This window comes from Neorhizobium tomejilense, from assembly GCF_964254135.1.
GTDB lineage: Bacteria > Pseudomonadota > Alphaproteobacteria > Rhizobiales > Rhizobiaceae > Neorhizobium > Neorhizobium tomejilense.
Genome location: NZ_CAXUSO020000001.1, coordinates 1,104,468 through 1,159,891, shown reverse-complemented (window position 1 = coordinate 1,159,891; position 55,424 = coordinate 1,104,468). Strand labels below are relative to the sequence as shown.

Here is a 55,424-nt window from a genome sequence, read left to right as displayed (position 1 = left end):
CTCGTTGCCGCAGAGGAGATTTTCGACATGCCCGCTTATCGTCCGCCGCATATCGCGGCTTCCGAAATCACCCCCCGCGATATCTACATGTCGCGCCGGAATTTTATGGGTGCGGCGGCCGCCGCCGGACTAGCCTTTGCGGGCGCAGACAGCGCGTTTGCCGCGCCGCTGTCGGCCAAGCCCAGCGCCTTCAAGCTGGACGAGACGCTGACGCCGAAGGAGGCGGTCACCACCTACAACAACTTCTACGAATTCGGCGTCAACAAGGACGATCCGGCCGCCAATTCCGGCGACTTCAAACCGAACCCGTGGTCGGTGAAGGTGGATGGAATGGTCGGCAAGCCGAAGGAATTCGGGCTTGAGGAGCTCATGAAGATGAACCTCGAGGACCGCACCTACCGGATGCGCTGCGTCGAGGGTTGGTCGATGGTGATCCCGTGGATCGGCTTCCCGCTTTCGGCTCTTCTGGATCAGGTGGACGTGCTCGGCAGCGCCAAATACGTGTCGTTCGAAACCGTGGTGCGGCCGGAGGAAATGCCGGGCCAGAAGGGCTTTTTCCAGCCGCTGCCTTGGCCCTATATCGAAGGCCTGCGTCTCGACGAGGCCCGCCATCCCCTGGCGATCCTCGCGGTCGGCCTTTACGGCCAGACGCTGCCGAACCCGAACGGCGCGCCGATCCGGCTCGTCGTGCCGTGGAAATACGGTTTCAAGAGCATCAAGTCGATCGTCAAAATTTCGCTGGTCGAGAAGCAGCCGGAAACCACTTGGAAGAACGCCAACGCCCGCGAATACGGCTTCTATTCCAACGTCAATCCGGCGGTCGACCACCCGCGCTGGAGCCAGGCGACGGAACAGCGGATCGGCGAAGCCGGCTTCTTCGGCGCCAACCGTCGGCCGACCTTGCCCTTCAACGGTTATGCGGACCAGGTGGCGAACCTCTATGACGGCCTGGACCTGAAGGCGAACTATTGAGAATGGCGAGCCTCCCCTCCCTGCCCCGCCGCTATCACAAGGCCAGCGTCTGGGCGCTCTACGTGATCGGGCTCGTTCCGGCTGCCTGGTACTTTTACCTCGGGCTGACCGGTGGCCTCGGCTTCAATCCGGTCAAGGAATTCGAACATCAGCTCGGCATCTGGGCGCTGCGGTTCATCATCGCGACGCTCGCGATCACGCCGCTGCGCGATCTCGCCGGCATCAACTGGATACGTTATCGCCGGGCGCTGGGGCTGATAGCCTTTTATTACGTGCTGATGCATTTCTCGGTCTATCTGTCGCTCGACCTGCGCTTCGATTTCGGCGCTGTGGGCGGCGATATCGCCAAGCGGCCCTATATCACTATCGGGTTTGCCTGTCTGCTGATGCTGATCCCGCTTGCCGTCACTTCCAACAACTGGTCGATCCGCAAGCTCGCGCAAGGCTGGAACAGGCTGCACAGGCTGATCTACATCATCGCCGCCGGCGGGGCGCTTCATTACGTGCTGGCTGTCAAATCGGTGACGCTGGTGCCGTTCATCCACATCGGCTTGATTGCTCTCCTCCTCGCCTACCGGGCCGTCAGGCGGCCATTCATGAACTGGAAAAGGGCCAATAACAAACCGGCAAAACCCGTGGCTGCGCAGAGGGCAAGGCAGAACGGTTGACACGAGGCCGGCGGATCGGGTGAAGCGGTCTGCACGGGTGCCCCTAACGAAAGGAGCCGGATCCATTGATCCGGCTCTTTCATGTTCAGCGGTCCTTCAGGCCCGCTCAGAAATGCTTGCGGAACAGCAGCCGGTCGAGCGACAGATAGCCTCCTCCGAAGGCGGCGTAGAGGAAGGCGCCTCCGGTCCAGAACAGCGATGCCAGTTCTGCCTTGCCCTGAACCTGCTCTAAAAAGATGTGACCGCCATCCTTCAACCGCACCAATGCCTGCGGCGTGAACAGCTGTTGGCCGCCGGCCTTCAGCGCCTCGATGCCGGCCGGGGTCAGGAAGGCGTCGCCATAAGGGTGGGTGACGTGGAACCAGAGGGTCATGGCCAGCATCACGCCATTGGCGAGCGCCATGGGGCGGGTGAAGAGGCCAGCAGCGATGAACATGCCGCCGAAGAATTGCAGGGCGGCCAGGAAGGGCGACCAGAACCAGCCCGGATACATGCCGATATTTTCGACGAAGCCTACCTGCGCCAGCGGCGCAATGATCTTCGGCCATCCCTCGATCACCAGCATGCCGCCGACCGCCAGCCGGAATATGCTCCAGGCCATAGGCTGCGCCAGCTTTTCATAGACAGGGGCCAAAGCGGGAATGACGAGTTCGTCTTTTGCGTTCTCAAAAACTACATGTTCAACCATTTTCCGTACCTCACGATCTTGTCTCAATGCCGAGACCCTATCGCTTTGGCCACGCAAGCTCTTGACGCAGGTCAAGCCACGCAAACGATCGGTGCGATCTCATAGTTGGCCGAAAATGCGAAAAAGCCGGGCGTTTCCACCCGGCCTTTTATTCCGACGATGCGGACAGGATTATGCGGCTTCGGCAGCGTCTGCTTCAGCGGCAACGCGGGCCTTGTCGGCTGCGCCCTTGGCGTCGACATCGCGTTCAACGAACTCGATGACGGCCATGGCAGCGTTGTCGCCCTGGCGGAAGCCAGCCTTCATGATACGCAGGTAACCGCCGTTGCGGGTTGCGTAACGCGAAGCGATGGCGTCGAACAGCTTCTTGACGGCGTCCTGGTCCTGGATCTGCGAGATCGCCTGACGACGAGCGTGCAGGTCGCCGCGCTTGCCGAGGGTGACGAGCTTTTCAACGATCGGACGGATTTCCTTCGCCTTCGGAAGGGTCGTGACGATCTGCTCGTGGGTGATGAGCGAAGCCGCCATGTTGGCGAACATCGCCTTGCGGTGGCTGGCGGTACGATTGAGCTTGCGGCCGGCTACTCCGTGGCGCATGGCTATTCTCCTTTAATGCAGGTACCCATTCTTCTTAGGGCCTGCCGTTTCCTGGCACATACGGGCACTCATCTCTTTCGATCAGAGGCCCGCTGTTTGACGGGGAAAGGCAGTCAAAACCTGCCTTTGTTGATTTCAGTACTGGTCTTCGTAACGCTTGGCGAGATCTTCGATGTTTTCCGGCGGCCAGGCGGGAACTTCCATACCGAGATGGAGGCCCATGGATGCCAGAACTTCCTTGATCTCGTTCAGCGACTTGCGACCGAAATTCGGAGTGCGCAGCATTTCCGCCTCGGTCTTCTGGATGAGATCGCCGATGTAAACGATGTTGTCGTTCTTCAGGCAGTTGGCCGAACGGACCGAAAGTTCCAGTTCGTCCACCTTCTTGAGAAGCGCCGGGTTGAACGCGAGTTCGGTAACCGACTCCTCTTCGACGTCCTTCTGCGGCTCGTCGAAGTTGACGAAGACCGAGAGCTGGTCCTGAAGGATGCGAGCGGCGAAGGCAACGGCGTCTTCACCCGTGACCGAGCCATCGGTTTCGATGGTCATGGTCAGCTTATCGTAGTCGAGAACCTGGCCTTCGCGGGTGTTTTCCACCTTGTAGGACACTTTCTTGACCGGCGAATAGAGGCTGTCGACCGGGATGAGGCCGATCGGAGCGTCTTCGGCACGGTTACGATCGGCAGGGACGTAACCCTTGCCGTTGTTGACCGTGAATTCCATACGGATCTCGGCGCCCTCGTCGAGGGTGCAGATGACGTGGTGCGGGTTGAGGATCTCGATATCGCCAACCGTCTGAATATCGCCGGCGGTTACCGAGCCCGGGCCCTGCTTGCGCACGACCATGCGCTTTGCGTCGTCGCCATCCATCTTGATGGCGATTTCCTTGATGTTGAGCACGATGTCCGTCACATCTTCCCGGACGCCCGGGATGGAGGAGAACTCATGCAATACGCCATCGATCTGCACGGCGGTTACAGCCGCACCGCGCAGAGACGACAGAAGCACGCGACGAAGCGCGTTGCCGAGCGTCAGGCCGAAGCCGCGCTCGAGGGGTTCGGCAACCAGGGTTACCTTGGTACGGCCGGAGGAGGAGAATTCCACCTTGTTCGGCTTGATCAGTTCCTGCCAGTTCTTCTGGATCATCACTAAATACCTTCCGTTCGTTGCCACCATCCAATCGTGGCAACCGAGCATGAGGGGCACCGATCGGAACCATGTCCATCGGCGATATGGGTAAAGCCGCCGAACCTCCGCAGAGGGTCAGGCGGCTATTCCCGAGTTCAGACAGAGGCCGCCCATTCTCGATGCGAGATTCGGCAGCCCCCTCAATTTCCGACGATCAGACGCGGCGCTTCTTGCGCGGGCGGCAGCCGTTGTGCGGGATCGGGGTCACGTCACGGATGGAGGTGATCATGAAGCCGGCAGCCTGCAGAGCGCGCAGAGCCGATTCACGGCCGGAACCCGGGCCGCAGACTTCGACTTCCAGCGACTTCATGCCATGCTCCTGCGCCTTCTTGGCGCAGTCTTCGGCAGCGATCTGGGCTGCGAACGGGGTCGACTTGCGCGAACCCTTGAAGCCCTTTGCACCGGCGGACGACCAGGCAATCGCATTGCCCTGCGCGTCGGTGATGGTGATCATCGTGTTGTTGAAGGTAGAATTGACGTGGGCAACGCCCGACGTGATATTTTTACGCTCGCGTCTACGGACGCGGGTGGCTTCCTTGGCCATTTTATCCCTTTCGTTGATCTCTGCACCGCCGTAATTCCAGCGGCTCCACCTCAAGTAAGCAGTCGTTAGTCGTTAGTGAGCAGGACTAATCACTGCTCACTAATCACCGCTCACTTGAAAATTACTTCTTCTTACCGGCGATCGCCTTTGCCGGACCCTTGCGGGTGCGGGCATTGGTGTGCGTGCGCTGACCGCGGACCGGGAGGCCACGGCGATGACGCAGGCCGCGGTAGCAGCCGAGGTCCATCAAACGCTTGATGTTCATCGCGGTATCGCGACGAAGGTCACCTTCGACCTGGTAGTCGCGGTCGATGGTTTCGCGGATCTGGAGGATTTCCGAGTCCGTCAGCTGATGGACGCGCTTTTCAGCCGGAAGACCGACCTTCTCCATGATTTCCGATGCGAATTTCGGGCCGATCCCGTGAATGTAGGTCAGCGCGATGACAACGCGCTTCGCAGTCGGGATGTTGACGCCAGCGATACGTGCCACGCCTATTCTCCTTGTTCCAGTTGCCATCCGGCAAGTGGTACTTCTTCCATGAAAGCAGCCAGATCTATGGCCGCCAGTTCAAACACCATACGGAACAGGTCAAAACGACCGGTCTCGGATGTCCTTGCGGGAAATCCGCGCCGATCGCTAAAGCTGTCGCGAGTTGGCGCGGTGTTTAACGGAATCAGCGCTGAAATGCAACCGCTCCGCCCAAGATTCTTTAACAGATAGATGACGGCTCAAAGAGCCGCCAGGATATTTTCGATATCGGCCGTGACTTGGTCCATATCGGCCATGCCGTCCACAGCCTTGAGCTTGCCCTTGGCGTGGTAATAACCGATCAGCGGCGAGGTTTCCTTGTAGTAGACCTCGAGACGCTTGGTCATGGTCTCGGCATTGTCGTCGGGACGACGCTTGAAATGCGTCGAACCGCATTTGTCGCAGACGCCTTCCTGGGACGGCTTCTTGTCCGTGTCGTGGTAGACCGTGCCGCACTGGGCGCAGGAATAGCGGCCGGAGACGCGGCGCACGAGTTCCTTGTCGTCGACACGCAGTTCGATGACGACGGAAAGATCGAGAGCCTTGGCCTTCAGCATCGCCTCGGTCGCATCCGCCTGCACCAGGGTGCGGGGGAAACCATCGAGGATGAAGCCGTTGGCGCAATCGGGCTGGTCGATACGCTCGGAGACGATCGCATTGACGATCTCGTCGGAGACCAGATTGCCGGCATCCATGACGGCCTTGGCGCGCTTGCCAACTTCCGTCTCGGCGGCGACCGCTGCACGCAGCATGTCGCCCGTGGAGAGCTGCGGGATACCGTGCTTCTCCACGATCCGCTGGGCCTGGGTCCCCTTACCCGCGCCCGGCGGCCCTAAAAGAATCAGTCTCATCGTCCCCTCTTTCCTCCGCGCAGTTTCGACTTCTTGATCAGACCCTCATACTGCTGCGCAATGAGGTGCCCTTGAATCTGTGCTACCGTATCGAGGGTTACACTGACAACAATCAAAAGCGAAGTCCCACCAAGGGCTAATGGCACGCCGCTGCGGGCCACGAGGAATTCCGGCAGGATGCAGACGAAGACAAGGTAGATGGCGCCGACGACCGTGATTCGGGTCAGCACGTAATCGATGTATTCGGCCGTGCGTTCGCCCGGACGGATGCCCGGAATGAAGCCGCCATGCTTCTTCAGATTGTCGGCGGTGTCCTTCGGATTGAAGACGATCGCCGTGTAGAAGAAGGCGAAGAAGGCAATCAGCAGGCCGTAGAGCAGCATGAAGAGCGGCTGGCCGTGGCCGAGCGCCGAGATGATCATCGTCGCCCAGTCCGGCAGCCCGGCATTGCCGGCAAAGCCCGCAGCGGTCGCCGGCAGAAGCAGCAGCGACGAGGCGAAGATCGCCGGGATGACGCCCGAAGTGTTGAGCTTCAGCGGCAGGTGCGACGTATCGCCCTGGAACATGCGGTTGCCGACCTGGCGCTTCGGATACTGGATCAGAAGGCGGCGCTGGGCGCGCTCGACGAAAACGATGAGGGCGATGACGCCGATAGCCACCACGATCACGGTGAGAATCAGTGCAGTCGGAAGCGCACCGGTACGGCCAAGCTCCAACGTACCGGCCAGCGCGGTCGGAAGACCTGCGGCGATACCTGCAAAGATGATCAGCGAAATGCCGTTGCCGATGCCGCGCGAGGTGATCTGCTCACCGAGCCACATCAGGAACATGGTGCCGCCGAGCAGCGTCACGACCGTCGAAATCTTGAAGAACCAGCCCGGATCCAGCACCAGGCCCTGACCGCTCTCGAGGCCGGCCGCAATGCCATAGGCCTGCAGCGTACCGAGCAGCACCGTGCCGTAACGGGTGTACTGGTTGATGATCTTGCGGCCGGCTTCGCCTTCCTTCTTGAGGTTTTCAAGAGAAGGGACGACCGAGGTCATCAGCTGCACGATGATCGATGCGGAGATATAGGGCATGATGCCGAGCGCGAAGATCGCCATGCGCTCCACTGCACCGCCCGAAAACATGTTGAAAAGTCCGAGGATGCCGCCGGCCTGGCCGCGGAAGGCCTGCGCATAGGCTTCGGGGTTCAAGCCCGGAAGCGGAATATGGGTACCGAGGCGATACACGAGAAGTGCCGCGAGGGTAAACCAAAGCCGCTTCTTGAGATCCTCCGCTTTTGCGAAAGTCGCAAAATTCAGATTGGAGGCAAGTTGTTCCGCTGCAGAAGCCATGCAATTCTCCGCCTGACCAATTCTCCGGCGGCGGGGGAAATGCCGGGTCCGGAAAGCAGTCTAAAAATTCTGGTTCAAAAAACCGGGCGCGCGAGATTGCCAATGCAATCGGATGCCTCACCCTGTTTTCCGTATGATCCCGGTCAGGCGACCAACAGGATCGCTTCGGGATCGTGAGGCTCACATATGGAGATAAAATCGCCCGGTGTGAAGCACAAACCGGGCGATTTCAAAACGATTTATTCGGCCGCTGCTTCGGCTACGACGAGCAGCTTGATCGAAGCGCCGGCCTTTTCGATCTTCTCGACGGCAGCCTTGGAGGCGCCGGCAACTTCGATCGAAACCTTCGCCGTCAGCTCGCCGTCGGCGAGGAGACGAACGCCGTCCTTGGGGCGACGGATGACGCCGGCAGCCTTGAGGGCAGCAGCATCGATCGTTGCCTTCGGGTCGAGCTTCTTGGCATCAATCGCGGTCTGGATACGGCCGAGCGAAACGACGGCGTAGTCAGTCTTGAAGATGTTGGTGAAGCCGCGCTTCGGCAGGCGACGATAGATCGGCATCTGGCCGCCTTCGAAGCCCTTGATGGCGACGCCGGAACGGGCCTTCTGACCCTTCACGCCGCGACCACCGGTCTTGCCCTTGCCCGAACCGATACCGCGACCTACGCGGATACGGTCCTTGGAAGAGCCTTCGTTGTCCTTGATCTCATTCAGTTTCATGGTCGTTTCCTCCGTCTCACTTCTCGTCGACGACGCGAACGAGATGCTGGACAGCCCGGATCATGCCACGAACGGAAGGAGTATCTTCCAACGTACGGGTCCGGTGCATCTTGTTGAGGCCGAGACCGATCAGCGTCTGACGCTGCACGGCCGGGCGGCGGATGGGGCTACCGGTCTGCTCGACCGTAACCGTCTTCTTGGCTTCTGCCTGAGTGGCTTTCTTGGCCATTATCGCTCTCCTTATTCTTCCTGCGCATTGCCGGAAGCGGCGCGGCGAGTCTGCAGCGTTGCATACTTGATGCCGCGCTGAGCTGCTACGTCCTTCGGATGCACCTGATGCTTCAGGGCGTCGAACGTGGCGCGAACCATGTTGTAAGGGTTCGACGAACCGGTCGACTTGGCAACGACGTCATGAACGCCGAGCGTTTCGAATACGGCGCGCATCGGGCCGCCGGCGATGATGCCGGTACCAGCCTTGGCCGAGCGCAGCAGAACCTTGCCGGCGCCGTGACGGCCGTTGACATCGTGATGCAGCGTACGGCCATCACGCAGGGGAACGAAGATCAGATCGCGCTTTGCGCTTTCGGTCGCCTTGCGGATGGCTTCCGGCACTTCGCGTGCCTTGCCATGGCCGAAGCCGACGCGGCCCTTCTGGTCGCCGACGACGACGAGAGCTGCGAAACCAAAACGACGGCCGCCCTTGACGACCTTGGCGACGCGGTTGATCGCGACCAGCTTGTCTACGAATTCGCTATCGCGCTCTTCGCGACTCTGGCGATCTTCGCGCTGGCCTCTTCTTTCTTGTGCCATTGTTCTTTTCCTTTTTCTTTTCCGGGTGCAATGGGCAATTTCCGGGAGCCAACCATCCCCTGCCCTCGAAGGACTAGGATGGAACGACTTATGAGTGCGGCGAACCGCATTTCGCCCGCCTCCCCTATTCAGGGATGCGGGCGAAAGTTCTTAGAAGCTCAGGCCGCCTTCGCGGGCAGCTTCGGCCAGGGCCTTGATACGGCCGTGATAGATGAAGGCGCCGCGATCGAACACGACTTCCGTCACGCCGGCCTTGGTGGCGCGTTCCGCAACCAGCTTGCCGACAGCGGCGGCAGCCGCAACGTCAGCGCCGGTCTTCAGCGATGCGCGCAGACCAGCGTCGAGCGTGGAGGCGGCAGCAAGCGTGCGGCCGGCCACGTCGTCGATGACCTGGACATAGATGTTCTTGGACGAGCGATGAACCGACAGACGCGGACGGCCGTTTGCGACCTTCTTGATCTGGCGGCGAACACGGCTCGCACGCTTGGTGAGTGCTTCTTTTCTGGTTGCCATGATCCGTCGTCCTTACTTCTTCTTGCCTTCCTTGCGGACGATCCGTTCCTCAGCGTACTTGACGCCTTTGCCCTTGTAAGGCTCTGGACCGCGGTATTCACGGATCTCCGCGGCAACCTGACCGACCTGCTGCTTATTAATGCCGGTGACGATGATTTCCGTCGGCTTCGGCACGGCAATGGTGATGCCTTCCGGGGTCTGATAGACCACGTCGTGGGAAAAACCGAGAGCCAGCTGCAGGTTCTTGCCCTGCAGAGATGCGCGGTAACCAACGCCGTTGATTTCAAGCTTGCGCTCAAAACCGTCCTTCACACCCTTGAAGATGTTTTCGATCATCGTGCGGGACATGCCCCACTTCGAACGAGCATCCTTGCTGTCGTTGACCGGGGTCACCGAGACAGCGTTGTTTTCGAGTTCCAGCTTGATTTCGTCGTTTGCGACGAAGAAAAGCTCACCCTTCGGGCCCTTGGCAGTCACTTTCTGGCCATCAACAGTGGCCGTGATCCCTGCAGGAACCTGAACGGGCTTTTTACCGATACGAGACATGTTTCAATCCTGTCTGTTCGCTATGGAGTTCCCCTACCCTGTCTTAGAAGACAGAGCAGAGAACCTCACCACCAACGTTCTGTTCGCGAGCCTGGTGATCGGCCATCACGCCCTTCGGAGTCGAAAGGATGGTGATGCCGAGGCCGTTCGCGACCTGCGGAATGGACTTTACCGAGACATAGACCCGGCGGCCCGGCTTGGACACGCGGCCGATCTCACGGATCACCGACGCGCCTTCGTAGTACTTGAGTTCGATTTCGATCTCGGCCTTGCCGTTACCGAAGTCGATTTCCGAATAACCGCGGATATAGCCTTCAGCCTGCAGAACGTCGAGGACGCGGGCACGCAGCTTGGAAGCAGGCGTGGAAACGGTCGACTTGCGGCGGGCTGCGCCGTTGCGGATGCGGGTGAGCATATCGCCCAAGGGATCAGTCATGGTCATCTAACGATCTCCTTACCAGCTCGACTTGACGATGCCCGGCACCTTGCCGAGATTGCCGAGCTCACGAAGCGCAATACGCGACATCCTGAGCTTGCGATAGAAAGCGCGCGGGCGACCGGTGACTTCGCAACGGTTGCGGATACGCGTCTTCGAGCCATCGCGCGGCAGAGAAGCGAGCTTCAGGGTTGCCTTGAACCGTTCTTCGATCGAAAGTTCCTGGTTCATGATGGTTGCCTTCAGGGTCGCACGCTTGGCGGCCTGGTTGGCAACTGTCTTGCGGCGGCGCTTGTTCTTTTCAACTGCGCTGGTTTTCGCCATATGGGAGTTCCTTCTAAACGCTCGTCGTTACGGTTACTGGCGGAACGGGAAGTTGAACTCTTTCAAGAGAGCCCGTGCTTCGTCGTCCTTGGTAGCCGTCGTGCAAACGATGATGTCCATGCCCCACATCTGATCAACCTTGTCGTAGTTGATCTCTGGGAACACAATGTGCTCCTTGATGCCCATGGCGAAGTTGCCACGGCCGTCAAAGCTTTTCGGGTTCAAGCCACGAAAGTCGCGAACGCGCGGAAGCGCGATGTTGATCAGACGGTCCATGAATTCGTACATGCGGGCGCCGCGAAGCGTGACCTTTGCACCGATCGGCATGAATTCGCGAACCTTGAAGCCCGCGATGGAATTCCGTGCCTTGGTGATGATCGGCTTCTGGCCGGCAATGGCGGCCAAGTCGGCGGCAGCCACGGAAGGCTTCTTCGAGTCAGCCGTCGCTTCGCCGACGCCCATGTTGATGACGATCTTGTCCAGCTTGGGGATCATCATGTCGTTTGCGAAGGAGAACTGTTCCTTCAGCGCGGCGCGGATACGGGAATTGTATTCCACCTTGAGCCGCGGCTCATACTTTGCCTCAGCCATCGATCACATCTCCCGTACGCTTGGCTACACGCACCTTCTTGCCGTCGACGACGGAGAAGCCAACGCGGGTCGGCTTGCCGTCTTTCGCGACGATCGCGATGTTCGACAGGTGAATGGACGCTTCCTTGTTGATGATGCCGGCTTCCTGCGTCTGAGACTGACGCTGGTGGCGCTTCACCATGTTGATGCCACGCACGACGGCGCGGTCTTCCTTCGGCATAACCTGGAGGACTTCGCCGGAGCGGCCCTTGTCCTTGCCGGCGAGTACGACGACGCTGTCGCCCTTCTTGATCTTGTTCATCGCATGAGCTCCTTACAGTACTTCCGGAGCCAGCGAGATGATCTTCATATGGTTCTTGGCGCGAAGTTCGCGCGGAACCGGTCCGAAGATACGGGTGCCGATCGGCTCTTTCTTGTTGTCGATGAGGACCGCTGCGTTGTTGTCGAAGCGGATGACGCTGCCGTCCGGACGACGGATGTCCTTGGCGGTACGCACAACAACCGCCTTCATCACGTCACCCTTCTTGACGCGGCCGCGCGGGATGGCTTCCTTGATCGAAACGACAATGATGTCGCCGATGGAAGCGTACTTGCGCTTGGAGCCGCCCAGCACCTTGATGCACATGACACGACGTGCGCCGGAATTATCCGCCACGTCGAGGTTTGTTTGCATCTGAATCATGTCAGGTCGCCTTTTTCTAATGACCGAAACGACCGGGCGTTAAAAACGCCCCGTTTCGGCTTATGGACAGAATCTCGTTGTGCGCGGGTGGGGTCTTGCCAAGGTGGTTTCCTTAAAAGGACCTTCCCTGCGCTCAAAGCAAAAGAACGCTCGTTTCCGAGCGTCCTGCGCCAGTGGGGTGCTTCTTACAGGATTCTGCGCCGGGCGCAAGGCCCAGACGCGGATCCGAAGCAAATTAAGCCTGGGCGGAAATGACCGTCCAGGTTTTGTCCTTGGAGATCGGCGCGCATTCCTCGATGGAAACGACGTCACCTACCTTGTACTGGTTATTCTCGTCATGCGCCTTGTACTTCTTGGAACGGCGGACCGTCTTCTGAAGCAGCGGATGCGCGAAGCGGCGCTCGACCCGGACAACAACGGTCTTCTCGTTCTTGTCGGAAACTACGACGCCCTGCAGAATGCGTTTCGGCATATTATTTTTCCTTAGGCCTTGGCTTCTGCCGCCTTCTGGCGGGCAATGGTTTTCACGCGGGCGATGTCCTTGCGGACTTCGGTGATGCGCGAGGACTTCTCGAGCTGGCCGGTTGCCTTCTGGAAGCGCAGGTTGAACTGCTCCTTCTTCAGGTCGGCGAGCTTGTCCTTGAGCTGATCGGCCGTGAGGCCGCGAACGTCTTCGGCTTTCATGTGCCTTGCTCCTTACTCTGCGATGCGCTGTACGAAGCGCGTCTTGACCGAGAGCTTGGCAGCACCGAGACGAAGCGCCTCGCGGGCGAGCTCCTCGGAAACACCGTCGATCTCGAACATCATGCGACCGGGCTTGACCTTGCAGGCCCAGTATTCGACGCCGCCCTTACCCTTACCCATGCGGACTTCGGTCGGCTTTGCGGTGACCGGAACGTCCGGGAACACGCGGATCCAGACACGGCCGGCGCGCTTCATCGCGCGGGTGATCGCGCGGCGGGCCGCTTCGATCTCGCGGGCGTTGACGCGGTTGGGTTCCTGGGACTTCAGACCAAATTCACCGAAGGCCAGGTCGAAGCCGCCCTTGGCCACACCCTTGATGCGACCCTTGAACTGCTTGCGGTACTTGGTACGCTTTGGCTGCAACATTTTCTTACTTCTCCGAGCTTATCTTTCGCCAGCGTTGATCAAGCGTTTTCGCGGCGGCGATCGCCACGGTCACCACGATCGCCGCGTTCGCGGCTTGCGGGACCCTGGGCATCGCCTTCCATGGCGCGACGTTCAGAAGCCATCGGATCGTGCTCAAGGATTTCGCCCTTGAAGATCCAGACCTTGATACCGCAGATGCCGAATGCGGTTTCGGCTTCCGCCGTACCGTAGTCGATGTCTGCACGCAGCGTATGAAGCGGAACGCGACCTTCGCGATACCATTCGGTACGGGCGATTTCAGCACCGCCGAGACGGCCGGCGCAGGTGATCTTGATGCCTTCGGCACCGAGACGCATGGCCGACTGAACGGCACGCTTCATCGCACGGCGGAAGGCCACGCGACGCTCGAGCTGCTGGGCGATCGACTGAGCGACGAGCGTCGAGTCGATTTCCGGCTTGCGCACTTCAACGATGTTGAGATGCGTTTCCGAATTGGTCATCGTCGCGATCTTCTTGCGAAGCTTCTCGATGTCAGCGCCCTTCTTGCCGATGATCAGGCCCGGGCGAGCCGAGTGGATCGTGACGCGGCACTTCTTGTGCGGACGCTCGATGACCACCTTGGCGATACCGGCCTGCTTCAGTTCCGCCATCAGGTAGGCGCGGATCTTCAGGTCCTCATGGAGGAGCTGACCGTATTCCGCGTTGTCGGCGAACCAACGGCTGTCCCAGGTGCGGTTAATGCCGAGGCGGAAACCGATCGGATTAATTTTCTGGCCCATTATGCAGCCTCCCCTTTTTCCTCGACTTCGCGAACGACGATCGTCAGATGCGAGAAAGGCTTCTCGATCCGCGATGCGCGGCCGCGGCCACGAGCGTGGAAGCGCTTCATCACGATCGACTTACCTACATAGGCTTCCGAAACGATCAACGCGTCGACGTCGAGGTCATGGTTGTTTTCGGCATTGGCGATTGCAGACTCGAGGGTCTTCTTCACGGTGCCGGCGATGCGCTTGCGCGAGAATTCGAGTTCTGCAAGCGCGCGTTCCACCTTCTTGCCGCGGATCATGGCGGCAACGAGGTTCAGCTTCTGGGGGCTGACGCGGAGCGTACGCGCAACTGCCTGCGCCTCGTTATCCTTCAGCCGGCGTTCGGTCTTAGCCTTCGCCATGATTACTTCCTCTTCGCCTTCTTGTCCGCGCCGTGACCGTAATAGGTACGGGTGGGAGCGAATTCACCGAACTTGTGTCCGACCATGTCTTCGTTGACGCTGACCGGAATGTGCTTGCTGCCGTTGTAGACGCCAAACGTCAAACCAACGAACTGCGGCAGGATCGTGGACCGACGGGTCCACATCTTGATTACTTCACTCCGTCCGCCTTCGCGCACCTTCTCAGCCTTCTTGAGAAGATAGCCGTCAACAAACGGACCTTTCCATACTGAACGAGCCATTAGTGACTTCCTCTCTTACTTCTTGCGCTGGTGGCGCGAACGCATGATGAACTTGTCCGTGGACTTGTTCGAACGTGTGCGCTTGCCCTTGGTCGGCTTGCCCCAGGGGCTGACCGGATGACGGCCACCCGAGGTGCGGCCTTCACCACCGCCGTGCGGATGGTCGACCGGGTTCATGACGACGCCGCGGTTATGCGGACGCTTGCCGCGCCAGACGGTACGACCGGCCTTGCCGTCGTTGATGTTGCCGTGATCCGGGTTAGATACAGCACCGATCGAAGCCAGGCAGGAGCCCGGTACGAGGCGCTGTTCGCCGGAGTTCAGGCGCAGGATCGCCATGCCGGCATCGCGGCCGACGAGCTGAACGTAGGTGCCTGCGGAGCGAGCCATCTGGCCGCCCTTGCCCGGCTTCATTTCGACGTTGTGAACGATCGAGCCGACCGGGATGTACTGCAGCGGCATGGTGTTGCCGGGCTTTACGTCGACGGCCTTTTCGGACGCGATCACCTTGTCGCCGGCAGCAAGACGCTGCGGAGCCAGGATGTAGGCCTGCTCACCGTCGGTATAGGTGACGAGAGCGATGAAGGCCGTACGGTTCGGGTCGTATTCCAGACGCTCGACCGTGCCTTCGACGTCGAACTTGCGACGCTTGAAGTCGACCAGGCGATAGGTACGCTTGTGACCGCCGCCGATAAAGCGGGCGGTGATGCGGCCGTAGTTGTTGCGACCGCCGCTCTTGGATAGACCCTCGGTGAGCTTCTTGACGGGCTTACCCTTCCAGAGGCCGGACCGGTCGACGATGACCAGCTGACGCTGGCTCGGGGTCGTCGGGTTGTAGCTTTTCAATGCCATTATCTTATACCTCAGAGACCGGTGGAGACGTCGATCGTCTGACCTTCGGCCAGGGTGACGACAGCCTTCTTGACGTCCTTCTGCTTGCCGATGAAGCCGCGGAACCGCTTCACCTTGCCCTTACGGACAAGCGTGTTGACGGCCGTGACCTTCACACCGAAAAGCGCCTCTACGGCAGCCTTGATTTCCGGCTTGGAAGCAGTCTTGGCAACGTTGAAGACGACCTGGTTCTGTTCAGATGCCATGGTCGACTTTTCGGTGATCGAGGGAGATACGATCACATCATAGTGGCGGATGTCGGTCACTTGAAACGCTCCTCTAGAGCTTCCACCGCGGCCTTGGAAAGCACCAGCTTGCCGCGACGCAGGATGTCGTAAACATTGATGCCCTGAACCGGCAGAACATCGACGTTCGGGATGTTCTGGGCTGCGAGCTTGAAGTTGCTGTCGAGCTCAACGCCGCCGATGAACAACACGTTGGTGAGGCCGAGCGAAGCGAACGAACCGGCAAGCGCCTTGGTCTTTGCTTCGGCGGCAACCAGGTTGTCGACGATGATGATGTCTTCAGCCTTCATCTTTGCAGAGAGGGCGTGACGGAGAGCCAGCGCACGAACCTTCTTCGGAAGGTCATGCTCGTGGCTGCGAACGACCGGGCCGTGAGCCTTGCCGCCGCCGCGGAACTGCGGAGCGCGAGCCGAATGGTGACGAGCGCGGCCCGTACCCTTCTGCTTGTACATCTTGGCGCCGGTGCGGGAGACTTCAGCACGACCCTTGGTCTTGTGCGTGCCCTGCTGCTTCTTGGCGAGCTGCCAACGAACCATACGGGCCAGAATGTCTTCGCGGGGATCGAGGCCGAAAATCTCGTCCGACAGGGCTACCTTGCCGGCGTCTTTTCCCTCGAGGGTCTTGACGTTAAATTCCATGTGCTTGGCTCCCTTACTTCGCGGCCGACTTGACGGCATCGCGAACGACGATCCAAGCGCCCTTGGAGCCGGGAACGGCACCCTTGACGAGGATCAGGCCACGGTTCTCGTCGGTGGAAACGACTTCGAGGTTCTGGGTGGTGATACGCGTCTGGCCCATGTGACCAGCCATGCGCTTGCCCTTCCAGACCTTGCCCGGATCCTGGTTGTTACCAGTCGAACCATGCGAACGGTGCGAAACGGACACACCGTGCGTGGCGCGGAGACCACCGAAGTTATGGCGCTTCATGGCGCCGGCGAAACCCTTACCGATCGAGGTACCGGTGACGTCCACCAGCTGACCCGCCGTGAAGTGACCTGCCGTCAGCTCGGTGCCGACGTCGATCAGATTGTCTTCGGAAACGCGAAACTCGACGAGCTTCGCCTTCGGCTCGACTTCGGCAACGGCGAAATGGCCGCGTAGCGCCTTGGTCGTGTTCTTTACCTTGGCAGTGCCGGCACCCAGCTGAACGGCAGTGTAGCCATTCTTGTCTACGGTGCGCTGAGCCACGACCTGGCAGTTTTCCAACCGCAATACGGTTACAGGGACATGCTCGCCTGCGTCGTTGTAGACGCGCGTCATTCCCACCTTCTGTGCAATTACACCTGAACGCATCGGTTCAATCCTTCTCACTCAGCCCGAGACAGAAGTCTCAGAGCTTGATCTCAACATCGACACCAGCGGCGAGGTCGAGCTTCATCAGCGCGTCCACCGTCTGCGGTGTCGGGTCAACGATATCGAGAAGGCGCTTATGCGTGCGCATCTCGAACTGCTCGCGGCTCTTCTTGTCGATGTGGGGGGACCTGTTAACCGTAAACTTCTCGATGCGGGTCGGAAGCGGAACGGGGCCCCGGACGCTTGCGCCGGTGCGCTTCGCCGTCGACACGATCTCGCGCGTCGACGCGTCGAGAATGCGGTGATCGAACGCCTTCAGGCGAATGCGGATATTTTGGCCGTTCATTCGACGTTATCCTTGTTGTCTGTTTATCCACGTGCCAACCCAATAGGGCACGGGTTGTTCTCTTAACCTTAAGGCGGACCACCGGTTTCAAAGATCGAAGGGGACACCGAAATACGGCGTCCCTTTCCAGTCTTCGGGCCTTTGGCCCACCTTGTCTGTTCATTGCCCGCCTCGAACCCGAAGCAGACGGCAAATCACGCTCGCGCGCCATTTGCTACATTTTTGTGTCATACGCAAGCGGCCAGGGCCGCTTGCGTTAAAACTTACTCGATGATCGAGGCGACGATGCCGGCGCCGACGGTGCGGCCGCCTTCGCGGATCGCGAAGCGCAGCTTTTCTTCCATCGCGATCGGAACGATCAGCTCGACTTCAACGGTGACGTTGTCGCCCGGCATGACCATTTCCGTGCCTTCCGGCAGCGATACGATGCCCGTCACGTCCGTCGTGCGGAAGTAGAACTGCGGACGGTAGTTGGTGAAGAACGGCGTATGACGGCCGCCCTCTTCCTTCGTCAGGATGTAGGCTTCGGCCATGAACTTCTTGTGCGGCTTGACCGAACCCGGCTTGCAGAGAATCTGGCCACGCTCGACGCCGTCACGGTTCACGCCGCGAACCAGAGCGCCGATGTTGTCGCCGGCCTGGCCCTGGTCGAGCAGCTTGCGGAACATTTCAACGCCGGTCACCGTCGTCTTCGAGGTCGGGCGGATGCCGACGATCTCGACTTCTTCGCCGACCTTGACGATGCCGCGCTCGACGCGGCCGGTCACCACCGTGCCACGACCCGAGATCGAGAACACGTCTTCGATCGGCATCAGGAACGGCATGTTGATCGGACGCTCAGGCGTCGGGATGTAGGCGTCGACGGCGGCCATCAGCTCGCGGATCGAATCTTCGCCGATCTTCTTGTCCGAATCTTCCAGAGCGGCCAGCGCCGAACCCTTGACAATCGGAATGTCGTCGCCCGGGAAGTCGTAGGACGACAGAAGTTCGCGCACTTCCAGCTCGACGAGCTCGAGAAGCTCGGCGTCGTCGACCTGGTCGACCTTGTTCAGGAACACGACGATCGCCGGAACGCCGACCTGACGGGCAAGCAGGATGTGCTCGCGGGTCTGCGGCATCGGGCCGTCGGCTGCCGAGCAAACCAGGATCGCGCCGTCCATCTGCGCTGCACCGGTGATCATGTTCTTGACGTAGTCGGCGTGGCCGGGGCAGTCGACGTGGGCATAATGGCGGGCCGGCGTCTCATATTCGACGTGCGCCGTCGAAATGGTGATGCCGCGTGCCTTTTCTTCAGGAGCCGCGTCGATCTGGTCATAGGCCTTGTACTCGCCGAAGTACTTCGTGATCGCGGCCGTCAGCGACGTCTTGCCATGGTCAACGTGACCGATCGTGCCAATGTTGACGTGCGGCTTGTTGCGCTCAAACTTGCTCTTTGCCATTTCCGGCTTCTCCGTTCTTATCCCCGTCAGGGGTTATTCTCTAATTGATTGGGCGGGTTACCCCGGTCACTTCTGACCGGAGTACTTAGCCTGGATTTCGTTTGCGACGTTGGTCGGAACCGGTGCGTAGTGATCGAAGGTCATCGAGTACTGCGCGCGGCCCTGGGACATGGAGCGCAGGTTGTCGACGTACTTGAACATGTTCGCGAGCGGCACGTGGGCGTTGATCACAACGGCGATGCCGCGCGATTCCTGGCCCTGGATCTGGCCGCGACGGGAGTTCAGGTCGCCGATGACGTCACCGACGTAATCTTCCGGAGTGACGACTTCGACCTTCATCATCGGCTCGAGGAGCTGGGCACCGGCCTTCTTGGCTGCTTCACGGAAGCAGGCGCGGGAGGCGATTTCGAATGCCAGAACCGACGAGTCGACGTCGTGGAAGGCGCCGTCGATGAGGGTCGCCTTAACGCCCAGCATCGGGAAGCCAGCCAGCGGGCCGGAAGACAGAACGCTTTCGATGCCCTTCTGGACGCCCGGGATATATTCCTTCGGAACAGAACCACCGACGATCTTGGACTCGAACTTGAAATCGTCGCCGTCCGGGTTCGGTTCGAAGACGATCTTGACGCGCGCGAACTGACCGGTACCACCGGACTGCTTCTTGTGCGTGTAGTCTTCTTCGTGCTTGCGCGTGATGGTTTCGCGGTAAGCAACCTGCGGAGCACCGACGGTGGCTTCGACCTTGAACTCGCGACGCATGCGGTCGACGAGAATGTCGAGGTGAAGTTCACCCATGCCGGCGATGATCGTCTGGCCGGATTCCTCGTCGGTCTTGACGCGGAAGGACGGGTCTTCAGCAGCCAGGCGGTTGAGCGCGAGGCCCATCTTTTCCTGGTCGCCCTTGGACTTCGGCTCGATGGCGATCTGGATGACCGGCTCGGGGAATTCCATGCGCTCGAGGATGACCGGCTTCAGCGGATCGCAGAGCGTGTCGCCCGTGGTGGTTTCCTTGAGGCCTGCGAGAGCGACGATGTCGCCAGCGAAGGCTTCTTCGATGTCTTCACGGGAGTTCGAGTGCATCTGCAGCATGCGGCCGACGCGTTCGCGCTTTTCCTTGACCGTGTTCAGCAGCGCAGAACCCTTTTCGAGCTTGCCCGAATAGATACGGCAGAAGGTCAGCGAACCAACGAAGGGGTCGTTCATGATCTTGAACGCCAGCATGGAAAGCGGCTCGGTGTCATCGGGATGACGGTCGATTTCGGCTTCGGTCTTGACGTCGATGCCCTTGATCGCCGGAATGTCTGCCGGGGACGGCAGGAATTCGACAACGGCGTCGAGGAGCGGCTGAACGCCCTTGTTCTTGAAGGCAGAGCCGCAGAACATCGGGAAGAACTTGACGTCGATGGTGCCGCGACGGATGAGCGCACGGATCTTATCGTTGTCCGGCATGACGCCGTTCAGATAGTTTTCCATGGCTTCTTCGTCGATGTCGACAACCGTTTCGATCATCTTTTCGCGGAATTCTTCGGCACGAGCCTTCAGGTCTTCCGGGATTTCGACGACGTCCCACATAGCGCCGAGCGATTCGTCACGCCATACGAGAGCGTTCATCTCGATCAGATCGACGATGCCCTTGAACTCGGTTTCGGCACCGATCGGCAACTGGCAGACAACCGCAGTCGCGCCGAGGCGCGTCTTGATCATCTCGACCGAGCGATAGAAATCGGCGCCGGTCTTGTCCATCTTGTTGCAGAAGATCAGGCGCGGAACGTTGTACTTGTCGGCCTGGCGCCAGACGGTTTCCGTCTGCGGCTCAACGCCGGCATTGGCGTCGAGGAGAGCAACTGCACCGTCGAGCACGCGCAGCGAACGTTCGACTTCGATGGTGAAGTCGACGTGGCCGGGGGTGTCGATGATGTTGAAGCGGCGCATCTTGCCGTCGCGGCCCTTCCAGAAGGTCGTGGTCGCAGCGGAAGTGATCGTGATGCCACGCTCCTGCTCCTGCTCCATCCAGTCCATCGTGGCTGCGCCGTCGTGAACTTCGCCGATCTTGTGCGACTTGCCGGTGTAATAAAGAATACGCTCGGTGGTCGTGGTCTTGCCGGCGTCGATATGCGCCATGATACCGAAATTGCGGTAGTCTTCGATTTTATATTCGCGAGCCATAGGACTGCCTTTCGAAATTCGATCGAGTGAAGATTACCAACGGTAATGCGAGAATGCGCGGTTGGCGTCGGCCATCTTGTGCGTGTCTTCACGCTTCTTGACGGCGCTGCCACGGTTGTTTGCAGCATCCATAAGTTCACCGGAAAGGCGATCGACCATCGTCGTTTCGTTGCGCTTGCGGGCAGCAGCGATCACCCAACGGATCGCGAGAGCCTGACGGCGCTCGGGACGAACGTCGACCGGAACCTGGTAGGTCGCACCACCAACGCGGCGCGAACGAACTTCGACATGCGGCGCGACATTGTCGAGCGCCGAATGGAAGATACCCAGCGGGTCGGCCTTGGCCTTGCCCTGCACGACGTCGAACGCGCCGTAAACGATGTTTTCAGCCACGGACTTCTTGCCGTGGAGCATGATCGCATTCATGAACTTCGTGACGACCAGATCGCCGAACTTCGGGTCCGGGTTGATCTCACGCTTCTCTGCACTATGGCGTCGGGACATACTTCTCGTCTCTCACTTGTTGCGGGCGCTTTACCACGCGGAGAACCTCGCGCAGCGCCGGATAATCAGAATGCCGAATTACTTCGGACGCTTCGCACCGTACTTGGAACGGCGCTGCTTGCGGTTCTTGACGCCCTGGGTGTCGAGAACGCCGCGGATGATGTGGTAGCGAACGCCCGGCAAGTCCTTGACGCGGCCGCCGCGGATCATCACGACGGAGTGTTCCTGCAGGTTGTGGCCTTCACCCGGGATATAGCCGATGACTTCGAAGCCGTTGGTCAGGCGAATCTTGGCAACCTTACGCAGAGCCGAGTTCGGCTTCTTCGGGGTCGTCGTGTAAACGCGGGTGCAAACGCCGCGCTTCTGGGGGTTTTCCTGCAGAGCAGGAACCTTGTTACGCTTTACGTTCGCCTGGCGAGGCTTGCGGATCAGCTGGTTTACGGTAGGCATTCAACCATCCCTTACGTTTTTCTCAGTACCCTTTCGGGCCGATCTGATGCCGTTTCCGGCGGCGGCACACACATTTCCTCATGCGCAAAACGTGGCCCGATCCGCTTTTCGGATGGACCACAAAAAGCAGAGGACGCATTCCTCATGCGTCGTGCGTGCAGCATTCGTGTCTTCAACGTGCGTATGGAACCGTGTCTGAGGCGTACTCCGGAACGAGTCGTTCCGAACGGGCAAGCCTCACATCGCTTCCGATGCGGGGCGTTTACTGTTTTCCCCCCTACCCGTCAAGACCAAATCCTAAATTATTGCCCCAAACCCTTGGTTTCGGGGGCAAACGGAGGGTTTCGAGACAAGTTTGGTGAAATATGACATGCCCTCGCGGATAATGTTTGGGAATCATCGCCGATCACACTAAAGAGTGCGGGAACCTTCCGTTCCGCCTCGTCTTCGGACGATACTAGGGATTCGCTTGCGGAGATGACCATGATCGCCACACCCGACAATGACAACAACCTCGACGGGCCGATGGTCTTCATCATCATCGGCAAGGGCTACGAAAAGAAGGGCGCCGAGGGCATCGAGCTGCATATCATGCTGCGCGCGCCGGACGACGATTCCGCCGTGCGCGAAGCGCTCAACGCCCTCTCGGAAGAAGGCTTCATCGAGGCCGACCTCGACCAGATCGGCGTCCTGACCGACGAACCCACCGAAGAGCCGCATGCATCGGCCTACCAGGGCGCGCTCGAAGGCGAAGTGGCGATCATCCGGTTCGAGTAGTCTCGATCTTGGAAGAGATCTGACTGCCCTCGCCTCCTCACGCTGGCGGCAGCAGGAATGCCTGTCCTTCCGCTCCCGGCCTGTCCCTTCCCACCTCACCAGTATCGAGGCCGGCCGTATTCGCCGGCGGAGCAGTCGCTACCTGCCCGGTCTTTGAGCACTTCACCAAACCATGCACGAGCCGCCGAACAGTTTCGGCGGCTTTTTTAATGTCCGCTCATCTCTCGCCGCCTGAAACGGAAAAACCGCCCGGATCGCTCCGGGCGGTTTTTTCGTTCTGACCGACGTGCCGGCGGATCACTCCGCAGGCGTGTTCTCGGTGTTCAGGTTCTGAAGCATTGGGGTGGCGGACGATGCGCCCGAACCCTTCTTGCGTTCTTCGAGGATCAGCTCGTCGCGCGAGGTGGCGATGCGGCGGATCTGGGTCATGGTGCCGCCCGTACCGGCCGGGATGAGACGGCCGACGATGACGTTTTCCTTGAGGCCCTGCAGCGTGTCGGTCTTGCCGGCGATCGCAGCTTCCGTCAGCACCTTGGTCGTTTCCTGGAAGGAAGCGGCCGAGATGAAGGACGGGGTCTGCAGCGACGCCTTGGTGATGCCGAGCAGAACCGGTTCGCCGTAAGCGGGCTTCTTGCCTTCTTCAGCAAGACGCTCGTTGGCTTCGTCCAGTTCAATCCGGTCGACATTGTCACCGACGATATACTGGCTGTCGCCGGCATCGGTGATCTCGACCTTCTGCAGCATCTGACGGACAATCACCTCGATGTGCTTGTCGTTGATGACAACGCCCTGCAGGCGGTAGACTTCCTGGATTTCGTTGACGAGGTAGGAAGCGAGTGCTTCCACGCCCTTGATCGCCAGGATGTCGTGCGGCGCAGGATTGCCGTCGAGGATGTAGTCGCCCTTTTCGATGTAGTCGCCTTCCTGAAGATGGAAGGGCTTGCCCTTCGGGATCAGGTATTCGACCGGTTCGACACCGTCTTCCGCCGGCTCGATCATGACGCGACGCTTGTTCTTGTAGTCGCGGCCGAGGCGGATCGTACCATCGATCTCAGCGATGATGGCGTGATCCTTCGGACGACGGGCTTCGAAGAGCTCGGCGACGCGCGGCAGACCACCGGTGATGTCCTTGGTCTTGGCGCTTTCCAGCGGCACGCGGGCGAGAACGTCGCCCTGCGATACCTTGCTGCCCGGCTCGACCGACAGGATGGCGTCGACCGACAGGTTGAAGCGGGCTTCGCCACCGCGGGCAAGCTTCAGGATGGTGCCCGAAGCGTCCTTGATGACGATCGCCGGCTTGAGGTCGATGCCACGCGGCGTCGAACGCCAGTCGATAACCTGACGCTTGGTGATGCCGGTGGATTCGTCGGTGGATTCCGAAACCGAGATCGAGTCGACCACGTCTTCGAAGTAAACCGTACCTTCCACTTCCGTCATCATCGGGCGTGTGTAGGGATCCCACTCTGCCAGACGCTGACCGCGACGAACCTTGTCGCCATCATCCACGAACAGCTTCGAACCGTAAGCGACGCGCTGCGAGGAACGCTCGACGCCGCGCTCGTCAAGGATGGTGACCGCCATGTTGCGGCCCATCGCGACGAGAACGCCTTCGGAGTTCCGCAGCATGTTGCGGTTCTTGATCTGGATCGTGCCTTCGTACGATGCTTCCAGGAACGACTGGTCGACCACGTTTGCCGTACCGCCCAAGTGGAAGGTACGCATGGTGAGCTGGGTTCCCGGCTCGCCGATCGACTGAGCCGCGATGACGCCGACGGCTTCGCCCATGTTGACCGGAGTACCACGGGCCAGATCTCGGCCGTAGCAGACCGAGCAGACGCCCGTCTGAACTTCGCAGGTCAGTGCCGAACGGATGCGGATCGACTGGATACCAGCCTTTTCGATCTCGATGACATCCGGCTCGAGGATCATCTTGCCGGCATCGACGATGCGGGCACCCGTGACCGGGTGATCGATATCGTCGAGTGCGGTACGGCCAAGGACACGAGCGCCGATGGAAGCCACGACCTGGCCGGCGTCAACGATCGCCGTCATGGTGAGGCCGCTTTCGGTGCCGCAATCGACCAGGTTGACGATGCAGTCCTGAGCGACGTCGACGAGACGACGGGTCAGGTAACCGGAGTTCGCGGTCTTCAAGGCGGTGTCTGCGAGACCCTTACGGGCACCGTGGGTCGAGTTGAAGTACTCGTTAACGGTCAGGCCTTCCTTGAAGTTCGAGATGATCGGCGTTTCGATGATCTCACCCGACGGCTTGGCCATCAGGCCACGCATGCCGCCCAGCTGGCGCATCTGGTTCGGAGAACCACGGGCACCCGAGTGGGACATCATGTAGATGGCGTTCATCTGCTTCTGGCGGCCGGTTTCAGGATCGAACTCGACGGCCTTAATGCGGGCCATCATGTCTTCTGCAACCTTTTCGGTGGCCTTGCCCCAGGCATCGACGACCTTGTTGTACTTCTCGCCCTGAGTGATCAGGCCGTCGTTGTACTGCTGCTCGTATTCCTTCACCAGGGTTTCGGTGTCGCCAACGATCTTGGCCTTGGTTTCAGGAATGATCATGTCGTCCTTGCCGAACGAAATGCCGGCCTTGCACGCATGGGTGAAGCCGAGCTGCATGATGCGGTCGCAGAAGATCACCGTGTCCTTCTGACCGCAGTGACGGTAGACCGTGTCGATCATCTTGGAGATGTTCTTCTTGGTCATTTCCTGGTTGCAGGTCTCGAACGGCACGTTGACGTTCTTCGGCAGAAGTTCGCCGATGATCATGCGGCCGGGGGTCGTCTCATAGATCTTGGAAACCGGCTTGCCTTCGGCGTCCACGGTCTTGAAGCGGCCGCGGATCTTGGCATGCAGGGTGACGATCTTGTTTTCCAGAGCGTGGTGCAGTTCGCCCATGTCGGAGAAGGCCATGCCTTCGCCCGGCTCGTTCTGGTTCATGATCGCCAGATAGTAGAGACCGAGAACCATGTCCTGCGACGGAACGATGATCGGTGCGCCGTTTGCCGGATGCAGGATGTTGTTCGTCGACATCATCAGCACGCGAGCTTCGAGCTGGGCTTCGAGCGACAGCGGCACGTGAACGGCCATCTGGTCGCCGTCGAAGTCGGCGTTGAAGGCCGTGCAGACGAGCGGATGCAGCTGGATGGCCTTGCCTTCGACCAGGATCGGTTCGAAGGCCTGGATGCCCAGGCGGTGCAGCGTCGGCGCACGGTTCAGGAGAACCGGATGCTCGCGGATGACCTCGTCGAGGATATCCCAGACTTCCGGCTTTTCCTTTTCAACCAGCTTCTTGGCCTGCTTGACGGTCGAGGAGTAACCCTTGGCGTCGAGGCGGGCGTAGATGAACGGCTTGAACAGTTCGAGCGCCATCTTCTTCGGCAGGCCGCACTGGTGCAGCTTCAGTTCCGGACCGGTCACGATGACCGAACGGCCGGAATAGTCGACGCGCTTGCCGAGAAGGTTCTGGCGGAAGCGGCCCTGCTTGCCCTTCAGCATGTCGGACAGCGACTTCAGCGGACGCTTGTTGGCGCCGGTGATGACGCGGCCACGACGGCCGTTGTCGAACAGCGCGTCCACAGATTCCTGCAGCATGCGCTTTTCGTTGCGGATGATGATGCCCGGAGCGCGCAGTTCGATCAGGCGCTTCAGACGGTTGTTACGGTTGATGACGCGACGATAGAGGTCGTTCAGGTCCGAGGTCGCAAAGCGGCCGCCATCGAGCGGAACCAACGGGCGCAGGTCCGGCGGGATGACCGGGACGACCTTCATGATCATCCATTCCGGACGGTTGCCCGACTCCATGAAGTTCTCGACGATCTTCAGGCGCTTCATCAGCTTCTTCTGCTTCAGATCCGACGTGGTGTCGGCAAGTTCCGAACGCAGGTCGCCGGCGATCTTTTCGAGATTCATCGAGGCCAGCATCTCGTAGATGGCCTCGGCGCCGATCATCGCCGTGAACTGATCTTCGCCGAACTCGTCGACGGCGATCATGTATTCTTCTTCGGAAAGAAGCTGGTTTTCCTTGAGCGAGGTGAGACCCGGCTCGGTGACGATGTAGTTCTCGAAATAGAGAACGCGCTCGACATCCTTCAGCGTCATGTCGAGAAGGGTCGAGATACGCGACGGAAGCGACTTCAGGAACCAGATATGGGCGACGGGAGCAGCGAGCTCGATATGGCCCATGCGCTCACGGCGAACGCGCGACAGCGTGACTTCGACGCCGCACTTTTCGCAGATGATGCCCTTGTACTTCATGCGCTTGTACTTGCCGCACAGGCACTCATAGTCCTTGATCGGCCCGAAGATGCGGGCGCAGAAAAGGCCGTCGCGTTCAGGCTTGAAGGTACGGTAGTTGATGGTCTCCGGCTTTTTGATCTCGCCGTAGGACCAGGAGAGAATCTTCTCCGGAGACGCGATCGAGATACGGATCGAGTCGAAGTGCTGTGCAGGCACCTGCGGATTGAAAAGATTCATGACCTCTTGGTTCATGCCTATCTCCTTTAGGGGCGGAAGCCCTCGGCTTGCGATCGGAACAATCCAAATTCCCGGGACGGACCGTCCGATGCTTTAAAACGGTATTAGCCGCGAAATGCGGCGAAAGTTTCCCTATCCTGCCGGCGGATACCGGCGGAGGGAGCAGCGCGCGCCTTCAAACGGCGCGCGCCTTGTTATGATCATTCGGCTGCGTCGGGCAGCTGGCCGGCGTTCGCGTCCTCGATCTTCGAGTTCTCGAGCTCGACGGACAGGCCGAGAGAGCGCATTTCCTTGACGAGAACGTTGAAGCTCTCCGGAATGCCTGCCTCGAACGTGTCGTCGCCGCGCACGATCGCTTCGTAGACCTTGGTACGGCCGGCCACGTCGTCCGACTTCACGGTCAGCATTTCCTGCAGCGTGTAGGCGGCGCCGTAGGCTTCGAGCGCCCAGACTTCCATTTCGCCGAAGCGCTGGCCGCCGAACTGCGCCTTGCCACCGAGCGGCTGCTGGGTAACCAGCGAGTACGGACCAATCGAACGCGCGTGGATCTTGTCGTCCACGAGGTGGTTCAGCTTGATCATGTACATGTAGCCGACAGTCACCTTGCGGTCGAACTGTTCGCCGGTACGGCCGTCGTAGAGGACCGACTGACCGGACGGATCGAGGCCTGCCCTGGTCAGCATCGCTGCGACGTCCGGCTCATGCGCACCGTCGAAGACCGGCGTTGCGATCGAAAGGCCACGCTTGGACTGCTCGGCCAGACGAACGAGAGAGTCGTCGTCGAAGCTTGCAACTTCAGCGTTTGCCTCACTCTGATAGGCTTCGGTCAGCTCTTTCTTCAAGTCGGTGATATCGTTCGACCTGCGGTAATCTTCGAGCAGCGCACCGATACGCTTGCCCATGCCTGCGCAAGCCCAGGCCAGGTGCGTCTCGAGGATCTGACCGACGTTCATGCGCGAAGGCACGCCGAGCGGGTTCAGAACGATGTCGACATGCGTGCCGTCTTCGAGGAACGGCATGTCCTCGACCGGAACGATGCGCGACACGACGCCCTTGTTGCCGTGACGGCCGGCCATCTTGTCGCCCGGCTGGATCTTGCGCTTCACAGCGACGAAGACCTTGACCATCTTCATGACGCCCGGAGGCATTTCGTCGCCGCGCTGGACCTTTTCGACCTTGTCCATGAAGCGCTGTTCAAGGCGCGACTTGGATTCGTCGTACTGACCGCGGAGCGCTTCGATTTCGCCCTGCACCTTTTCGTCCTCGACTGCGAACATCCACCACTGCGAGCGGGGATATTCGGAGATGACGGCGTTGGTGAGCTCGATGCCCTTCTTGAAGCCCTTCGGACCGGCAACCGACATCTGGCCGCGCAGCATGTCCGTCAGACGGCCATAGACGTTGCGGTCAAGAATTGCCTGTTCGTCGTCGCGGTCCTTGGCGAGGCGTTCGATTTCCTCACGCTCGATCGCCATGGCGCGTTCGTCCTTCTCCACACCGTGACGGTTGAAGACGCGGACTTCGACGACCGTGCCGAACGTGCCCGGAGGCATGCGCATGGAAGTGTCGCGGACGTCGGAGGCCTTTTCACCGAAGATGGCGCGCAGAAGCTTTTCTTCCGGCGTCATCGGGCTTTCGCCCTTCGGAGTGATCTTGCCGACGAGGATGTCGCCCGGCTGAACTTCGGCGCCGATGTAGACGATGCCGGCTTCGTCGAGGTTCTTCAGCGCTTCTTCCGAAACGTTCGGAATGTCGCGCGTGATTTCTTCCGGACCAAGCTTGGTGTCACGCGCCATCACTTCGAATTCCTCGATGTGGATGGAGGTGAACACGTCGTCCGACACGATGCGCTCGGAGAGCAGGATCGAGTCTTCGTAGTTGTAGCCGTTCCAGGGCATGAACGCGACGAGCGCGTTGCGGCCGAGCGCCAAGTCACCAAGGTCCGTCGACGGGCCGTCGGCGATGATGTCGCCCTTGTTCAGGATGTCACCGACGGCGACCAGCGGGCGCTGGTTGACGCAGGTGTTCTGGTTCGAACGCTGGAACTTCTGCAGACGATAGATATCGACGCCAGACTTCGACGGATCGAGGTCTTCGGTGGCGCGGATAACGATACGGGTCGCGTCGACCTGGTCGACCACACCGCCACGGCGGGCAGCAATCGCTGCACCGGAGTCGCGGGCGACGACCGGTTCCATGCCGGTGCCGACGAACGGAGCTTCAGCACGTACCAGCGGCACGGCCTGACGCTGCATGTTCGAGCCCATCAGAGCGCGGTTGGCGTCGTCGTTTTCCAGGAACGGGATGAGAGCGGCCGCGACCGAGACAAGCTGCTTCGGCGAGACGTCCATCAGGTTGATGGTGTCGCGCGGGGACAGCATGACTTCGCCGGCATGACGGCAGACGACGAACTCTTCCACGAAAGAGCCGTTCTTATCCAGCTCGGCGTTCGCCTGTGCCACGTAATACTTCGCCTCTTCCATAGCGGAAAGGTAAAGCACTTCCTTCGTCACGACGCCGTCGATGATCTTGCGGTACGGGCTTTCGATGAAGCCGTACTTGTTGACGCGGGCGAAGGTGGCAAGCGAGTTGATCAGACCGATGTTCGGGCCTTCCGGCGTCTCGATCGGGCAAATACGGCCGTAATGGGTCGGGTGAACGTCGCGGACTTCGAAGCCTGCGCGCTCGCGGGTCAGACCACCGGGGCCAAGTGCCGAAAGACGGCGCTTGTGGGTGATTTCCGAAAGCGGGTTCACCTGGTCCATGAACTGCGACAGCTGCGAGGAACCGAAGAATTCGCGAACCGCGGCAGCTGCCGGCTTCGCGTTGATCAGGTCCTGCGGCATGACGGTGTCGATTTCGATCGACGACATGCGTTCCTTGATGGCGCGCTCCATGCGGAGCAGGCCGAGGCGATACTGATTTTCCATCAGTTCGCCGACGGAACGGACGCGGCGGTTGCCGAGGTTGTCGATGTCGTCGATTTCGCCCTTACCATCGCGCAGTTCGACCAGCATCCGGACCACGGCCAGGATGTCGTCCTTGCGGAGCGTGCGGACGGTATCGGCAACTTCGAGGTCGAGACGCATGTTCATCTTGACGCGGCCGACGGCGGAGAGGTCGTAACGCTCCGCATCGAAGAACAGCGAGTTGAACATGGCTTCGGCCGATTCCATCGTCGGCGGTTCACCCGGGCGCATGACGCGGTAGATGTCGAACAGAGCGTCCTGACGGTTCTCGTTCTTGTCGGCGGAAAGCGTGTTGCGGATGTAGGCGCCGACATTGATATGGTCGATGCCGAGAACCGGAATCTCGTCGAAACCGGCGCTCAGGATGATCGGTAGGGTCTTTTCGTCGATTTCGTCGCCGGCTTCGAGGTAGATCTCGCCGGTTGCCGCGTTGACGATGTCTTCGGCAAGATAGTTGCCGTAGATGTCGTCATTGGTCGCCTTCAAGGCCTTCAAGCCCTTCTCCGTCAGCTGACGGAGAAGACGCGGGTTGAGCTTCTTGCCGGATTCGACAACCACTTCGCCGGTATCGGCGTCGATCATGTCGGAAAGGGTCTTCGCACCCTTCAGGGTTTCCGGCTGGAACGGAATCCGCCAGCCTTCGCCGTCGCGCTGGTAGGACGACTTCGTGTAGAAGGTCGACAGGATTTCTTCGCCGTCCATGCCGAGCGCCATCAGCAGCGAGGTCACGGGGATCTTACGGCGGCGGTCGATACGGGCGTAAACGATATCCTTGGCGTCGAATTCGATGTCGAGCCAGGAACCGCGATACGGAATGACACGGGCTGCAAAGAGCAGCTTGCCGGAAGAATGGCTCTTGCCCTTGTCGTGGTCGAAGAAGACGCCCGGCGAACGGTGCATCTGGGACACGATCACACGTTCGGTGCCGTTCACGATGAACGTACCGTTGTCGGTCATGAGCGGCATGTCGCCCATGTAGACGGACTGTTCCTTGATGTCCTTGATGGACTTGGCGCCCGTATCCTCGTCGATATCGAACACGATGAGACGCAGCGTCACCTTCAGCGGCGCTGCATAGGTCAGATCGCGCTGACGGCATTCTTCCACGTCGAACTTCGGCAGTTCGAATTCGTAGGACACGAATTCGAGCATGGAGGCGCCGGAAAAATCGGTGATCGGGAAGACCGACCGGAAGACAGCGTTCAGACCTTCGTCCGGACGACCGCCCTTCGGTTCATCGACCATCAGGAACTGGTCATAGGATGCCTTCTGAACCTCGATGAGGTTCGGCATCTCTGTGACTTCGGGGATTTTTCCAAAAAACTTGCGTACGCGCCTGCGACCATTAAAGGAAAGGGTCTGAGCCATCGTCGCTCCTTCAAAATTGCATCCGGGCCTGCAACGGACGGGGTTCGCTGGCCAGTCGATCCCGTCGATCAATGGGTATTCTCAATCTCGTCCCACCTCTCGAACACGCCAGGCCGGATTGCCTTTTCTGTTCGATTCGGGACCATCCTCTTGAGAACCCATTACCCAGGAACCGTTTTGACGGTTCCTGGGTAATACGTTCGGAGGAAATGGGCGGGAGGGGAGACCCTCCCGCCGCATTCCGATATTACTTAACGTCGACCTTGGCGCCGGCGTCCTCAAGCTTCTTCTTGAGGTCAGCGGCTTCAGCCTTGTTGACGCCTTCCTTGACAGCCTTCGGAGCGGCTTCAACGAGATCCTTGGCTTCCTTGAGGCCCAGACCGGTGATGGCGCGGACTTCCTTGATGACGTTGATCTTGTTGGCGCCGGCATCAGCGAGGATGACGTCGAACTCGGTCTTTTCTTCTTCAACGACAGCAGCAGCAGCGCCACCGCCAGCAGCAGCAACGGCTACGGGAGCAGCTGCAGATACGCCCCACTTCTCTTCGAGCAGCTTGGAAAGCTCAGCAGCTTCCAGAACGGTCAGAGCAGAGAGGTCTTCAACGATCTTTGCGAGATCAGCCATTTTGATAGTTCCTTATATTCGGTTCGAACTTGATTTGGGTATGAACAGCGAAAAACCGCCTTAAGCGGCTTCCTCGTCCTTCTTGGCGTAGGCCGCAAACACGCGGGCAAGCTGGCTTGCCGGTGCTGCAACAACCGTAGCGACGCGGGTAGCCGGGGCATTCAAGAGGCCCAGCAGCTTGGCGCGAAGCTCGTCCAGCGAAGGCAGGGTCGCAAGCGACTTGACCGCATCCGCAGTGAGCGTGGTTGCACCCATGGAACCGCCCAGAACAATGATCTTGTCATTGGTCTTGGCGAAATCCATGACGACCTTCGGAGCCGTTACCGGGTCTTCGCTGAATGCGATCAGCGTCTGACCCTTGAAGAGATTCGACATCCCTTCCGACTCCGTACCCTGAAGAGCGATCTTGGCCAGACGGTTCTTCGCGACTTTGACGGTGCCGCCAGCAGCGCGCATCTTCGAACGAAAATCGTTCATCTGCGCAACTGTGACACCAGCATAGTGGGCCACGACAACCGAACCAGAAGCCTTGAAGACTTCGTTCAGCTCCGTGACAAATTCGCGCTTTTCCGCTCTTTCCACTGTCTGTCTCCAGTTGACGGGACCGCAATCCTGCAGGCCCCATCGAGTTGCCTTTGCCTCAAGGGATCCCTTGATTAGGACCCCAAGCGACGCTTGAGGATCCTGTCCCCTCGCACTGTCGCCACAGGGGCTCCAGGCACAAGGCACACTAGGCTCGAACCGAACTCAAAAGTGCGAGGCACTTTATAAATCTCGGGTCTTACCCGTCTCATGCAGGCATCAAGTGATTAAGGTCGAAACCACCCGCAATCTCGGACAGGAATTCCCAGGTTTCCCTGGGAAATTCCCGGCCCCGAAGGACCGGGAATTCATGCAGTCCGGAACCCGAAGGCTCCGGACGAAACTTTTAGATCGTCACCGTCGACGGATCGATCTTGACGCCCGGACCCATGGTCGAGGAGATCGCTACCCGCTTGAGGTAGTTACCCTTGGCGCCAGCCGGCTTGGCCTTGATGACGGCGTCAGCGAAGGCCTTGATGTTCTCTTCGAGAGCCTTGGCTTCGAAGGAGGCCTTGCCGATACCGGCGTGGATGATGCCAGCCTTTTCGACGCGGAACTCGACAGCGCCGCCCTTGGAAGCCTTGACGGCACCCGCGACGTCCATGGTGACGGTTCCGACCTTCGGGTTCGGCATCATGCCACGCGGGCCGAGAACCTTACCGAGACGACCGACGAGCGGCATCATGTCCGGGGTGGCGATGCAGCGATCGAAGTCGATCTTGCCGCCCTGGACGATTTCGACGAGTTCTTCAGCACCGACGATATCCGCACCGGCTGCCTTGGCTTCGTCAGCCTTGACGCCACGTGCGAAAACGGCAACGCGAACGTCACGGCCAGTGCCGTTCGGCAGATTGACCACGCCGCGGACCATCTGGTCTGCATGACGCGGATCAACGCCGAGGTTCATCGCGATTTCAACGGTTTCGTCGAACTTGGCGATCGCACGTTCCTTGACCATCGAGATGGCGTCGGTGAGCGCTACGAGCTTGGTCGGATCCACGCCTTCGCGGATCTTCTGAATACGCTTTGCAAGCTTTACCATGTTAAGCCACCACTTCCAGGCCCATGGCGCGGGCAGAGCCCTCGATCATGGCCATTGCGCCTTCGAGATCGGCCGCGTTCAGATCCTTCATCTTCGCCTGGGCGATGGTCTGGATCTGAGCCTTGGTCAGGGTGCCAGCCTTGGCGCCCTTGCCCGGGGTCTTGGAACCCGAGGTGATCTTCGCTTCCTTCTTCAGCCAGTAGCTGACAGGAGGCTGCTTCATCGCGAAGGTGAAGGACTTGTCCTGGAAATAGGTGATGACGACCGGGATCGGCATGCCCTTTTCCATTTCCTGCGTGGCGGCGTTGAATGCCTTGCAGAATTCCATGATGTTGATGCCGCGCTGACCAAGTGCAGGACCGATCGGCGGGGACGGATTGGCCGACCCTGCCTTTACCTGCAGCTTGAGGTGGCCCATAACTTTCTTAGCCATAACTCTCTGCCTTTCGAGAGACCGGTTACCCGGCTCATTGGAGACCGGTTTCCCGGTCCGATATGCCGGCTTTCGCCGGCGGCTGCGGTTGCGTGGTTCGGTCAGAATGCCCGGCTAAGGCACCATTCCTCCCACGCGCTTGCGGCAAACGCCGCGCGAGACCCACCGAATAAACGGCAGGCCTCAATTCGAAACTGATCAGACCTTTTCGACCTGAGCGTATTCCAGCTCGACCGGGGTCGCACGGCCGAAGATCGAGACCTCGACCTTGAGGCGCGAACGCTCCTCGTCGACATCCTGAACGGTGCCGTTGAAGGACGCGAACGGGCCGTCCGATACGCGAACCTGCTCGCCGATCTCGAAAGTGATCGACGACTTCGGCCGCTCGACACCTTCCTGGACCTGACCAAGGATACGCTCGGCCTCGAAGTCCGGAATCGGAACCGGCTTGTTGTCGGAACCGAGAAAACCGGTGACCTTCGGCGTGTTCTTGATCAGGTGGTAGGCTTCGTCGGTCAGGTTGGCCCGGACCATGACGTAACCCGGAAAGAACTTGCGCTCGGAATCGACCTTGCGGCCGCGACGCACCTCGACCACCTTTTCGGTCGGCACGAGGATCTTCTCGAACAGATGCTCAAGCCCCTTCTGGCGAGCCTTGTTCTCGATGTCCTCGGCCACCTTCTTCTCAAAATTAGAATATGCGTGGACGATGTACCAACGCGCCGCCATCTTTATTCTCCAGAAATCAAACGCTGACGTTCAGTACGAGACGGAGTAACCATCCCATGAGCTGGTCTGCAGCGAAGAAAAACAGCGCAGCGAACACAACCATAACCAGAACCATGGCCGTGGAGATCATGGTCTCGCGACGCGACGGCCAATGGATTTTCAGCGCTTCGGATCGAACCTGGCGCAGAAACGTAACTGGATTGGTCTTGGATGCCATTGATTGCCCACGCAATTACGGCGCGTAAAGCTGAACTTGCTCAGCCCCACGCACCGCGTGTCTGTTTTGACCTACATAAACACCCCTTCCCCTTTACACAAGAGGGAAAACAGTGTTCGATGAAATTTCGCCGTTTTGCACGGCGGCCATTTCCGACAATTCCGCTGCGGATAATCTCGCGCCAATCATCTGAAAGTGGCAGGGGCGGCCGGGCTTGAACCGACGACCTGCGGTTTTGGAGACCGCCGCTCTACCAACTGAGCTACACCCCTTCAACCTTGGCGGAACATAAACCGGAGGACCCGGCCTCGCCGCCAACTGGCTAGGCGCTCCCTTTAAGGGGATGCGCTGCGCTTTGCAAGAGCATTTTTGATATCCGGACCGTTCTACCCGAGCTTTCGGTCGGACCCGTCAGGCGCCTCGGCAAAGCGAACGCCCGAAAGCGCCGCCCCGCAGCCGCCTGCGCTGATTTCCTTGCCCGGACGACCGATCCGCAATGGCTCCGATTGATCGACAGAGGCTCCCCCGGGTCGACCGGGAGGCGATTCGCGACAGGAAACAATCGATGGCGCCGCGCTTACACCAGTAGAATCAATCGCGGACGCGCATTTAGCTTCTTCCGCAATGAGTCACCGCACGGAGACTTATAGGCTGAGGTGGATGTTTGCCCGCCTCCCCTGCCGGCATCCGCCAATGCCACAGTCGGCCCTGACAAGCGTCTGGCTGCAGCGCACGCCTGGCATCGCGTGAGGCTCGGCAATCTGCGATGTGCATGCCCCGCGGCAAAAGTCGTTTCCGTTACGAGAGCGAGCTTTTTCAAAAACTGACTCAGGGTGAGCCACCAGATTGACTCAAGGTCAGGGCTTGAAAGCAAAAGGCCCCGCCGTTGCCGGCAGGGCCTTTGCTATTTGATGTCGCTATCGATTACTCGATGATCGAGGCGACGATGCCGGCGCCGACGGTGCGGCCGCCTTCGCGGATCGCGAAGCGCAGCTTTTCTTCCATCGCGATCGGAACGATCAGCTCGACTTCAACGGTGACGTTGTCGCCCGGCATGACCATTTCCGTGCCTTCCGGCAGCGACACGATGCCCGTCACGTCCGTCGTGCGGAAGTAGAACTGCGGACGGTAGTTGGTGAAGAACGGCGTATGACGGCCGCCTTCTTCCTTCGTCAGGATGTAGGCTTCGGCCATGAACTTCTTGTGCGGCTTGACCGAACCCGGCTTGCAGAGAATCTGGCCACGCTCGACGCCGTCACGGTTCACGCCGCGAACGAGAGCGCCGATGTTGTCGCCGGCCTGGCCCTGGTCGAGCAGCTTGCGGAACATTTCAACGCCGGTCACCGTCGTCTTCGAGGTCGGGCGGATGCCGACGATCTCGACTTCTTCGCCGACCTTGACGATGCCGCGCTCGACGCGGCCGGTCACGACCGTGCCACGACCCGAGATCGAGAACACGTCTTCAATCGGCATCAGGAACGGCATGTTGATCGGACGCTCAGGCGTCGGGATGTAGGCGTCGACGGCGGCCATCAGCTCGCGGATCGAATCTTCGCCGATCTTCTTGTCCGAATCTTCAAGAGCAGCCAGCGCCGAACCCTTGACGATAGGAATGTCGTCGCCCGGGAAGTCGTAGGACGACAGAAGTTCGCGCACTTCCAGCTCGACGAGCTCAAGAAGCTCGGCGTCGTCGACCTGGTCGACCTTGTTCAGGAACACAACGATCGCCGGAACGCCGACCTGACGGGCGAGCAGGATGTGCTCGCGGGTCTGCGGCATCGGGCCGTCGGCAGCCGAGCAAACCAGGATCGCGCCGTCCATCTGCGCCGCACCGGTGATCATGTTCTTGACGTAGTCGGCGTGGCCGGGGCAGTCGACGTGGGCATAATGGCGGGCCGGCGTCTCATATTCGACGTGCGCCGTCGAAATGGTGATGCCGCGAGCCTTTTCTTCAGGAGCCGCGTCGATCTGGTCATAGGCCTTGTACTCGCCGAAGTACTTCGTGATCGCGGCCGTCAGCGACGTCTTGCCATGGTCAACGTGACCGATCGTGCCAATGTTGACGTGCGGCTTGTTGCGCTCAAACTTGCTCTTTGCCATTGAATGCTTCCTGTGAACATAAGGGTGGACCCGGCGACCGGGTTTGGTGTCGCCGTTTAAGGCTTTCCACTAGAATGCGCAAGACATAATTACGACGCGCGCCCGGACAAGGGGAGCAGGCGAAATCGGCTTGAAAATGCCCCGGGGCGGCCGGTTCAGCACGCGCTCAGTTCAAGATCCAGACCGGCCCTGACTTCGGGCTTCAGCGAATTGACGAGCGCCAGAAGCGCAAAAAAGCCCCGCGGCCGGGTAAGGCCGCGGGGCTCCAGGTCCGCCTTGATGACGCCAGTATAACACGGAAGTTTGTTCCGGGATCGTTTGTCAGCTGCCGTACCTACCGGCGGCCCCTCGCACCGGATGCGCGGCTCAAAACGATGCAGGGAAACATGCCTCGTTCCGGTCGATGGAGGCTTCTGGTGTCCTACAGCTTGGCGCAAGCCGCACGATCGCCGGACTCGCTTCGACAGGGACGCAGGAAAGCGTTGCACCGATTGGCACGCCGTTATTGTAAATCGTTGAGATTATGGAGTGGGTAGCGGGATAAACCGATGCTAATCGGTGATACGAAGTGTGCCGCGTTGGCGCGCGGATGCCCGCCATAATTTACGCCGGGCCTCTTCCGTTTCCAGATGTCGATATTTTCCACCAGAAAATTTGGGCCAGTCGAGGGCCAAGCCAGCGCGGACAAGTTCAGCGGACAGGTCGCGCCCGTCAGGCAGGAAGCATTCGGCAACCACCCGATCGTATGACAGTTCTGGCTTGACCAGAGCCGTCACTATCTGACCCTTACAAAGTTGGGCAAGCGCCCACTTCGACTGCTTGCCAAAGGGATGGTTGAGTTCGGGAGCATCGATCCCGGCAAGCCGAATTCGGACCTTGTCGATGATGATGGTGTCCCCGTCAACTACCCAACAGCGTCCGCGCAGCACAGTTTCCACCGGGATCACCGGGGCTGGTTGAGGAACAACGATAACTGATTTTTGCCAAGTTGGTCGAGGCAGTTCCCAAGCTGGTGGAGGCGGCCTGCGTTTGCTGCCGACAAACAGCCGAACCAACATTTTTAGCAGCCTCATGCACGTCCCCCGAATGCAAGATCATCCCATGCCCCATTCGGGCGACAGCAATGACCTTTACGCAATTCAGACTTGTAGGGAAGAGGTCATTTCGCCGGAAGGGTCTGACGCTTGTATCAGGAGCTAGCGATTTTCCGTGGATAACCCGTGAGGCACGTCACTGATCTCTCTACCGAGTGCTTCCAGCCGCGATCTCCTCGCCTACTTCCGTCCGTATCACTGGCGCAGCTTTGACCGAGGGTTTAAACGAGCTACATCAGCTTGCGATTGATATCGAACGAAATGGCCAGCTTTTTGGCTAACGTTGCTAGGCGCTCAAAAGCTTATCTTGTGAAAACAAACCCTTGGGGAATATTGGAGCGGGTAGCGGGAATCGAACCCGCGTATTCAGCTTGGAAGGCTGCTGCTCTACCATTGAGCTATACCCGCGGTGTGGTGTCCGATCAGAGACGAATGGTGGAGAGAGTTGGATTTGAACCAACGTAGGCTGAGCCAACGGATTTACAGTCCGTCCCCTTTAACCACTCGGGCATCTCTCCAGTTTTTCGTCCGGATCGTGAGACCAAGTTCGTCAGACCTTGAAGCTTGCCGCCCCTTGATCTGCGCCGCGTATATGACCGCCTCGTTCTCGTCTGTCAACACGAGGAAGAAGCAAAAATGACGAAAATAAATCAGTCGCTCTTTCGATCCGCCTCCCCGTCGAGGGCTTTGCCCGGAGAGCGAGGATGGCTATAAGACCTGATGAGCAAGGACGACAAACAAGACAAATCCACCCGCGACACCCATTATGCGACGCTTCGGCGCGCGGTGCGCGACTCCAAGCGCGAGCGCGGAGAAATTCCGACGCCGCCCTTGAAGCGGCCGAAGTCCAACAAGGACTGGAAGCCGCCGCAGCTTCAGGCGGAACAGGTCTTCCTTTATGGCCTGCACACGGTGCGCGCCGCCCTCGACAATCCCGAGCGCAAGCTCATCAAACTGTCGGTGACCCAGAACGCCTTCGCACGGCTCGATATCGGCGAACCGGAGACATTGTCCTTTCCGATCGAATTCGTTTCGCCCCAGGATATCGACAAGGTGCTCGGCCCCGAGGCCATCCACCAGGGCGTGATGCTGGAAACACGCCCCCTACCCGTCCGCCGGCTGGAAGGCTTGAAACAAAGTCCGCTTCTCCTCGTCCTCGACCAGGTGACCGACCCCCACAATGTCGGCGCGATCATGCGCTCGGCGGTCGCTTTCGGTGCCGGCGCGGTCATCACCACCCAGAGACATAGCCCGACCGAATCCGGCGTGCTCGCCAAATCCGCCTCCGGGGCACTGGAACTGATACCTTATATACAGATCACCAATCTCGCCGATGCGATCGAGGAACTGCACCGGCTCGGCTTCCAGACGATCGGGCTCGATTCGGAAGGCCCCGCTCCGCTCGAAGGCACATTCGCCGGCGGCCGGATCGCTCTGGTGCTCGGCTCAGAGGGCAAGGGCCTGCGGCAGAAGACCCGCGAGACGGTCAACGCGCTTGCCCGCCTCGACATGCCGGGCGCCATCAAGTCGCTCAACGTCTCGAACGCCGCCGCGATCGCGCTCTACGCGACACAGCAGCATCTCGCCAAGGTGGGTTGACCTGCGCCGTTTAAGACTCCCAAGCGCGGGGCAAACGTGTCATGGAAGTCTTACGCAACCGACGTGACCAGCCGCCATGGAATTCATGCTCGCTACATTCGAAAAAGCCGCGCTGCTCGCGGGCAAGGCCATCCTGGACATCTACAGAGCTGGGCCGAGCACCAGCTACAAGGCCGATCGGTCCCCGGTCACGGAGGCGGACGAGCGGGCTGAAGAGATCATCCTTGCCGAACTCGCCCGAGCCTTTCCGGAGATTCCGGTCATCGCGGAAGAATCGGTGGCGATGGGACGCATCCCGTCGATCGAAGGGCGCTCCTTCATCCTCGTCGACCCCCTGGACGGTACCAAGGAGTTCATAAACAACCGCGAGGATTTCACGGTCAACATCGCGCTGATCGAGGGTGGCGTGCCGATCCTCGGGGCCGTGTATGCCCCTGCCCTCAAGGTCGCCTATCTTGGCGGCGGCGGACGGGCGGAAAAACTCGTCGTCAACGACGATTTCGCGGTGACGAGCCGGGAGCCGATCGTCGCAAGGCCGGTCGGGAGCCGGCCGATCTGCGTCGCCAGCCGCTCTCACAATTCCGCCGAGACCGAGGCCTTCCTCGAAAAATCAGGCGCCGCCGATATCCGCAGCATTGGTTCCTCGTTGAAATTCTGCCTGCTGGCGGAGGGTGCCGCCGACCTCTATCCCCGCTTTGGCCGGACCATGGAATGGGACACGGCCGCTGGTGACGCCGTGCTCCGTGCCGCCGGCGGCAGCACGGTCACGCTCGACGGGGCGCGGCTTACCTATGGCAAGACCGGCCGCGTGGACATGCTGGATTTCGCCAATCCCGATTTCATCGCCTGGGGGTCGCGGCCTGGAAACTCCTAGCCGTCGTCCTATTGTCATCACCCGGTAACATTGGCCAGTCAGGGCGGCCTGCCGGGGTAACGCCCGACCCAGGCCCGTGACAGGCAGCCAAGCCGACGCGTTGCATTCCCTTTCGGATGCGCTTAGGAAACCGCTGCGCGTGAGATTGCCGGATAAGGATGAGGATTATTGATGCGTATTGTGATGGTTGGATCGGGTTATGTCGGCCTCGTGTCGGGAGCCTGCTTTGCGGATTTCGGACATGACGTGATCTGCGTCGACAAGGCTGCCGAAAAGATCGAGGCGCTGAAACAAGGCGTCATCCCGATCTTCGAGCCGGGCCTCGAGGCGCTGGTCGAATCGAACGTCAAATCCCGACGCCTTTCCTTCACCACCGAGCTTGGCCCCGCGGTGGCCGATGCCGATGTCGTCTTCATCGCGGTCGGCACGCCGTCCCGTCGCGGCGATGGCCATGCCGATCTCGGTTATGTCCATGCCGCAGCACGCGAAATCGCCGAAGCGCTGACCGGCTTCACCGTCATCGTCACCAAGTCGACCGTTCCGGTCGGCACCGGCGACGAGGTGGAGCGGATCATCCGCGAAGCCAATCCGGATGCGGATTTCGCCGTCGTCTCCAACCCGGAATTTTTGCGCGAAGGCGCTGCTATCGAGGACTTCAAGCGTCCTGACCGGATCGTGGTCGGCCTTTCCGACGAGCGCGCCCGCGGCGTGATGACGGAAGTCTACCGTCCGCTCTATCTCAACCAGTCGCCGCTCCTCTTCACCAGCCGCCGCACCTCCGAACTGATCAAATACGCCGCAAACGCCTTCCTGGCGATGAAGATCACCTTCATCAACGAGATGGCCGACCTCTGCGAACGCGTCGGCGCCGACGTCCAGGACGTTTCGCGCGGCATCGGCCTCGACGGTCGCATCGGCTCGAAATTCCTGCATGCCGGCCCCGGCTATGGCGGCTCCTGCTTCCCCAAGGACACGCTGGCGCTCGCAAAGACCGCGCAGGACTATGACAGCCCTGTCCGCCTCATCGAAACCACCATCGCCGTCAACGATACCCGCAAGCGCGCCATGGGCCGCAAGGTGATCGCGGCTGCCGGCGGCGACGTGCGCGGCAAGAAGGTCGCCGTCTTCGGGCTGACCTTCAAGCCGAACACCGACGACATGCGCGACAGCCCGGCGATCGCCGTCATCCAGACGCTGCAGGATGCAGGCGCGATCGTGTCCGGCTACGATCCGGAAGGCATGGCAAACGCCAGTCAGATGATGGATATCGAATTCGCCAGCGGCCCCTACCAGGCCGCCGAGGGTGCGGATGTGGCGGTTCTGGTGACCGAGTGGAACGAATTTCGCGCACTGGATCTCGAGCGTTTGAAGTCCGTCATGAAGAGCCCCATCCTCGTCGACCTGCGCAATGTCTATCGAGCGCCGGAAGTCGAAGCGCACGGCTTTGCCTATTCCGGCGTCGGAAAACTGCGCTAGAATAGCCGCCAAGACGGCGGGCCGGCGGGAACCTCGGGCTCAGCCCAAGGATGGTGTCGCATGACCATGCAAGCGAAAATCGTCTGGGCCATGACCGCGGTGCTGACCGCATCGCCGTCGGCGCTGGCCCAGCCCCAGACGCAGTCCCAGCCGGTACGCTCTGCCGAACAACACATATCGTGTTCGGCCTTCTATTCGATGCGCAAGATCATGGCCAAGGAGTTCGGCAAGAGCGACACGGCCGAGGGCACCGTTTCCCGCGACGAAGAGCATATGCATGCGGCGCTGGTGATCCTGCAGGACAATCACTATCCGCGGAACGAAACGACGGCGCTTTTCGAGAGACAGACGCAGCAGATGCTGGAAAAGACGCAATCGATGGCGGAAGCGGATTTCGTCGCGCTGGACCAGTCCTGCCAGTCTCTTCTGGAGCAATCCAGGCGATAGGCATTCCGGTCGCCTGTTCCTGCCGCCGAAGGCTTTCAAGCCGCGACGTGATTGGGCATATTGCATGTCGATGATGTTTCGCCGTCTCATGCAAACAGGTTTGGGCCAAACAGGTTTGGGCTTGTCTTTGGCCGTCGCTCCCTTTGGCGGGAGCATCCATGCTGCGGAAGAGACGGCCGCCCCCGAATGCCGATACGAGCGTGCGGCATCGGATGAGATTGGCCGATTGTGCATTCGTCCCGACGCCTACAACGAGGATCTCTGCCATGTCATGGAGCAACTGGCGGTAACGAACGGGCTGCCGCCGGAATTCTTCGCGCGCCTGATCTGGCGGGAAAGCCTGTTTCGGCCGAACGCGGTGAGCCCGAAAGGCGCGGAAGGTATCGCCCAGTTCATGCCGGCGACCGGAAAAATCCGCGGCCTGCAAAACAGCTTCGATGTCATAGAAGCCCTTGCCGCCTCCTCCCTCTATCTGAGGGAGCTGCGCGACCGTTTCGGCAATCTCGGCCTTGCCGCCGCGGCCTATAATGCCGGCGAAGCCGGGCTGGAAACATTCCTGAAGGCCGGCCGGCTGCCGATCGAGACGCGCGACTACGTGTTTGCGATCACCGGTCACCCAGCGGAGACATGGAGGGACAATCCGCCGAAAACGGCGGCTCAGGCCCTCGTACCGCAAAAAAACTTCATCGACGGATGCATCCAGCTCGCCGCCACGAGGCGTCTCAACGAGACCGTGCTGTTCGCATCGGCGGATTGGGCGCCATGGGGCGTGCAGCTTTCCGCGCACTACAATCCGAATATCGCCAGCCAGCTGTTTGCCAACACGATCAGCCGGCTGCCGGCGCCGCTCAACGCGGAACGGGCGCTCGTCGTGCGGCAGAAACGGGGCAATTTCGGCTATCGCCCGCGCTATGCAGCGCGGATCGGCCGCGCCACCAGAGCCGAGGCGACCGATTTGTGTACGAAGATCAAGGCACACGCGGTGCCCTGCACGGTTTTCAGAAACTGAAGCGGCATGCGGCAAGCGAAGGCAGGCCTTCCGCTCGCCGCACATGATTCCCGATCAGCAGTTTTGTGCCTGCCCGGGCGCCAGAGTTCCGTCCGCATTGGGCGTTGCGGAGCCGGTACCCTGACCCTGCGGCAGATTGTTGGTCGTCGCGGAGCCGGTACCCTGCGGCAGAGTGCCGGGCGGGCATTTCGAACCGCCGGAATCGCCGGTCGTGCTGCCGGTCGTATTGGAATCAAGCGCGCCTGACCCGCCGCCATTCAGCGGAGTCGTGGTATTGCCGTTGAGCGTGCCGGAGCTGGAACCGCTGGCGCCCGAACCCGGAACGGCTCCGCTGGTTCCCGCAGAACCTGAGCCAGTAGCGCCGCCGGTTCCTGATCCTGATCCGGTTCCCGAGCCCGACTGGGCGACCGCGGCAGTGGCGAGACCTAGCGACAGTGCGCCAACGGTGAGTATCTTTACAAACATTGGGTTTCCTCTCGTGGAACTTTCCAAACATGCCCTACGGCCGTCTAACCCCGCCGACCGCATAAGGTTTCCAACGTTCTGCGCAGACCTCTCAGGCTTGCGGACGATGGCGGGGCAAAAGCCGGCGCTGCCGCAGGCATCGGCCAGGTCCACCGCAGACGCCACGGCGACCTCGATGAGGAGAAATTGATGCCAAATGCCAGGAAAGGAATGGTGCCCCCGCCAGGGTTCGAACCCGGGACCCCCTGATTACAAATCAGGTGCTCTACCAACTGAGCTACAAGGGCACTTTGGAGTGGGGAGTTACCAGATTTTCCCCTCCTGTAAAGAGAAAATCGCGGCAACATGAGATAGCGTGCATTCGAGTTGCATTGTTTCGCTTACCGGCGATGGCGCAAGGCGCTTGTCCAAAAGCCTGTTTTTCCTGTACTTAATGCCGTCCGGCCGGCATGGTCCTGTCACAGGCTCGTGTTAGCTCAAATGGTTTCAGCGTCCCTTGCGCGGCCCCTCGGGCGGCGGCACCCTTAAAGGCCCGTTCATGTCGTCCCAGACGAACAAGCTCTCCATCATCGCCTCGACGGCCCCGGAAGCACAATCCGCGCTGGAGGAACTCGTGAGGCTCTACGGCAACGTGCCCACTGCGGAAGCCGACGTGATCGTCGCGCTCGGCGGCGACGGCTTCATGCTGCAGACGCTGCACGACACGATCAATACGGGCAAAAGCGTCTATGGCATGAACTGCGGTTCGGTCGGCTTCCTGATGAACGATTATCGCGCCCAGAAACTCCATGAGCGGGTGGCCGAATCGATCGAGAACGAATTTCACCCGCTCAAGATGACGACGGTCAACGAGGATGGCTCCACGTCGGTGGCCCTCGCCATCAACGAAGTCTATCTCTTCCGGCAATCCTATCAGGCGGCCAAGCTCAGGGTGGAGATCGACGGTCATGTGCGGCTGGAGGAGCTGATCTGCGACGGACTGATGATCGCCACGCCGGCCGGTTCGACCGCCTACAATCTCTCGGCGCATGGGCCAATCCTGCCGCTGGAGGCGCCGTTGCTTGCCATGACGCCGGTCTCGGCATTTCGCCCTCGGCGCTGGCGCGGAGCGCTTTTGCCTAACCACGTCTGCGTCGATATCCACATCCTCGAACCCGAGAAGCGGCCGGTCAATGCTGTCGCCGACAATACCGAGGTGAAGTCGGTGCTGAAGGTGCGGGTGGCGCAATCGACCGAAATCACCGCGCGCATCCTCTCCGATCCGAACCATTCCTGGTCCGACCGGATTCTCGCCGAGCAGTTCAACAACTGACTCAGCGTCAACTCACGCAGATGAAACCTGTTGTCCTCGCGTGAGGCTCAGCGCTTCGGTCTAAAGGCACGCAGAAAAGTGCGGGTGGCGTTCGCCGCCATCTGGTCGATTTCCGATTCCGGCGTCTGGCGGCCCATCTGCTGATCGTAGCGAAGGTCGGCCGCCAGAAGCGCCATATACTGGCGGGCGGCAAGCGCCGGATCGTCGATCTCGAGATGACCGCCGTGAGCGAGTTGCGCCAGGCGGGCCGCAATCGCCGGATATTTCTTGCCGGGCCCGTATTCCTTCCAGGTTTCGAAAAGCTCGGGGAAGCGGGCGCCTTCGGTTTCGACCACCTTGCGCAGCCAGCGGCCGTTCGGGTCGCAGATTGCCTTGCGCAGGAGCTGGGCCGAAAACTGCGTCAGTTCGGTGTCGATATCCTGCGGCGCTACGGGAAACGTATCGAGCACGCGAAAGAAACCGGCGCTGGAGCGGTCGGTGATTTCGGCGACCACGACCTTGAAAAGATTATCCTTGTCGCCCAGCTGATTGTAGATCGTCTGGCGCGATACCCCTGCCCTTGCAGCGATCGCATCGATGCTGGCGCCGCCAAAGCCTTCCTGGGCAAAAACATCGGCTGCAGCGTTGAGGATCGCCTGGCGCTTGTTCTGCGCCGGCGGCCAAGTGTCGTAATCGCGCGGAAGCTCGGCAGACGAATTTTTCATGACATCACTATAGCGGGGCTTGACGAATTGGACAATTGTGTCCAAAATAATTTACATGATTGTTTAGGCCTATCCTCCCAAACGCGGCCGGCTCTCATATTCATCTCCCATAATCGTCTTCGCCCTGCCGTTACCACGGCAGATGTGGTGACGGGAAAGGTTTTTTCCAAATGCAAAGCAGAGCTCCTTCGCATGCCCTGTCGCTCGGGCTGCTCTCCGCTATCGGGCTTTTCGCCCTCGACATGTATCTCCCGGCATTGCCGACCATCAGCGTAAACCTCAATGCCGACAGCCATGAGGTGCAGGCGAGCCTGATCTCCTTCTTCGTCGCCATGGCGGTTTCGCAGATCGTCTACGGCCCGGTCTCCGACATGTTCGGCCGCAAGAAGCCGCTCTATGTCGGTCTCGCACTTTATGCCATCGGGGCGGTAGGGTGCGCGCTGTCGCCGTCGATCGAGTGGCTGATCGCCTTCCGGTTCCTGCAGGGCATGGGCGCCTGCGCCGGCGTCGTCATCTCCCGCGCCATCGTCCGCGACCTGCATACCGGTCCGGCCGCAGCCCAGCTGATGTCGCGGCTGATGCTGGTGTTCAGCGTCTCGCCGATCCTCGCTCCGCTTGCCGGCAGCATCGTCACCGTGTTCGGCGACTGGCGGCTGATCTTCTGGGTCATGGTCGGCGCGGGTGCCGTCGGGGCCGTCGTTGCGGTGTTCTTCCTCGAGGAGACCCGCCTGCCGGCTGCGCGCAGCGAAAGCAGCCTTTCCGGCGCGCTCAGGTCCTATGGCACGCTGCTCCGCGATCCCTATTATCTCGGGCTGGTGCTGATCGCCTCCTTCGGCATGTCGAGCTACATGATCTACGTGGCGAATTCGTCCTTCGTGCTGATCGAGCATTACGGCCTGTCGCCGACGTTCTACAGCATCGTCTTCTCGTGCAATGCGGTCGCCTTCATCGGCATGTCGCAGCTGAACGGCTGGCTCTCCCGCAAGATCGGGCTGCGGAAAGTGATCCGCGGCGCGGTGTTCGGCTATTCCACGATGATGGTCCTTCTGGCACTCGTCACCTCGCTCGGCATTGACCGTCTCGACGTCATGGCCGCCTTCCTGTTCGGCGGCTACGGCTTCCTGGGCATGGTCATCCCGACGGCGGCGGTGCTGGCGCTCGAACATCACGGCCGGATCGCCGGCACGGCGTCGGCGATGATGGGCACGATCCAGTTCGTGACCTCGGCGGTCGTGATCGGCCTCGGCGGCCTGTTCGTCGACGGCACTTCGCTGCCGATGGTGACGGTCATCGCGTTATGCTCGGTCGTGGTCTTCCTGCTGTCGCTCGTGGTGCTGCGCAGCCGCCAAGGCGCCATGGCGGCCGCGGCGGAATAACCAGCCTATCCACCCAACAAAAAAGCGGCCGGACTTTTCCAAGCCCGGCCGCTTTCGTTTGTGATTCTTCCGCGGATCGTCAATCGACGTCAGCGACATCCACATCCGGCTTGCCGCTGATGCGATGCGCCAGGGCAGCTTCCATGAATGGATTGATATCTCCGTCCAACACGTCGTCCGGCGCAGTGCTGGTCACGCCTGTGCGCAGGTCCTTGACCATCTGGTAGGGCTGCAGCACGTAGGAGCGGATTTGGTGGCCCCAGCCGATTTCGGACTTGGAAGCCGCCTCGGCGTTCGCCGCGTCCTCGCGCTTCTTCAACTCCGCTTCGTAGAGCCGCGCACGCAGCATGTCCCAGGCCTTGGCCTTGTTCTTGTGCTGCGAGCGTTCCTGCTGGCACTGCACCACGATGCCCGACGGCATGTGCGTGATGCGCACCGCCGAGTCGGTCGTGTTGACGTGCTGGCCGCCGGCACCCGACGAACGATAGGTGTCGATGCGGCAATCACTCTCGTTGATCTCGATGTTGATCGAGTCGTCGATGACCGGATAAACCCAGATGGACGAGAAGGACGTGTGGCGACGGGCGTTGCTGTCATAGGGCGAAATGCGGACCAGGCGGTGGACGCCCGATTCGGTCTTCAGCCAGCCATAGGCATTGTGGCCCTTGACGAGGATGGTCGCCGACTTGATGCCGGCTTCTTCGCCGTCATGCACTTCCAGAAGCTCGACCTTGAAACGCTGGCGTTCGGCCCAGCGGGTGTACATGCGCAGAAGCATGTTCGCCCAATCCTGGCTTTCCGTGCCGCCGGCGCCGGAATGGACTTCGACATAGGTGTCGTTGCCATCCGCTTCGCCCGACAGCATGGCCTCGACCTGGCGCCGGCCGGATTCCGCCATCAGCGCCTTCAGCGCCTCTTCGGCTTCCTTGACGATCGCTTCGTCGCCCTCTTCCTCACCGAGTTCGATGAGTTCGATATTGTCGTTGAGCTGTTGCTCCATGGCCTTGACGCCATTGATGCCGTCGTCGAGCTGCTGGCGCTCGCGCATCAGCTTCTGCGCTTCCGCAGCATCGTTCCAGAGGTTCGGGTCCTCTGACTTGTTGTTCAACCAGTCCAGTCGTCTTACCGCCTGATCCCAGTCAAAGATGCCTCCTCAGCAGGCTTATGGCCTGCTTGATTTCGTCGACTACATTGATGATTTCCGCACGCATGGCGCTTGTTCTTCGCTCTTTGTGTTGGGGTTTTAGGTGCCGTGGACATAGTTGCAGCAAGCCCGGATGTAAAGCCCGGGCCTGCCGACAAGGCTGCCGCTTCGGATAGCGATCAGAACAGACCCGGCATGCCGGAGGTGACAGCCTGCTGCGCCTGGGGCGAGTTGGTGAAGATCTGGTCCTGGGTCATGTATTCGCCGTCGCCGATGACCTGGAAGACGTCTGCCGGGCCGGTGCCAGGCTTGAAGGCCTCGACGATCGTGTCGGGCTGGCCTTCCATGGCCGCCATGCCGGTCTTGCGGTTGACGGCGACGAGCTGCATGCCGTCCGGCACGTGGAACTTTTCGGCAGGCGTCAGCTTGGCGGCCTGGGCCAGGAACTCGCCGAAAATAGGCGCGGCAAGCCCGCTGCCGGTGCCGGCACGGCCGAGCGGTGCCGGCGTGTCGAAGCCGACATACAGACCGGCGACAAGGTTCGGGGTGAAGCCGACGAACCAGGCGTCCTTTTCGTCATTGGTGGTGCCTGTCTTGCCGGCGACGTCGCGGTCCTTGACCGGGATCTTGCCGGCTGCCGTACCGCGCTGGACCACGCCCTGCATCATCGAAGTGATCTGGTAGGCGGTCATCGGGTCGAGAACCTGCTCGCGGTTGTCGACGATGCTCGGTTCTTCCTGGTTGGCCCAGTCATTGAAGTTGCAGCCGTCGCAGGCGCGCTCCTCGTGACGGAAGATGGTCTTGCCGTAACGGTCCTGGATGCGGTCGATGACGGTCGGCTTGATCTGCTTGCCGCCATTGGCGATGACCGCATAGGCCGAAACCATGCGCATGACCGTCGTTTCGCCGGAACCGAGCGACATGGCCAGCACCGGCAGCATCTTGTCGTAGATGCCGAAACGCTCGGCATATTCGGCGACCAGCTCCATACCCATGTCCTGCGCCAGGCGCACGGTCATCTGGTTGCGGGACTTTTCGATGCCGATGCGCAGCGTCGACGGGCCGCCTGAATCGCCGCCGTAGTTTTCCGGCCGCCAGACCTGGCCACCGGAGACGATCTCGATCGGCGCGTCCAGGATGACCGAGGCCGGCGTATAGCCGTTGTCGAGCGCTGCCGAATAGACGAAGGGCTTGAACGACGAACCCGGCTGGCGCATTGCCTGGGTGGCGCGGTTGAATTCCGATTGCGAATAGGAGAAGCCGCCGGCCATCGCGAGAACGCGGCCCGTATTCGGGTCCATGGCGACCAAACCGCCCTGGACCTTCGGCGGCTGGCGCAGCCTGTAGGTCTTGGCCTGCGGATTGATCGGCTCCACGTAGACGACGTCGCCCGGCTTCAGCACGCCGTCCGGCGATTTCGCCGGCTTGCGGGTATTGGTCGAGTCACGGTAGGCCCATTTCATGTCGTCGCCGTTGATCGTGCCCGTCTCGCGAGCCGCGTCGACCTTGCCGGCCGCATCCGCCGAAGGCTGCAGGCCGATCGTGGCGGACTTTGCCGAGACCTCGGTGACGACGGCGAGCTTCCATTCCGGCACGTCCGAAAGCGACTTCTGCTTGGCAAGTTCCGGACCCCAATCACCGGTCGTGGCGATCTGAGCGACCGGCCCGTGGAAACCGCGGCGCTCGTCATATTCCACCAGACCGTTTTGCAGGGCGGCGCGGGCGATGACCTGAAGGTCGGGATCGAGTGAGGTGCGGACCGAAAGCCCCCCTTCATAGAGCGACTTGTCGCCGTAACGCTCGATGATCTGGCGTCGCACTTCTTCCGAGAAATAATCCGAGGCGAAGACATGGGCGCCGGTCCGGCGCTGCTTGACGCCGAGCGGCTGCTTTTTGGCCTCCTCGGCATCGGCCTGGGTGATGTAGCCGTTCTCGGCCATGCGGTCGACGACCCAGTTGCGGCGCTCGAGCGCTGCCTTTTCGCGGCGGAAGGGATGGTAGTTGGCCGGACCTTTCGGAAGGGCAGCAAGATAGGCCGCCTCGGCCGTCGTCAGCTCGGTCACCGATTTGTCGAAATAGGTGAGTGCCGCGCCGGCGATGCCGTAGGAGTTCTGGCCGAAGAAAATCTCGTTCAGATAAAGCTCGAGGATCTTGTCCTTCGAATAGGTCTGCTCGATGCGGAAGGAGAGGATCGCTTCCTTGACCTTGCGGTCGATCGTCTGGTCGGCAGAGAGGAGGAAGTTCTTCGCCACCTGCTGGGTGATCGTCGAGGCACCTTCGGGGCGACGGCCGGAACCCAGGTTCTGGAGATTGGAGAGGACGGCGCGCCCAAGGCCCGTGATGTCGATGCCGGGATGGCTGTAGAAATTCTTGTCTTCAGCGGACAGGAAGGCCGCCTTGACCCGGTCCGGCACCGCCTGAATAGGCAGGAAGAGACGCCGTTCGCGGGCGTATTCCGCCATCAGAGCGCCGTTGCCTGCATGCACGCGGGTAGCGACCGGCGGCTCGTAGGAGGCAAGCACCTCGTAGTTCGGCAGGTCCTTGGTCATCCCGGTGAGGTAGATACCCACGCCGGCAGCCACGACCAGAAACAGGACGCAGGCCAAACCAAAGAGATAACCAATCAATCTTACCATATCGGAGCTACCGTTCAGCTTTCATTCGGCGCGTGAAACACACCATCGCATGGTTAGAGGCGTTTTGCACGGTGATTGCACCAGCGCAAGGCGAAAGCGGATCGATCTTCCGCCATCCGTTGCATCTGAGAGATTATCGAATAACCGCCTGAATGTGAGTAAAATAGGGCCCTTAGATGCGATTTCCGGCGTCCGCGCTCCCCCGCGCGATATTCCCCGATGCCTGTGGCACCGGCGCCACGCGGAGCGCAGGCAATCAGCCGCCATTCGCCATCGCACGGGCACGATAGCGCTTGATGGCGTCGACCATGCGATCGATCACCTTCGACCGCCACGACTCATCCAGCAGCAGCTTTTCATCTTCGACATTGGACAGGAAGCCGAGTTCGAGGAGCACGGAGGGAATGTCCGGCGCGCGCAGAACCTGGAAGCCCGCATAGCGGTGGGGATTGTTGATGAGCCCGATCTGCCCTTCGAAGGACTGGACGACATTGGTGGCGAGCGCGGTCGAAAACGCCTGAGTCTCGCGCCGGGTCAGGTCGAGCAGGATATCGGCGACCTCCGGCGGGCCACTCTGGAGCGTATAGCCCGCAAGCTCGTCGGACAGGTTTTCGCGGGCGGCGAGGTTTTCGGCCATGCGGTCGGAGGCCTTGTCAGACAGGGTGTAGACGGTCGCGCCGCGAATGTCCTTCTGGCCGAGCGTATCGGCATGCAGGGATACGAAGAGATCGGCGTGGCCCTGGCGGGCGAGCGTCACGCGCTCGGAGAGCGAAAGGAACGTGTCGTCGTCGCGGGTCAGGACGGCCTTGATACCCTCGACCTTGTTCAATCGTTCGGCAAGCGTCTTGGCGAACGCAAGCGTGATGGTCTTTTCCGGCGTCTTGGTGCCCGCCCCCGTCGCGCCGGCATCGATCCCGCCGTGCCCGGCATCGACAGCAACCGTAAAGACATTGTCCTTCTCGGCCATCGCCAGCGCGTCCGGAACCGCCGCCGTCGGGGTCGCCCAGTTCTGGGTCTTCACCAGATCGGCAAAAACCTCCCTGGAGGCCATTTCCGCATCCAGGACCAGCCTGTAGCTGCCGTTGTCGTTCGACTGGACCTCGGCAATCGACAGTTTCACCGGCCTTTTGGCGGTCAGCACAATGCGGGCGCTCGACTCACCCATCGCGCCGTAGCGGATGTCCTTGAAGAGACCACGCGCGGCCAGATCCTCGGCGGGGAAACCGAAGGCGGTCGCCGGCAGGTCGACGATCACCCGCTCCGGCGCAGCTACGTAATGGACGGAGAATTCCGGCTTTTTCTCGAATTCGATGACGATCCGGGTGCGCGCCTCGTCGCCGGCGACCCGCGCGCTGAAGGCGAGAAGCGGCGGCTGCGGCGTAGCGCGGGCGGAACTCAGGGGAAGGGTCGCGGCGAAGGTTGCCAAAAGAAGAACCGCGCAAGCGATTCGCGCAAAAAAACTCTGCAGGCTTCCGCCGCAGGCCGTCGCTGCGCTTGCCTTTAGATCCGCCCTCAAAACGCCACTCGCATTCAAAGCCCCGCCGCCTGTCGGGCAACCCGCATCAAAGTGCCCGTTCTAGAAGGCATTTGCATGTCAAAAGATGCGAATCAACCGCCCGTTCCCTGCCATCCATAAGGGGTCTAATTCCATCGAGAATATGGCAAACTTGGCTTTTCCCTTGCTATTGTGACAGATAAACCATACAACGCCCATGAGGGTTAAAGTGTTGACGGGATAGTCTGCCGATAGGCTGGCCAGCCTTTTCAGGACCTGGCGCCGAAGACCGACAGTCATCCGCCGTCGCTACACTTTTTCCTGATACACGATCCAACCGGCGGTGGCCGGAATAATACCGGGTGGCGTGCCACCCACCGCTCATGCGGAGCACATTCATCGGGCCCATGCGGGCCTATGGTATCGTCATTCTCGTTTGGTTTTTGATGTCGCGGCACAATTTTCAGAACCTGGAGAGACCGAGGGAGCAACGCTCCCCGTCATCTTTCCGGTTGCCGTCACAACCGCGCCTGACGGGAACATCTTTATCCGGCGCAACGACCGCATTGCATGACGGGCCTGTCCTCGTGGCAGGCTTTTCTGCATTCTCCCGGCGGCGCCGAGGAGCAGAATTTCAATGGCAGACAAAATGCTTATCGACGCGTCTCACGAAGAGGAGACGCGCGTAGTCGTCGTTCGCGGTAACCGGATCGAGGAGTTCGATTTCGAATCGCAGCATAAGAAACAGATACGCGGCAATATCTATCTGGCGAAGGTGACGAGGGTCGAACCCTCACTGCAGGCCGCTTTCGTCGACTACGGCGGGAACCGTCACGGCTTCCTCGCCTTCGCCGAAATCCATCCCGACTATTATCAGATTCCGCTTGCCGACCGTCAGGCGCTGATGCAGCAGGAAGCCGAGGATCAGCGCAAGATCGCCGAGGCGGAAGCCGCTGATCCGGTGGTCGATCCAGCCCATCAGGAACAGCCGGATATCGGCATTTCCACCCCTGCCCCCGCCGCCGAGCCAGCAAGCGAAGCCGGCGCGGAAGCAGCCGAGGCAAGCCCGGTCGAGGCTGTCGCCGCCGAAGAGGCAGAAAAGCCGAAGGCCAAGCCGCGCCGCAGCCGCGCCCGCAAGAAGCCGGCGGAAGAAGCAGCCGCTCTCGAAGCCGGCGCATCCGAAGGCGAAGGCGCTCCTTCCTCCGAGAACAATGACGACGACGGTTCGACGCCCGGCGAAATGGCCGCGATGGTCGAGACCGATTCGATTTCGGAAGACGTCGACGCCCGCCGCGGCGGCCGCAACGACGATTTCGATGACGACGACGATGACGACCACGGCGAGAAGGAAGTGATCGAATCGGTCGGCGCCGAAGACGCCATGGAAGAAGTTCCGGACCGCGTCGTGCGCAAGCCGCGCAAGCAGTACCGTATCCAGGAAGTCATCAAGCGCCGCCAGATCCTGCTCGTGCAGGTCGCCAAGGAAGAGCGCGGCAACAAGGGTGCCGCCCTCACCACCTATCTTTCGCTCGCCGGCCGTTATTCGGTGCTGATGCCCAACACGGCGCGTGGTGGCGGCATTTCCCGCAAGATCACCCAGCCGCAGGACCGCAAGCGCCTGAAGGAAATCGCCCGCGAGCTCGACGTGCCGCAGGGCATGGGCGTGATCCTGCGCACCGCCGGTGCGAACCGCACCCGCGTCGAAGTCAAGCGCGACTTCGAGTACCTGATGCGCTTGTGGGAAAACGTCCGCACGCTGACGCTGAGCTCGACCGCCCCTACCCTCGTCTACGAGGAAGGCTCGCTGATCAAGCGTTCGATCCGCGACCTTTATAACAAGGACATTTCCGAGATCATCGTCTCCGGCGAAGAAGGCTATCGTGAAGCGAAAGACTTCATGAAGATGCTGATGCCGAGCCACGCCAAGGTGGTCCAGCCCTATCGCGACCTGCATCCGATCTTCGCCCGCTCCGGCATCGAAGCGCAGCTCGACCGCATGCTGCAGCCGCAGGTGACGCTGAAGTCCGGCGGCTACCTGATCATGAACCAGACGGAAGCGCTCGTCGCCATCGACGTCAACTCCGGCCGTTCGACCCGCGAACACTCGATCGAGGAAACGGCGCTCCAGACCAACCTGGAAGCGGCGGAAGAAGTCGCCCGCCAGCTTCGTCTGCGCGACCTTGCCGGCCTGATCGTCATCGACTTCATCGACATGGAAGAGAAGCGCAACAACCGCGCCGTCGAGAAGCGGCTGAAGGATTGCCTGAAGAACGACCGCGCCCGCATCCAGGTCGGCCGCATCTCGCATTTCGGCCTGCTCGAAATGTCGCGCCAGCGCATCCGCGCCTCGGTTCTCGAATCCACGACGCAGATCTGCACCCATTGCGGCGGCACCGGCCATGTGCGCTCGCAGTCGTCGGTTGCCCTGCACGTGCTGCGCGGCGTCGAGGAATATCTGCTCAAGAACACCACGCATGACATCACCGTGCGCACCACGCCGGAGATCGCGCTCTATCTCCTCAACCACAAGCGCACCAGCATCGTCGATTACGAGAACCGCTTCGGCGTCTCG

At 60.5% G+C, this 55,424-nt stretch carries 58 protein-coding genes and 4 tRNA genes (1 of these 62 only partly in view); 11 read left to right on the top strand and 51 right to left on the bottom strand.

What is annotated here, in order from left to right; translation table 11 throughout:
- Positions 1-27: 27 nt before the first annotated feature.
- Both msrP and msrQ read left to right on the top strand, forming a co-directional pair.
- Positions 28-972 (top strand): protein-methionine-sulfoxide reductase catalytic subunit MsrP, encoded by a 945-nt coding sequence (gene msrP / locus ACSQ3G_RS06040; RefSeq protein WP_436109374.1) that lies wholly within the window; start codon positions 28-30, stop codon positions 970-972.
- A gap of 2 nt (positions 973-974) precedes the next feature.
- Entirely contained in the window at positions 975-1,640 is a 666-nt protein-coding gene (gene msrQ / locus ACSQ3G_RS06035) for a protein-methionine-sulfoxide reductase heme-binding subunit MsrQ (RefSeq protein ID WP_436109373.1), read from the top strand.
- Between the two features lie 106 nt (positions 1,641-1,746).
- Here the strand turns inward: msrQ and ACSQ3G_RS06030 are convergent, their stop codons facing one another.
- The 32 genes from ACSQ3G_RS06030 to rpsL all read right to left on the bottom strand — a co-directional run bounded on the left by ACSQ3G_RS06030 (position 1,747) and on the right by rpsL (position 21,888).
- Positions 1,747-2,328, bottom strand: coding sequence for a DoxX family protein (locus ACSQ3G_RS06030; RefSeq protein ID WP_436109372.1), 582 nt, complete (start codon positions 2,326-2,328; stop codon positions 1,747-1,749).
- Positions 2,329-2,499: 171 nt separating this feature from the next.
- A complete protein-coding gene (gene rplQ, locus ACSQ3G_RS06025) occupies positions 2,500-2,925 on the bottom strand; it encodes a 50S ribosomal protein L17 (RefSeq protein WP_007766870.1) in 426 nt (141 codons plus the stop codon).
- A gap of 135 nt (positions 2,926-3,060) precedes the next feature.
- Positions 3,061-4,071 carry a DNA-directed RNA polymerase subunit alpha gene (locus ACSQ3G_RS06020; RefSeq protein ID WP_007766867.1) on the bottom strand — a complete coding sequence of 337 codons (1,011 nt, stop codon included), beginning with the start codon at positions 4,069-4,071 and terminating at the stop codon, positions 3,061-3,063.
- A gap of 196 nt (positions 4,072-4,267) precedes the next feature.
- Positions 4,268-4,657, bottom strand: a complete 390-nt coding sequence (gene rpsK, locus ACSQ3G_RS06015; RefSeq protein ID WP_007766864.1) for a 30S ribosomal protein S11 — start codon at positions 4,655-4,657, stop codon at positions 4,268-4,270.
- 121 nt (positions 4,658-4,778) lie between these two features.
- On the bottom strand, positions 4,779-5,147 hold the full coding sequence (gene rpsM / locus ACSQ3G_RS06010) for a 30S ribosomal protein S13 (RefSeq protein ID WP_024164297.1): 369 nt from the start codon (positions 5,145-5,147) through the stop codon (positions 4,779-4,781).
- A 239-nt stretch (positions 5,148-5,386) separates the two neighbouring features.
- Positions 5,387-6,037 (bottom strand): adenylate kinase, encoded by a 651-nt coding sequence (locus tag ACSQ3G_RS06005; protein WP_436109371.1) that lies wholly within the window; start codon positions 6,035-6,037, stop codon positions 5,387-5,389.
- Entirely contained in the window at positions 6,034-7,374 is a 1,341-nt protein-coding gene (gene secY / locus ACSQ3G_RS06000) for a preprotein translocase subunit SecY (RefSeq protein ID WP_046605438.1), read from the bottom strand. Before secY ends, ACSQ3G_RS06005 begins: the two co-directional genes overlap by 4 nt.
- Positions 7,375-7,613: 239 nt before the next feature.
- The gene (gene rplO / locus ACSQ3G_RS05995; protein WP_046605439.1) at positions 7,614-8,093 is read right to left on the bottom strand and encodes a 50S ribosomal protein L15; all 480 of its coding nucleotides are present in this window, start codon (positions 8,091-8,093) and stop codon (positions 7,614-7,616) included.
- Between the two features lie 16 nt (positions 8,094-8,109).
- Positions 8,110-8,322, bottom strand: coding sequence for a 50S ribosomal protein L30 (gene rpmD / locus ACSQ3G_RS05990; protein ID WP_037084714.1), 213 nt, complete (start codon positions 8,320-8,322; stop codon positions 8,110-8,112).
- Positions 8,323-8,333: 11 nt separating this feature from the next.
- Positions 8,334-8,903, bottom strand: a complete 570-nt coding sequence (rpsE, locus tag ACSQ3G_RS05985; protein ID WP_038542164.1) for a 30S ribosomal protein S5 — start codon at positions 8,901-8,903, stop codon at positions 8,334-8,336.
- Between the two features lie 150 nt (positions 8,904-9,053).
- Positions 9,054-9,416: a 50S ribosomal protein L18 gene (rplR, locus tag ACSQ3G_RS05980; protein ID WP_037084721.1), complete on the bottom strand. Its 363-nt coding sequence runs from the start codon at positions 9,414-9,416 to the stop codon at positions 9,054-9,056.
- A gap of 12 nt (positions 9,417-9,428) precedes the next feature.
- Positions 9,429-9,962, bottom strand: a complete 534-nt coding sequence (gene rplF, locus ACSQ3G_RS05975; RefSeq protein ID WP_038585850.1) for a 50S ribosomal protein L6 — start codon at positions 9,960-9,962, stop codon at positions 9,429-9,431.
- Positions 9,963-10,005: 43 nt separating this feature from the next.
- On the bottom strand, positions 10,006-10,404 hold the full coding sequence (gene rpsH / locus ACSQ3G_RS05970; protein WP_038542158.1) for a 30S ribosomal protein S8: 399 nt from the start codon (positions 10,402-10,404) through the stop codon (positions 10,006-10,008).
- Positions 10,405-10,416: 12 nt separating this feature from the next.
- Complete coding sequence (rpsN, locus tag ACSQ3G_RS05965; protein ID WP_007770129.1) at positions 10,417-10,722, bottom strand: 30S ribosomal protein S14; 306 nt, start codon at positions 10,720-10,722, stop codon at positions 10,417-10,419.
- Positions 10,723-10,755: 33 nt separating this feature from the next.
- A complete protein-coding gene (rplE, locus tag ACSQ3G_RS05960; protein WP_046605440.1) occupies positions 10,756-11,313 on the bottom strand; it encodes a 50S ribosomal protein L5 in 558 nt (185 codons plus the stop codon).
- Positions 11,306-11,614, bottom strand: a complete 309-nt coding sequence (rplX, locus tag ACSQ3G_RS05955; protein WP_038585844.1) for a 50S ribosomal protein L24 — start codon at positions 11,612-11,614, stop codon at positions 11,306-11,308. Before rplX ends, rplE begins: the two co-directional genes overlap by 8 nt.
- 12 nt (positions 11,615-11,626) lie before the next feature.
- Positions 11,627-11,995 (bottom strand): 50S ribosomal protein L14, encoded by a 369-nt coding sequence (gene rplN / locus ACSQ3G_RS05950; RefSeq protein WP_007770138.1) that lies wholly within the window; start codon positions 11,993-11,995, stop codon positions 11,627-11,629.
- 235 nt (positions 11,996-12,230) lie between these two features.
- Positions 12,231-12,467 carry a 30S ribosomal protein S17 gene (gene rpsQ / locus ACSQ3G_RS05945; protein WP_038585841.1) on the bottom strand — a complete coding sequence of 79 codons (237 nt, stop codon included), beginning with the start codon at positions 12,465-12,467 and terminating at the stop codon, positions 12,231-12,233.
- Between the two features lie 11 nt (positions 12,468-12,478).
- Positions 12,479-12,679: a 50S ribosomal protein L29 gene (rpmC, locus tag ACSQ3G_RS05940; protein WP_007770142.1), complete on the bottom strand. Its 201-nt coding sequence runs from the start codon at positions 12,677-12,679 to the stop codon at positions 12,479-12,481.
- A 12-nt stretch (positions 12,680-12,691) separates the two neighbouring features.
- Positions 12,692-13,105, bottom strand: a complete 414-nt coding sequence (rplP, locus tag ACSQ3G_RS05935; protein ID WP_007770145.1) for a 50S ribosomal protein L16 — start codon at positions 13,103-13,105, stop codon at positions 12,692-12,694.
- Positions 13,106-13,143: 38 nt separating this feature from the next.
- Positions 13,144-13,884 (bottom strand): 30S ribosomal protein S3, encoded by a 741-nt coding sequence (gene rpsC, locus ACSQ3G_RS05930; RefSeq protein ID WP_436109370.1) that lies wholly within the window; start codon positions 13,882-13,884, stop codon positions 13,144-13,146.
- The gene (gene rplV, locus ACSQ3G_RS05925) at positions 13,884-14,273 is read right to left on the bottom strand and encodes a 50S ribosomal protein L22 (protein WP_007770149.1); all 390 of its coding nucleotides are present in this window, start codon (positions 14,271-14,273) and stop codon (positions 13,884-13,886) included. The genes rpsC and rplV overlap by 1 nt, the downstream gene beginning before the upstream one ends.
- Positions 14,274-14,275: 2 nt before the next feature.
- Positions 14,276-14,554: a 30S ribosomal protein S19 gene (gene rpsS / locus ACSQ3G_RS05920; protein ID WP_007770151.1), complete on the bottom strand. Its 279-nt coding sequence runs from the start codon at positions 14,552-14,554 to the stop codon at positions 14,276-14,278.
- Between the two features lie 15 nt (positions 14,555-14,569).
- The gene (gene rplB / locus ACSQ3G_RS05915; protein ID WP_046636975.1) at positions 14,570-15,406 is read right to left on the bottom strand and encodes a 50S ribosomal protein L2; all 837 of its coding nucleotides are present in this window, start codon (positions 15,404-15,406) and stop codon (positions 14,570-14,572) included.
- Between the two features lie 11 nt (positions 15,407-15,417).
- On the bottom strand, positions 15,418-15,711 hold the full coding sequence (locus ACSQ3G_RS05910; RefSeq protein ID WP_037084732.1) for a 50S ribosomal protein L23: 294 nt from the start codon (positions 15,709-15,711) through the stop codon (positions 15,418-15,420).
- On the bottom strand, positions 15,708-16,328 hold the full coding sequence (gene rplD, locus ACSQ3G_RS05905) for a 50S ribosomal protein L4 (protein ID WP_037084733.1): 621 nt from the start codon (positions 16,326-16,328) through the stop codon (positions 15,708-15,710). Before rplD ends, ACSQ3G_RS05910 begins: the two co-directional genes overlap by 4 nt.
- Before the next feature lie 13 nt (positions 16,329-16,341).
- A complete protein-coding gene (gene rplC, locus ACSQ3G_RS05900; RefSeq protein ID WP_037084734.1) occupies positions 16,342-16,983 on the bottom strand; it encodes a 50S ribosomal protein L3 in 642 nt (213 codons plus the stop codon).
- Between the two features lie 37 nt (positions 16,984-17,020).
- Positions 17,021-17,329, bottom strand: coding sequence for a 30S ribosomal protein S10 (gene rpsJ / locus ACSQ3G_RS05895; RefSeq protein ID WP_003547547.1), 309 nt, complete (start codon positions 17,327-17,329; stop codon positions 17,021-17,023).
- A gap of 263 nt (positions 17,330-17,592) precedes the next feature.
- The gene (tuf, locus tag ACSQ3G_RS05890) at positions 17,593-18,768 is read right to left on the bottom strand and encodes an elongation factor Tu (protein WP_105401075.1); all 1,176 of its coding nucleotides are present in this window, start codon (positions 18,766-18,768) and stop codon (positions 17,593-17,595) included.
- 66 nt (positions 18,769-18,834) lie between these two features.
- The gene (fusA, locus tag ACSQ3G_RS05885; protein WP_105419445.1) at positions 18,835-20,934 is read right to left on the bottom strand and encodes an elongation factor G; all 2,100 of its coding nucleotides are present in this window, start codon (positions 20,932-20,934) and stop codon (positions 18,835-18,837) included.
- 33 nt (positions 20,935-20,967) lie between these two features.
- Complete coding sequence (gene rpsG / locus ACSQ3G_RS05880; RefSeq protein WP_007755828.1) at positions 20,968-21,438, bottom strand: 30S ribosomal protein S7; 471 nt, start codon at positions 21,436-21,438, stop codon at positions 20,968-20,970.
- A gap of 78 nt (positions 21,439-21,516) precedes the next feature.
- Complete coding sequence (rpsL, locus tag ACSQ3G_RS05875) at positions 21,517-21,888, bottom strand: 30S ribosomal protein S12 (protein WP_003547537.1); 372 nt, start codon at positions 21,886-21,888, stop codon at positions 21,517-21,519.
- A 483-nt stretch (positions 21,889-22,371) separates the two neighbouring features.
- Between rpsL and ACSQ3G_RS05870 the strand changes: the two genes are divergently transcribed.
- A complete protein-coding gene (locus ACSQ3G_RS05870) occupies positions 22,372-22,665 on the top strand; it encodes a transcriptional regulator (protein WP_247138032.1) in 294 nt (97 codons plus the stop codon).
- 297 nt (positions 22,666-22,962) lie between these two features.
- Here the strand turns inward: ACSQ3G_RS05870 and rpoC are convergent, their stop codons facing one another.
- From rpoC to ACSQ3G_RS05805, 13 genes are all read right to left on the bottom strand, one after another.
- Positions 22,963-27,171, bottom strand: coding sequence for a DNA-directed RNA polymerase subunit beta' (rpoC, locus tag ACSQ3G_RS05865; RefSeq protein ID WP_046669641.1), 4,209 nt, complete (start codon positions 27,169-27,171; stop codon positions 22,963-22,965).
- Between the two features lie 185 nt (positions 27,172-27,356).
- Positions 27,357-31,493, bottom strand: coding sequence for a DNA-directed RNA polymerase subunit beta (rpoB, locus tag ACSQ3G_RS05860; protein ID WP_105437436.1), 4,137 nt, complete (start codon positions 31,491-31,493; stop codon positions 27,357-27,359).
- A 247-nt stretch (positions 31,494-31,740) separates the two neighbouring features.
- Positions 31,741-32,118 (bottom strand): 50S ribosomal protein L7/L12, encoded by a 378-nt coding sequence (gene rplL / locus ACSQ3G_RS05855; protein ID WP_024164302.1) that lies wholly within the window; start codon positions 32,116-32,118, stop codon positions 31,741-31,743.
- 60 nt (positions 32,119-32,178) lie between these two features.
- Positions 32,179-32,736: a 50S ribosomal protein L10 gene (gene rplJ, locus ACSQ3G_RS05850; RefSeq protein WP_284706807.1), complete on the bottom strand. Its 558-nt coding sequence runs from the start codon at positions 32,734-32,736 to the stop codon at positions 32,179-32,181.
- Positions 32,737-33,046: 310 nt separating this feature from the next.
- Positions 33,047-33,742 (bottom strand): 50S ribosomal protein L1, encoded by a 696-nt coding sequence (gene rplA, locus ACSQ3G_RS05845; RefSeq protein WP_105401076.1) that lies wholly within the window; start codon positions 33,740-33,742, stop codon positions 33,047-33,049.
- A 1-nt stretch (position 33,743) separates the two neighbouring features.
- Complete coding sequence (gene rplK, locus ACSQ3G_RS05840) at positions 33,744-34,175, bottom strand: 50S ribosomal protein L11 (protein ID WP_037088457.1); 432 nt, start codon at positions 34,173-34,175, stop codon at positions 33,744-33,746.
- A 198-nt stretch (positions 34,176-34,373) separates the two neighbouring features.
- Positions 34,374-34,904 carry a transcription termination/antitermination protein NusG gene (nusG, locus tag ACSQ3G_RS05835; protein WP_007770615.1) on the bottom strand — a complete coding sequence of 177 codons (531 nt, stop codon included), beginning with the start codon at positions 34,902-34,904 and terminating at the stop codon, positions 34,374-34,376.
- A 16-nt stretch (positions 34,905-34,920) separates the two neighbouring features.
- Positions 34,921-35,121 carry a preprotein translocase subunit SecE gene (gene secE / locus ACSQ3G_RS05830; protein ID WP_046669638.1) on the bottom strand — a complete coding sequence of 67 codons (201 nt, stop codon included), beginning with the start codon at positions 35,119-35,121 and terminating at the stop codon, positions 34,921-34,923.
- Between the two features lie 196 nt (positions 35,122-35,317).
- Positions 35,318-35,393 (bottom strand) — tRNA-Trp (locus ACSQ3G_RS05825).
- Positions 35,394-36,045: 652 nt separating this feature from the next.
- A complete protein-coding gene (tuf, locus tag ACSQ3G_RS05820; protein WP_105401075.1) occupies positions 36,046-37,221 on the bottom strand; it encodes an elongation factor Tu in 1,176 nt (391 codons plus the stop codon).
- Between the two features lie 551 nt (positions 37,222-37,772).
- Positions 37,773-38,294, bottom strand: coding sequence for a thermonuclease family protein (locus tag ACSQ3G_RS05815; RefSeq protein WP_436109369.1), 522 nt, complete (start codon positions 38,292-38,294; stop codon positions 37,773-37,775).
- Positions 38,295-38,649: 355 nt separating this feature from the next.
- A tRNA-Gly gene (locus ACSQ3G_RS05810) sits at positions 38,650-38,723 on the bottom strand.
- A gap of 25 nt (positions 38,724-38,748) precedes the next feature.
- Positions 38,749-38,833 (bottom strand) — tRNA-Tyr (locus tag ACSQ3G_RS05805).
- A 202-nt stretch (positions 38,834-39,035) separates the two neighbouring features.
- Here ACSQ3G_RS05805 and rlmB point away from each other — a divergent pair.
- The 5 genes from rlmB to ACSQ3G_RS05780 all read left to right on the top strand — a co-directional run bounded on the left by rlmB (position 39,036) and on the right by ACSQ3G_RS05780 (position 43,720).
- The gene (gene rlmB, locus ACSQ3G_RS05800) at positions 39,036-39,914 is read left to right on the top strand and encodes a 23S rRNA (guanosine(2251)-2'-O)-methyltransferase RlmB (RefSeq protein ID WP_436109368.1); all 879 of its coding nucleotides are present in this window, start codon (positions 39,036-39,038) and stop codon (positions 39,912-39,914) included.
- 85 nt (positions 39,915-39,999) lie between these two features.
- Entirely contained in the window at positions 40,000-40,788 is a 789-nt protein-coding gene (cysQ, locus tag ACSQ3G_RS05795; protein WP_436109367.1) for a 3'(2'),5'-bisphosphate nucleotidase CysQ, read from the top strand.
- 171 nt (positions 40,789-40,959) lie between these two features.
- Entirely contained in the window at positions 40,960-42,264 is a 1,305-nt protein-coding gene (locus tag ACSQ3G_RS05790; protein WP_436109366.1) for a UDP-glucose dehydrogenase family protein, read from the top strand.
- 60 nt (positions 42,265-42,324) lie between these two features.
- The gene (locus tag ACSQ3G_RS05785; protein WP_436109365.1) at positions 42,325-42,711 is read left to right on the top strand and encodes a hypothetical protein; all 387 of its coding nucleotides are present in this window, start codon (positions 42,325-42,327) and stop codon (positions 42,709-42,711) included.
- A gap of 115 nt (positions 42,712-42,826) precedes the next feature.
- Complete coding sequence (locus ACSQ3G_RS05780) at positions 42,827-43,720, top strand: transglycosylase SLT domain-containing protein (protein WP_436109364.1); 894 nt, start codon at positions 42,827-42,829, stop codon at positions 43,718-43,720.
- Positions 43,721-43,774: 54 nt separating this feature from the next.
- On the opposite strand, the gene ACSQ3G_RS05775 is transcribed toward ACSQ3G_RS05780, so the two are convergent.
- A complete protein-coding gene (locus ACSQ3G_RS05775) occupies positions 43,775-44,185 on the bottom strand; it encodes a hypothetical protein (RefSeq protein ID WP_436109363.1) in 411 nt (136 codons plus the stop codon).
- 211 nt (positions 44,186-44,396) lie between these two features.
- A tRNA-Thr gene (locus ACSQ3G_RS05770) sits at positions 44,397-44,472 on the bottom strand.
- Between the two features lie 251 nt (positions 44,473-44,723).
- Between ACSQ3G_RS05770 and ACSQ3G_RS05765 the strand changes: the two genes are divergently transcribed.
- Complete coding sequence (locus tag ACSQ3G_RS05765) at positions 44,724-45,497, top strand: NAD kinase (RefSeq protein ID WP_046636633.1); 774 nt, start codon at positions 44,724-44,726, stop codon at positions 45,495-45,497.
- Positions 45,498-45,544: 47 nt separating this feature from the next.
- Here ACSQ3G_RS05765 and ACSQ3G_RS05760 read toward each other — a convergent pair whose 3' ends face one another.
- Positions 45,545-46,201, bottom strand: a complete 657-nt coding sequence (locus ACSQ3G_RS05760; protein ID WP_105401418.1) for a TetR/AcrR family transcriptional regulator — start codon at positions 46,199-46,201, stop codon at positions 45,545-45,547.
- A 170-nt stretch (positions 46,202-46,371) separates the two neighbouring features.
- Here ACSQ3G_RS05760 and ACSQ3G_RS05755 point away from each other — a divergent pair, with 170 nt between their 5' ends.
- Positions 46,372-47,577, top strand: coding sequence for a multidrug effflux MFS transporter (locus ACSQ3G_RS05755; protein WP_436109362.1), 1,206 nt, complete (start codon positions 46,372-46,374; stop codon positions 47,575-47,577).
- 79 nt (positions 47,578-47,656) lie between these two features.
- Here the strand turns inward: ACSQ3G_RS05755 and prfB are convergent.
- The 3 genes from prfB to ACSQ3G_RS05740 all read right to left on the bottom strand — a co-directional run bounded on the left by prfB (position 47,657) and on the right by ACSQ3G_RS05740 (position 52,804).
- Positions 47,657-48,788, bottom strand: a protein-coding gene (gene prfB / locus ACSQ3G_RS05750; protein ID WP_105401067.1) for a peptide chain release factor 2 whose coding sequence is annotated in 2 segments (ribosomal slippage) — positions 47,657-48,718 and positions 48,720-48,788 — 1,131 coding nt in all. Because the reading frame shifts where the segments join, the coding sequence is not laid out codon by codon here.
- Positions 48,789-48,900: 112 nt separating this feature from the next.
- Positions 48,901-51,357: a penicillin-binding protein 1A gene (locus ACSQ3G_RS05745; RefSeq protein ID WP_436109361.1), complete on the bottom strand. Its 2,457-nt coding sequence runs from the start codon at positions 51,355-51,357 to the stop codon at positions 48,901-48,903.
- Positions 51,358-51,613: 256 nt separating this feature from the next.
- On the bottom strand, positions 51,614-52,804 hold the full coding sequence (locus tag ACSQ3G_RS05740; RefSeq protein ID WP_371674541.1) for an N-acetylmuramoyl-L-alanine amidase: 1,191 nt from the start codon (positions 52,802-52,804) through the stop codon (positions 51,614-51,616).
- A gap of 685 nt (positions 52,805-53,489) precedes the next feature.
- Here ACSQ3G_RS05740 and ACSQ3G_RS05735 point away from each other — a divergent pair.
- Positions 53,490-55,424, top strand: partial view of an Rne/Rng family ribonuclease gene (locus tag ACSQ3G_RS05735; RefSeq protein WP_436109360.1) — the 5' portion only. Its footprint extends 1,041 nt past the window's final position; the window shows 1,935 of its 2,976 coding nt (coding positions 1-1,935); its start codon is at positions 53,490-53,492; its stop codon lies beyond the right edge, outside the window.

Bases quoted from the DNA above. Each gene is read 5' to 3' on its own strand.
- msrP (WP_436109374.1), top strand. From the start codon at position 28: ATGCCCGCTTATCGTCCGCCGCATATCGCGGCTTCCGAAATCACCCCC.
- msrQ (WP_436109373.1), top strand. From the start codon at position 975: ATGGCGAGCCTCCCCTCCCTGCCCCGCCGCTATCACAAGGCCAGCGTC.
- ACSQ3G_RS06030 (WP_436109372.1), bottom strand. From the start codon at position 2,328: ATGGTTGAACATGTAGTTTTTGAGAACGCAAAAGACGAACTCGTCATT.
- rplQ (WP_007766870.1), bottom strand. From the start codon at position 2,925: ATGCGCCACGGAGTAGCCGGCCGCAAGCTCAATCGTACCGCCAGCCAC.
- ACSQ3G_RS06020 (WP_007766867.1), bottom strand. From the start codon at position 4,071: ATGATCCAGAAGAACTGGCAGGAACTGATCAAGCCGAACAAGGTGGAA.
- rpsK (WP_007766864.1), bottom strand. From the start codon at position 4,657: ATGGCCAAGGAAGCCACCCGCGTCCGTAGACGCGAGCGTAAAAATATC.
- ACSQ3G_RS06005 (WP_436109371.1), bottom strand. From the start codon at position 6,037: ATGAGACTGATTCTTTTAGGGCCGCCGGGCGCGGGTAAGGGGACCCAG.
- secY (WP_046605438.1), bottom strand. From the start codon at position 7,374: ATGGCTTCTGCAGCGGAACAACTTGCCTCCAATCTGAATTTTGCGACT.
- rplO (WP_046605439.1), bottom strand. From the start codon at position 8,093: ATGAAACTGAATGAGATCAAGGACAACGAAGGCTCTTCCAAGGACCGT.
- rpmD (WP_037084714.1), bottom strand. From the start codon at position 8,322: ATGGCCAAGAAAGCCACTCAGGCAGAAGCCAAGAAGACGGTTACGGTC.
- rpsE (WP_038542164.1), bottom strand. From the start codon at position 8,903: ATGGCACAAGAAAGAAGAGGCCAGCGCGAAGATCGCCAGAGTCGCGAA.
- rplR (WP_037084721.1), bottom strand. From the start codon at position 9,416: ATGGCAACCAGAAAAGAAGCACTCACCAAGCGTGCGAGCCGTGTTCGC.
- rplF (WP_038585850.1), bottom strand. From the start codon at position 9,962: ATGTCTCGTATCGGTAAAAAGCCCGTTCAGGTTCCTGCAGGGATCACG.
- rpsH (WP_038542158.1), bottom strand. From the start codon at position 10,404: ATGACCATGACTGATCCCTTGGGCGATATGCTCACCCGCATCCGCAAC.
- rpsN (WP_007770129.1), bottom strand. From the start codon at position 10,722: ATGGCGAAAACCAGCGCAGTTGAAAAGAACAAGCGCCGCCGCAAGACA.
- rplE (WP_046605440.1), bottom strand. From the start codon at position 11,313: ATGGCTGAGGCAAAGTATGAGCCGCGGCTCAAGGTGGAATACAATTCC.
- rplX (WP_038585844.1), bottom strand. From the start codon at position 11,614: ATGAACAAGATCAAGAAGGGCGACAGCGTCGTCGTACTCGCCGGCAAG.
- rplN (WP_007770138.1), bottom strand. From the start codon at position 11,995: ATGATTCAGATGCAAACAAACCTCGACGTGGCGGATAATTCCGGCGCA.
- rpsQ (WP_038585841.1), bottom strand. From the start codon at position 12,467: ATGCCGAAACGCATTCTGCAGGGCGTCGTAGTTTCCGACAAGAACGAG.
- rpmC (WP_007770142.1), bottom strand. From the start codon at position 12,679: ATGAAAGCCGAAGACGTTCGCGGCCTCACGGCCGATCAGCTCAAGGAC.
- rplP (WP_007770145.1), bottom strand. From the start codon at position 13,105: ATGTTGCAGCCAAAGCGTACCAAGTACCGCAAGCAGTTCAAGGGTCGC.
- rpsC (WP_436109370.1), bottom strand. From the start codon at position 13,884: ATGGGCCAGAAAATTAATCCGATCGGTTTCCGCCTCGGCATTAACCGC.
- rplV (WP_007770149.1), bottom strand. From the start codon at position 14,273: ATGGCGAAGGCTAAGACCGAACGCCGGCTGAAGGATAACGAGGCGCAG.
- rpsS (WP_007770151.1), bottom strand. From the start codon at position 14,554: ATGGCTCGTTCAGTATGGAAAGGTCCGTTTGTTGACGGCTATCTTCTC.
- rplB (WP_046636975.1), bottom strand. From the start codon at position 15,406: ATGGCATTGAAAAGCTACAACCCGACGACCCCGAGCCAGCGTCAGCTG.
- rplD (WP_037084733.1), bottom strand. From the start codon at position 16,328: ATGGAATTTAACGTCAAGACCCTCGAGGGAAAAGACGCCGGCAAGGTA.
- rplC (WP_037084734.1), bottom strand. From the start codon at position 16,983: ATGCGTTCAGGTGTAATTGCACAGAAGGTGGGAATGACGCGCGTCTAC.
- rpsJ (WP_003547547.1), bottom strand. From the start codon at position 17,329: ATGAACGGCCAAAATATCCGCATTCGCCTGAAGGCGTTCGATCACCGC.
- tuf (WP_105401075.1), bottom strand. From the start codon at position 18,768: ATGGCAAAGAGCAAGTTTGAGCGCAACAAGCCGCACGTCAACATTGGC.
- fusA (WP_105419445.1), bottom strand. From the start codon at position 20,934: ATGGCTCGCGAATATAAAATCGAAGACTACCGCAATTTCGGTATCATG.
- rpsG (WP_007755828.1), bottom strand. From the start codon at position 21,438: ATGTCCCGACGCCATAGTGCAGAGAAGCGTGAGATCAACCCGGACCCG.
- rpsL (WP_003547537.1), bottom strand. From the start codon at position 21,888: ATGCCTACCGTAAACCAGCTGATCCGCAAGCCTCGCCAGGCGAACGTA.
- ACSQ3G_RS05870 (WP_247138032.1), top strand. From the start codon at position 22,372: ATGATCGCCACACCCGACAATGACAACAACCTCGACGGGCCGATGGTC.
- rpoC (WP_046669641.1), bottom strand. From the start codon at position 27,171: ATGAACCAAGAGGTCATGAATCTTTTCAATCCGCAGGTGCCTGCACAG.
- rpoB (WP_105437436.1), bottom strand. From the start codon at position 31,493: ATGGCTCAGACCCTTTCCTTTAATGGTCGCAGGCGCGTACGCAAGTTT.
- rplL (WP_024164302.1), bottom strand. From the start codon at position 32,118: ATGGCTGATCTCGCAAAGATCGTTGAAGACCTCTCTGCTCTGACCGTT.
- rplA (WP_105401076.1), bottom strand. From the start codon at position 33,742: ATGGTAAAGCTTGCAAAGCGTATTCAGAAGATCCGCGAAGGCGTGGAT.
- rplK (WP_037088457.1), bottom strand. From the start codon at position 34,175: ATGGCTAAGAAAGTTATGGGCCACCTCAAGCTGCAGGTAAAGGCAGGG.
- nusG (WP_007770615.1), bottom strand. From the start codon at position 34,904: ATGGCGGCGCGTTGGTACATCGTCCACGCATATTCTAATTTTGAGAAG.
- secE (WP_046669638.1), bottom strand. From the start codon at position 35,121: ATGGCATCCAAGACCAATCCAGTTACGTTTCTGCGCCAGGTTCGATCC.
- tuf (WP_105401075.1), bottom strand. From the start codon at position 37,221: ATGGCAAAGAGCAAGTTTGAGCGCAACAAGCCGCACGTCAACATTGGC.
- ACSQ3G_RS05815 (WP_436109369.1), bottom strand. From the start codon at position 38,294: ATGAGGCTGCTAAAAATGTTGGTTCGGCTGTTTGTCGGCAGCAAACGC.
- rlmB (WP_436109368.1), top strand. From the start codon at position 39,036: ATGAGCAAGGACGACAAACAAGACAAATCCACCCGCGACACCCATTAT.
- cysQ (WP_436109367.1), top strand. From the start codon at position 40,000: ATGCTCGCTACATTCGAAAAAGCCGCGCTGCTCGCGGGCAAGGCCATC.
- ACSQ3G_RS05790 (WP_436109366.1), top strand. From the start codon at position 40,960: ATGCGTATTGTGATGGTTGGATCGGGTTATGTCGGCCTCGTGTCGGGA.
- ACSQ3G_RS05785 (WP_436109365.1), top strand. From the start codon at position 42,325: ATGACCATGCAAGCGAAAATCGTCTGGGCCATGACCGCGGTGCTGACC.
- ACSQ3G_RS05775 (WP_436109363.1), bottom strand. From the start codon at position 44,185: ATGTTTGTAAAGATACTCACCGTTGGCGCACTGTCGCTAGGTCTCGCC.
- ACSQ3G_RS05765 (WP_046636633.1), top strand. From the start codon at position 44,724: ATGTCGTCCCAGACGAACAAGCTCTCCATCATCGCCTCGACGGCCCCG.
- ACSQ3G_RS05760 (WP_105401418.1), bottom strand. From the start codon at position 46,201: ATGAAAAATTCGTCTGCCGAGCTTCCGCGCGATTACGACACTTGGCCG.
- ACSQ3G_RS05755 (WP_436109362.1), top strand. From the start codon at position 46,372: ATGCAAAGCAGAGCTCCTTCGCATGCCCTGTCGCTCGGGCTGCTCTCC.
- ACSQ3G_RS05745 (WP_436109361.1), bottom strand. From the start codon at position 51,357: ATGGTAAGATTGATTGGTTATCTCTTTGGTTTGGCCTGCGTCCTGTTT.